At 66.5% G+C, this 57,671-nt stretch carries 53 protein-coding genes (1 of these 53 running past the window's edge); 39 read left to right on the top strand and 14 right to left on the bottom strand.

The window, feature by feature from the left end:
- Positions 1–977 carry the 3' portion of an NDMA-dependent alcohol dehydrogenase gene (locus tag P3H15_RS20455; RefSeq protein WP_276138937.1) on the top strand. It extends 145 nt beyond the left edge of the window, so 977 of the gene's 1,122 nt are visible here — the last part of the coding sequence; the start codon falls outside the window, past its left edge; it ends in the stop codon at positions 975–977.
- 114 nt (positions 978–1,091) lie between these two features.
- On the opposite strand, the gene P3H15_RS20450 is transcribed toward P3H15_RS20455, so the two are convergent.
- Positions 1,092–2,105: a zinc-binding dehydrogenase gene (locus tag P3H15_RS20450; protein WP_276138936.1), complete on the bottom strand. Its 1,014-nt coding sequence runs from the start codon at positions 2,103–2,105 to the stop codon at positions 1,092–1,094.
- A 5-nt stretch (positions 2,106–2,110) separates the two neighbouring features.
- Positions 2,111–3,607 (bottom strand): aldehyde dehydrogenase, encoded by a 1,497-nt coding sequence (locus P3H15_RS20445; protein WP_276138935.1) that lies wholly within the window; start codon positions 3,605–3,607, stop codon positions 2,111–2,113.
- A 279-nt stretch (positions 3,608–3,886) separates the two neighbouring features.
- On the opposite strand from P3H15_RS20445, the gene P3H15_RS20440 reads away from it, so the two are divergent.
- Complete coding sequence (locus P3H15_RS20440; protein ID WP_276138934.1) at positions 3,887–4,756, top strand: acyl-CoA thioesterase domain-containing protein; 870 nt, start codon at positions 3,887–3,889, stop codon at positions 4,754–4,756.
- A gap of 13 nt (positions 4,757–4,769) precedes the next feature.
- On the opposite strand, the gene P3H15_RS20435 is transcribed toward P3H15_RS20440, so the two are convergent.
- Positions 4,770–5,507, bottom strand: coding sequence for an IclR family transcriptional regulator (locus P3H15_RS20435; protein ID WP_276138998.1), 738 nt, complete (start codon positions 5,505–5,507; stop codon positions 4,770–4,772).
- Positions 5,508–5,591: 84 nt separating this feature from the next.
- Entirely contained in the window at positions 5,592–6,950 is a 1,359-nt protein-coding gene (locus P3H15_RS20430; RefSeq protein ID WP_276138933.1) for an MFS transporter, read from the bottom strand.
- 213 nt (positions 6,951–7,163) lie between these two features.
- Here P3H15_RS20430 and P3H15_RS20425 point away from each other — a divergent pair, with 213 nt between their 5' ends.
- Positions 7,164–8,105, top strand: a complete 942-nt coding sequence (locus P3H15_RS20425; RefSeq protein WP_276138932.1) for a LysR family transcriptional regulator — start codon at positions 7,164–7,166, stop codon at positions 8,103–8,105.
- Positions 8,106–8,444: 339 nt separating this feature from the next.
- Here P3H15_RS20425 and P3H15_RS20420 read toward each other — a convergent pair whose 3' ends face one another.
- The 3 genes from P3H15_RS20420 to P3H15_RS20410 form a co-directional block, all read right to left on the bottom strand.
- Positions 8,445–8,705 carry a hypothetical protein gene (locus tag P3H15_RS20420; protein ID WP_276138931.1) on the bottom strand — a complete coding sequence of 87 codons (261 nt, stop codon included), beginning with the start codon at positions 8,703–8,705 and terminating at the stop codon, positions 8,445–8,447.
- 195 nt (positions 8,706–8,900) lie between these two features.
- Complete coding sequence (locus tag P3H15_RS20415; RefSeq protein ID WP_276138930.1) at positions 8,901–9,932, bottom strand: acyl-CoA dehydrogenase family protein; 1,032 nt, start codon at positions 9,930–9,932, stop codon at positions 8,901–8,903.
- Positions 9,932–11,083, bottom strand: coding sequence for an acyl-CoA dehydrogenase family protein (locus P3H15_RS20410; protein ID WP_276138929.1), 1,152 nt, complete (start codon positions 11,081–11,083; stop codon positions 9,932–9,934). Before P3H15_RS20410 ends, P3H15_RS20415 begins: the two co-directional genes overlap by 1 nt.
- Positions 11,084–11,397: 314 nt before the next feature.
- On the opposite strand from P3H15_RS20410, the gene P3H15_RS20405 reads away from it, so the two are divergent.
- The 22 genes from P3H15_RS20405 (at position 11,398) to P3H15_RS20300 (ending at position 34,844) form a co-directional block, all read left to right on the top strand.
- Complete coding sequence (locus P3H15_RS20405; RefSeq protein WP_276138928.1) at positions 11,398–11,850, top strand: MaoC/PaaZ C-terminal domain-containing protein; 453 nt, start codon at positions 11,398–11,400, stop codon at positions 11,848–11,850.
- Complete coding sequence (locus P3H15_RS20400; RefSeq protein ID WP_276138927.1) at positions 11,847–12,296, top strand: hypothetical protein; 450 nt, start codon at positions 11,847–11,849, stop codon at positions 12,294–12,296. The genes P3H15_RS20405 and P3H15_RS20400 overlap by 4 nt, the downstream gene beginning before the upstream one ends.
- Complete coding sequence (locus tag P3H15_RS20395) at positions 12,293–12,994, top strand: SDR family oxidoreductase (RefSeq protein WP_276138926.1); 702 nt, start codon at positions 12,293–12,295, stop codon at positions 12,992–12,994. The genes P3H15_RS20400 and P3H15_RS20395 overlap by 4 nt, the downstream gene beginning before the upstream one ends.
- Positions 12,995–13,192: 198 nt before the next feature.
- Positions 13,193–14,365, top strand: a complete 1,173-nt coding sequence (locus tag P3H15_RS20390) for an LLM class flavin-dependent oxidoreductase (RefSeq protein WP_276138925.1) — start codon at positions 13,193–13,195, stop codon at positions 14,363–14,365.
- A gap of 29 nt (positions 14,366–14,394) precedes the next feature.
- The gene (locus P3H15_RS20385; RefSeq protein ID WP_276138924.1) at positions 14,395–14,790 is read left to right on the top strand and encodes a RidA family protein; all 396 of its coding nucleotides are present in this window, start codon (positions 14,395–14,397) and stop codon (positions 14,788–14,790) included.
- A 5-nt stretch (positions 14,791–14,795) separates the two neighbouring features.
- Entirely contained in the window at positions 14,796–15,644 is an 849-nt protein-coding gene (locus P3H15_RS20380) for an amidohydrolase family protein (protein ID WP_276138923.1), read from the top strand.
- 26 nt (positions 15,645–15,670) lie between these two features.
- The gene (locus tag P3H15_RS20375) at positions 15,671–17,014 is read left to right on the top strand and encodes an MFS transporter (RefSeq protein ID WP_276138922.1); all 1,344 of its coding nucleotides are present in this window, start codon (positions 15,671–15,673) and stop codon (positions 17,012–17,014) included.
- Between the two features lie 40 nt (positions 17,015–17,054).
- Complete coding sequence (locus P3H15_RS20370) at positions 17,055–17,450, top strand: RidA family protein (RefSeq protein ID WP_276138921.1); 396 nt, start codon at positions 17,055–17,057, stop codon at positions 17,448–17,450.
- Between the two features lie 37 nt (positions 17,451–17,487).
- On the top strand, positions 17,488–18,270 hold the full coding sequence (locus P3H15_RS20365; protein WP_276138920.1) for an enoyl-CoA hydratase-related protein: 783 nt from the start codon (positions 17,488–17,490) through the stop codon (positions 18,268–18,270).
- A gap of 12 nt (positions 18,271–18,282) precedes the next feature.
- Positions 18,283–18,777: a flavin reductase family protein gene (locus P3H15_RS20360; protein WP_276138919.1), complete on the top strand. Its 495-nt coding sequence runs from the start codon at positions 18,283–18,285 to the stop codon at positions 18,775–18,777.
- A gap of 35 nt (positions 18,778–18,812) precedes the next feature.
- Entirely contained in the window at positions 18,813–19,340 is a 528-nt protein-coding gene (locus P3H15_RS20355; protein WP_276138918.1) for an NADPH-dependent FMN reductase, read from the top strand.
- A gap of 55 nt (positions 19,341–19,395) precedes the next feature.
- A complete protein-coding gene (locus P3H15_RS20350; protein ID WP_276138917.1) occupies positions 19,396–19,740 on the top strand; it encodes a carboxymuconolactone decarboxylase family protein in 345 nt (114 codons plus the stop codon).
- 114 nt (positions 19,741–19,854) lie between these two features.
- Entirely contained in the window at positions 19,855–20,499 is a 645-nt protein-coding gene (locus P3H15_RS20345; protein WP_276138916.1) for a TetR/AcrR family transcriptional regulator, read from the top strand.
- Positions 20,500–20,905: 406 nt separating this feature from the next.
- Positions 20,906–22,426 (top strand): GMC family oxidoreductase, encoded by a 1,521-nt coding sequence (locus P3H15_RS20340; RefSeq protein WP_276138915.1) that lies wholly within the window; start codon positions 20,906–20,908, stop codon positions 22,424–22,426.
- A gap of 128 nt (positions 22,427–22,554) precedes the next feature.
- Entirely contained in the window at positions 22,555–23,676 is a 1,122-nt protein-coding gene (locus tag P3H15_RS20335; protein WP_276138914.1) for an LLM class flavin-dependent oxidoreductase, read from the top strand.
- A 92-nt stretch (positions 23,677–23,768) separates the two neighbouring features.
- Complete coding sequence (locus P3H15_RS20330; RefSeq protein WP_276138908.1) at positions 23,769–25,235, top strand: aldehyde dehydrogenase family protein; 1,467 nt, start codon at positions 23,769–23,771, stop codon at positions 25,233–25,235.
- A gap of 31 nt (positions 25,236–25,266) precedes the next feature.
- Positions 25,267–26,451: a thiolase family protein gene (locus P3H15_RS20325; RefSeq protein ID WP_276138913.1), complete on the top strand. Its 1,185-nt coding sequence runs from the start codon at positions 25,267–25,269 to the stop codon at positions 26,449–26,451.
- Positions 26,452–26,514: 63 nt separating this feature from the next.
- Positions 26,515–27,780, top strand: a complete 1,266-nt coding sequence (locus P3H15_RS20320; protein WP_276138912.1) for a bifunctional 3,4-dihydroxy-2-butanone-4-phosphate synthase/GTP cyclohydrolase II — start codon at positions 26,515–26,517, stop codon at positions 27,778–27,780.
- 204 nt (positions 27,781–27,984) lie between these two features.
- Entirely contained in the window at positions 27,985–30,339 is a 2,355-nt protein-coding gene (locus P3H15_RS20315; protein WP_276138911.1) for a LuxR C-terminal-related transcriptional regulator, read from the top strand.
- A 320-nt stretch (positions 30,340–30,659) separates the two neighbouring features.
- The gene (locus P3H15_RS20310) at positions 30,660–31,739 is read left to right on the top strand and encodes an LLM class flavin-dependent oxidoreductase (RefSeq protein WP_276138910.1); all 1,080 of its coding nucleotides are present in this window, start codon (positions 30,660–30,662) and stop codon (positions 31,737–31,739) included.
- A 100-nt stretch (positions 31,740–31,839) separates the two neighbouring features.
- Complete coding sequence (locus P3H15_RS20305) at positions 31,840–33,330, top strand: aldehyde dehydrogenase (RefSeq protein WP_276138909.1); 1,491 nt, start codon at positions 31,840–31,842, stop codon at positions 33,328–33,330.
- A 47-nt stretch (positions 33,331–33,377) separates the two neighbouring features.
- Positions 33,378–34,844: an aldehyde dehydrogenase family protein gene (locus P3H15_RS20300; RefSeq protein ID WP_276138908.1), complete on the top strand. Its 1,467-nt coding sequence runs from the start codon at positions 33,378–33,380 to the stop codon at positions 34,842–34,844.
- 39 nt (positions 34,845–34,883) lie between these two features.
- Here P3H15_RS20300 and P3H15_RS20295 read toward each other — a convergent pair whose 3' ends face one another.
- Entirely contained in the window at positions 34,884–35,126 is a 243-nt protein-coding gene (locus tag P3H15_RS20295) for an anti-sigma factor (RefSeq protein WP_276138907.1), read from the bottom strand.
- 117 nt (positions 35,127–35,243) lie between these two features.
- On the opposite strand from P3H15_RS20295, the gene P3H15_RS20290 reads away from it, so the two are divergent.
- The gene (locus P3H15_RS20290; RefSeq protein ID WP_276138906.1) at positions 35,244–35,906 is read left to right on the top strand and encodes a class I SAM-dependent methyltransferase; all 663 of its coding nucleotides are present in this window, start codon (positions 35,244–35,246) and stop codon (positions 35,904–35,906) included.
- A gap of 26 nt (positions 35,907–35,932) precedes the next feature.
- Here P3H15_RS20290 and P3H15_RS20285 read toward each other — a convergent pair whose 3' ends face one another.
- The 6 genes from P3H15_RS20285 to P3H15_RS20260 form a co-directional block, all read right to left on the bottom strand.
- A complete protein-coding gene (locus P3H15_RS20285) occupies positions 35,933–37,294 on the bottom strand; it encodes an FGGY family carbohydrate kinase (protein ID WP_276138905.1) in 1,362 nt (453 codons plus the stop codon).
- Positions 37,295–37,331: 37 nt separating this feature from the next.
- Positions 37,332–38,114, bottom strand: coding sequence for a class I fructose-bisphosphate aldolase (locus P3H15_RS20280; RefSeq protein WP_276138904.1), 783 nt, complete (start codon positions 38,112–38,114; stop codon positions 37,332–37,334).
- A gap of 70 nt (positions 38,115–38,184) precedes the next feature.
- On the bottom strand, positions 38,185–38,880 hold the full coding sequence (dhaL, locus tag P3H15_RS20275; protein ID WP_276138903.1) for a dihydroxyacetone kinase subunit DhaL: 696 nt from the start codon (positions 38,878–38,880) through the stop codon (positions 38,185–38,187).
- A gap of 12 nt (positions 38,881–38,892) precedes the next feature.
- The gene (locus tag P3H15_RS20270; protein ID WP_276138902.1) at positions 38,893–39,888 is read right to left on the bottom strand and encodes a dihydroxyacetone kinase subunit DhaK; all 996 of its coding nucleotides are present in this window, start codon (positions 39,886–39,888) and stop codon (positions 38,893–38,895) included.
- Positions 39,885–41,279, bottom strand: a complete 1,395-nt coding sequence (locus P3H15_RS20265; RefSeq protein WP_276138901.1) for an MFS transporter — start codon at positions 41,277–41,279, stop codon at positions 39,885–39,887. The genes P3H15_RS20270 and P3H15_RS20265 overlap by 4 nt, the downstream gene beginning before the upstream one ends.
- Before the next feature lie 6 nt (positions 41,280–41,285).
- Positions 41,286–42,281, bottom strand: a complete 996-nt coding sequence (locus tag P3H15_RS20260; protein ID WP_276138900.1) for an alcohol dehydrogenase catalytic domain-containing protein — start codon at positions 42,279–42,281, stop codon at positions 41,286–41,288.
- Between the two features lie 338 nt (positions 42,282–42,619).
- On the opposite strand from P3H15_RS20260, the gene P3H15_RS20255 reads away from it, so the two are divergent.
- The 13 genes from P3H15_RS20255 to P3H15_RS20195 all read left to right on the top strand — a co-directional run bounded on the left by P3H15_RS20255 (position 42,620) and on the right by P3H15_RS20195 (position 57,497).
- Positions 42,620–43,378, top strand: coding sequence for a TauD/TfdA family dioxygenase (locus tag P3H15_RS20255; RefSeq protein WP_346348790.1), 759 nt, complete (start codon positions 42,620–42,622; stop codon positions 43,376–43,378).
- Entirely contained in the window at positions 43,375–44,385 is a 1,011-nt protein-coding gene (locus P3H15_RS20250) for a diiron oxygenase (protein WP_276138898.1), read from the top strand. The genes P3H15_RS20255 and P3H15_RS20250 overlap by 4 nt, the downstream gene beginning before the upstream one ends.
- A complete protein-coding gene (locus tag P3H15_RS20245; RefSeq protein ID WP_276138897.1) occupies positions 44,382–45,704 on the top strand; it encodes a KamA family radical SAM protein in 1,323 nt (440 codons plus the stop codon). Before P3H15_RS20250 ends, P3H15_RS20245 begins: the two co-directional genes overlap by 4 nt.
- Positions 45,701–47,191 (top strand): GNAT family N-acetyltransferase, encoded by a 1,491-nt coding sequence (locus P3H15_RS20240; RefSeq protein ID WP_276138896.1) that lies wholly within the window; start codon positions 45,701–45,703, stop codon positions 47,189–47,191. The genes P3H15_RS20245 and P3H15_RS20240 overlap by 4 nt, the downstream gene beginning before the upstream one ends.
- A complete protein-coding gene (locus P3H15_RS20235) occupies positions 47,188–48,267 on the top strand; it encodes an Ldh family oxidoreductase (RefSeq protein WP_276138895.1) in 1,080 nt (359 codons plus the stop codon). The genes P3H15_RS20240 and P3H15_RS20235 overlap by 4 nt, the downstream gene beginning before the upstream one ends.
- Positions 48,264–49,490 carry an acetyl-CoA carboxylase biotin carboxylase subunit family protein gene (locus P3H15_RS20230; RefSeq protein ID WP_276138894.1) on the top strand — a complete coding sequence of 409 codons (1,227 nt, stop codon included), beginning with the start codon at positions 48,264–48,266 and terminating at the stop codon, positions 49,488–49,490. Before P3H15_RS20235 ends, P3H15_RS20230 begins: the two co-directional genes overlap by 4 nt.
- Complete coding sequence (locus P3H15_RS20225) at positions 49,487–50,752, top strand: GNAT family N-acetyltransferase (protein ID WP_276138893.1); 1,266 nt, start codon at positions 49,487–49,489, stop codon at positions 50,750–50,752. The genes P3H15_RS20230 and P3H15_RS20225 overlap by 4 nt, the downstream gene beginning before the upstream one ends.
- Positions 50,743–51,663 carry a branched-chain amino acid transaminase gene (locus P3H15_RS20220; RefSeq protein ID WP_276138892.1) on the top strand — a complete coding sequence of 307 codons (921 nt, stop codon included), beginning with the start codon at positions 50,743–50,745 and terminating at the stop codon, positions 51,661–51,663. The genes P3H15_RS20225 and P3H15_RS20220 overlap by 10 nt, the downstream gene beginning before the upstream one ends.
- Positions 51,660–52,409, top strand: a complete 750-nt coding sequence (locus tag P3H15_RS20215) for a hypothetical protein (RefSeq protein WP_276138891.1) — start codon at positions 51,660–51,662, stop codon at positions 52,407–52,409. The genes P3H15_RS20220 and P3H15_RS20215 overlap by 4 nt, the downstream gene beginning before the upstream one ends.
- A complete protein-coding gene (locus P3H15_RS20210; protein ID WP_276138890.1) occupies positions 52,406–53,725 on the top strand; it encodes an MFS transporter in 1,320 nt (439 codons plus the stop codon). Before P3H15_RS20215 ends, P3H15_RS20210 begins: the two co-directional genes overlap by 4 nt.
- Positions 53,722–54,978 carry an ATP-grasp domain-containing protein gene (locus tag P3H15_RS20205; RefSeq protein WP_276138889.1) on the top strand — a complete coding sequence of 419 codons (1,257 nt, stop codon included), beginning with the start codon at positions 53,722–53,724 and terminating at the stop codon, positions 54,976–54,978. The genes P3H15_RS20210 and P3H15_RS20205 overlap by 4 nt, the downstream gene beginning before the upstream one ends.
- Before the next feature lie 54 nt (positions 54,979–55,032).
- Entirely contained in the window at positions 55,033–56,175 is a 1,143-nt protein-coding gene (locus P3H15_RS20200) for a sugar diacid recognition domain-containing protein (protein ID WP_276138888.1), read from the top strand.
- 119 nt (positions 56,176–56,294) lie between these two features.
- Entirely contained in the window at positions 56,295–57,497 is a 1,203-nt protein-coding gene (locus P3H15_RS20195; RefSeq protein ID WP_276138887.1) for a glycerate kinase, read from the top strand.
- The last annotated feature ends 174 nt before the right edge of the window (positions 57,498–57,671 follow it).

Here is a 57,671-nt window from a genome sequence, read left to right as displayed (position 1 = left end):
GTGACCAGCAACCGGGGATCCTCCCGATTGCGGGTGGCCACGAAGGCTCGGGGGTCGTCGAGGCAGTGGGACCGGGCACTACAGGCTTCGTCGAGGGCGACCACGTGGTCTTTTCCTTCCTCCCGGTGTGCGGTCGCTGCCGATGGTGCGCCACCGGTCATCAGAACCTGTGCGATCTCGGCCGCTTCCTCGCCACCGGTGCCCGCTTCGACGATCCGAGCTCGTTCAGACTGTCCCTCGACGGTGCCCCGGTCGGACAGCTCGCCGGTCTGGGAACATTCTGCGAATACGTGACCGTCTCGACGGCATCGGCGATCAAGATCGACCCCTCGATCCCACTGGACGTCGCGTGCCTGACCGGGTGCAGCGTGGGGACCGGCTGGGGTGCGGTGGTCAACTCCGCACAGATCAGGCCGGGGCACGTCGTCATCGTGATGGGCATCGGCGGGATCGGGATCAATGCCGTCCAGGGTGCCGCACACGCCGGCGCGGGCGCCGTCATCGCCGTCGACCCGGTCGAGTTCAAACGCGAATCGGCGTTGAAGCTCGGGGCCACCCATGCCGTCGCCGACATCGAGGAGGCCACCGAGGTGGCCCGGTCGATGACCAACGGTCAGGGCGCCGACGCCACGATTGTCACCGTCGGCGTCACCAGCGGACGTCATGTGGGGCAGGGTCTGCAGTCCGTCCGCAAGGCGGGTACGTGTGTGGCGGTCGGGCTCGGTGATGTCGCGGTGAAAGACGGTGACATCAACCTGCACGAGCTCGTCCTGTACCAGAAGCGGCTGCAGGGCTCCCTGTTCGGGGCCAGCTGCCCCACCGCGGACATCCCGGCACAGCTGCAGATGTACCAGAACGGGCAGCTTCGGCTCGACGAGCTCGTGACCACTCGCTACTCCCTCGACGACATCAACGTCGGCTTCGAAGACATGAAGGCCGGCCGCAACCTGCGTGGAGTCGTGGTCTTCGATTCCTGAACCGACGGGTAGGGGCGGATGCGCGACGCGCGTCCGCCCCTACCCGTTCGGGATGGATCAGTGAATGGTCAGCGCCACTGCCGAGGGCGCTTCGGCGGCCGGGCGATCTGAATGCTAGAACTCGAAAACACCCTTGCCGTCGCTCTGCTGCGCGAACCATTCGTACGCCTCCACACCCTGATCCAGGGACCAGGTGTGGGTGTAGATGTCGTCGATGGGGAGATTCCGTGCGGCGATGAACTCGGCGCACCGCAATTGCTCGATCGTGGACATCGTCCACGACGTCATCAAGGTCCATTGCTTCTTGTAGTGAGCCTGCACGTCGAACTCGATATGCCCGGGCAGGCCGAGGAAGCATGCGCGCCCCCAGGGTGCGAGTACTGCGAGAGCATCGTCGTTGGCTTTGCCGGAAGTCTCCAGAATCAGCGGTGCGCCGCGTCCACCCGTCAGGTCGGCGATCGCATGGACCACATTTGAGGACCGTGAGTTGACAGTCGAGGCCGCACCGAAACTCTTGGCGCGCTGTAGCCGGTTGTCATCGATGTCCACGGCAATCACCGTCGCACCCAGCGCCGACGCGAGCATCGTGCCCGACAGACCGACGGGGCCTTGGCCGAATACCACTATCGTGTCCCCGGCGACATTGCCGAGCCGTTGCAGGCCACCCCACGCCGTGCCGGTTCCACACCCGATCGCTGCCCCGGCCTTGTAGCTCAAGGCGTCCGGAAGCGGCAGGAGAGTGCGGGCAGGCACTTTGAGGAATGGGGCGTGCCCACCGTTCGCGGAGATTCCCATGACCTTCGATGGTTCGCGCTCGCACATCTGCGGCCAGCCGGAGCGGCAGGCGGGACACGCGTCGCAGCCCCAATAGTGGTGGATCATCACTCGATCGCCGACGCGCGCCATCATCGGCGTCACACCGTCACCGACGGCGTGGACGTCCCCGCACGGTTCGTGGCCCTGGATGATGTCGGTTCCGACAGCTATCGCGCCCCGACGGAACAGGAGGTCGCTTCCGCACATTCCCGAGGCTCGGACCCGGACGACGACCTCGCCGGGCCCGGGTACAGGGTCGTCGAACTCTCTGATGACAGTGGTGTCGTCGCCCGGAAAGGCAATTGCACGCATCGTGATCAATCCTCCGTGTTCTCGAAATAGTTGGGGAACTGCGCGGTGAGGCCGATGACCGTCGTACGGGTCTCCATGTACGGGGTGAGGGCGTCGATGCCGTTCTCCCGGCCCCAACCGCTGGCCTTGAAGCCGCCGTAGGGAAGTGACCACCGCACGAACGAGTAGGTGTTGACCCATACCGATCCGGCTTCGATCTGGTTCGAGACCCGATGCGCGCGACCGATATTGCCCGTCCACAGTCCCGCGGTCAGCCCGTACGAGGTGTCATTGGCGATGGCGACGGCCTCTTCTTCGTCGTCGAACGGGATCAGTGCCACCACCGGGCCGAAAATCTCTTCACGCGCCACCCGCATGTCGTTGGAGACGTTGGCGAAAACGGTCGGCTGAACGAAGTAACCGGGTGCCAGTTCGTCGGTGAGGATCCGTTCGCCTCCGGCGACCAGTTCGGCGCCATCCTCCTGGCCGATCTTCACGTACGACAGGGTTTTGTTCAGTTGCTCTTCGTGCGCCTGGGGTCCCATGCGTGCGGTCTCGTCGGCCGGCATGCCGACACGTACCTGGGCGGCCCGGGTGCGGAAGGTGTCCACGGCACGGTCGTATATCGATCGCTCCACCAGCACCCTCGACCCGAGCGCGCAGCTCTGCCCGCACAACCGCCACGCCGAGGCGGTGGCCGCATTGAGCGCCTGATCGACGTCGGCGTCGCCGAAGATGATGTGCGGCGCCTTGCCGCCCAGCTCGAAGGTGAATCGCTTGAGGTTATCGGTGCCGTCGACCACCATCCGCCGGCCGGTGTCGGTCGAGCCGGTGAACGAGACCTTGCCGACGTCGGGGTGAGCGACCAGTCGCGCACCGGCCGTGCGCCCGTAACCGGGGACGACGTTGAGGACACCCGGTGGGAACCCCGCCTTCTCCGCGAGTTGCGCCAGGACGAGTGCGGACACCGGAGTCTGTTCGGCAGGCTTGAGGACGACCGTGCAACCTGCAGCGAGGGCAGGCCCGATCTTCATGCACGTGGTTAGCAACGGCGCATTCCAGGGCACGATTGCACCCACCACACCGATCGGCACCATGGTGGTGAAGGCGTGCACCGTGTCGTCCATCGGTATCGTGCGGCCTTGGGTCTTGTCGGCGAGCGAGGCGAACCAGTAGTACCACTGCACTTGTGCAGCCAGACTCCCGCGGAGGTCGGACTTCAGGGCGCCCGAGTCGTGGGACTCGAGTTCCACCAATTCGGGAATCGCTTCCTCGAAAAGCTGGGCGAACCGTCGCAGTAACGCTGCGCGCTCATGACCGGGGGTGCGGCGCCACGGGCCCGCGAACGCCTCGGCCGCTGCCGAGACGGCGCGGTCGATGTCACCCGCACCCCCCATTGCAACCGCCGCCCACGGCTTTCCCGATGCGGGGTCGATACTCTCGGCCATGACACCGTCGATGGGGTCGACCCATTCACCACCGATATAGAGCTTGTCGAAAACGCGCAATTCCGTTTGTGGCATACGCAACATGTACGCCGTGAAATGACGTGGCGTCAACTGTGAACTGCGGTTTCTCTGGAAGAAATCGCCAGTTCGTAAAATGGAAATAAGGCGCTTCGCTCCCGAGAAGTAGATGATTCGAAAATACGAAATTGACGCGGTTTCGTACCGAGGATAATCTGTGAAAGAGTTCCATGTGCGGAACCGGCCACGGTAGATCCCCTTCCTCGTGACACTGTCACGGTCCGTAATATGCGATGAGATCGTTCCGATTCGAAACGAAGAAGAGGAGAATCGAGGATGACGTCCGCCTTCTTTCGCTTGGCGCCCGGTCGCGGTGTGCAGTCCGAGGAATACGTGCCCCAATCACCCGCCGGAAGTGGCTGGGGCAGTGGGCACATGCGCGGCATGGCCGTCAGTGGGGCTCTTGCTCGTGCCACCGAGAAGACTGTGGAGGAACTCGGGCGGCAGGACCTTCAGCCGGTTCGGTGGACCCTCGACCTCTTCCGTCCCGCGGGGATGACACCGTCCGTCACATCGACCACCGTAGTTCGCGAAGGGCGCCGCCTGTGCCTCGTCGACGCGGTGCTGAGCCAGGACGGGGAAGCGGTCGCGCGGGCCAGCGCACTGTATCTGAGCCCCACCACGACACCGGACGGCATCGTGTGGGCTTCGGGCAACAGCCCGCAGCCGCCCCCTGACGACTGCAAGCGGGCGGCGGGGACTGCCGAACGGTTGTACTGCAGCGACGGTGCGGGCTGGACCCTGCCCGCGGACGCACCGCAGAACGGTGATCGTAAGCAGATCTGGCAATTCGCGATCCCGGTGGTCGAGGGCGAGCCACTGACGGCCTTCCAGATGGCCGCGAGCGTTGCGGACGCCGCCAACGTCATCAGCAATTTGGGCAGTGCGGGATTGGAGTTCATCAACGCTGACGTGACTCTCGCACTGGCACGTCTGCCGGAGGGTCTCGAACTCGGACTGGCGGCACTCGATCGGGCCGAGCAACACGGCATTTCCGTCGGCACGGGCCTCGTATTCGACCGGCTGGGAGTGGTCGGTTCGGTCACCGTCTCCGCGGTCGGAAACGCCCGGCGCGCCGTCGATCTCCGGGGGTTCGGTCAAGGGGACGGTGCTGCCCCGCAAACGAATTCGAGTGCCGCGACTTGAGGTCCCGGCGCAATTACTGCGCCGTCAGGCGCTCGGCCACGTGCCGGGCTTCGGTGATCGCGGCGTCGGCGATCTCTTCGAGTCGGGTATCGATGCGGGCTCGTGGCCCGGCGACCGTGAGGACGGCAACGTGTTTGTCGCGGTGGAACACCGGGACCGCAACGCCGCCGAGGTCGGGTGTCACTTCTTTGCTCGCGTATCCGATTCCGTCGCGTGCGATGCGGTCGAGTTCCTCGCGTGCCTGCAGGCGCTTGTCGGTCTCCTCGATGTGGGTGTCGAGGTAGGTGTCGCGGAACCGCTGATCTGCATAGGCCAGGAAGCACTTGCCGGCGGTGGACGGGAAGAGCGGGCGCCGGACGTGGAGTGCGGGCGAGAAGCGGATCGGTTGCGTCGACTCGATGATGTCGATGTTCACGACGGATTCACCGATCTGAATGCACAGCGTGACCGTCTCGTCGAAGCGGCGGTGCAACGATTCCAAACTTGCCCGGGCCACGCGGTCGACCGGAGGTTGGTGCGCTGCCAGCAGTGTGCCCACTGCGGGACCGAGGGTGTAGGCGCCGTTCTCGGTCAGGTAGCCGGTGGCGACCAGGCCCTTCACGATGTAATGCACGGACGATCGGGGGGCGTCGAGCGCTGCGGCGAGCTGGGCGAGTGACAGCCCGTCCGTGCTCCGGGAGACGAGCTCGAGGATCGTCATGACACGTGAGACCGTGCGATGCTCTTTCGCCTCACCAGCAACCGGCGGCACGTGGCTCTCCCTCTTCTCGATCACCGATCGAATCAGCCTACAGGTGACTGGGGCACCGCCACGTCGGGCAGTGCCCCAGCCGGATCACCGAACGGCGGGAGCGCTTTCGGCGGAAGGTTTGTGGTTGCTGATGCCGATGGTGCGGTACTGGTCACCGAGTGCCGCACCCGCGATGAGTATCGCGCCGACCACGAAGATCAGGGAGACACCCCAGGTGGAGTGGGTCGGGGACAGTGACACCATGGTCAGTGCCGCGAGTGGAGCGAGGCCGCCGGCGAGTGCGCCGCTGACTTCCCGTCCGGCGCCGAGGCCCGAGGCGCGGACTTCGGGTGGGAACTGCCGGGCGAGGAAGGACCCGGAAGCCGCGAGCAGCGTGGGCTGGACGATTCCGACGGTGAGGATGAGTGCGAGCCAGATGTAGACCGGTCGGTCGGTGTTCAGGAGCCAGAAGAAGGGGAATGCCAGTCCTGCCACACAGCCCGCGCCGATCAGCATGACGCGGCGGGTCCCGGCGCTGTCGCAGAGCCGCCCCGCGAGGGGGATGGTCACGAGCGCGACGGCACTGGCCAGGCTGATTCCGAACGCGCCGACGTTGGCGGCGACGTCGCGGAACTCGGCGAGGTAGGACAGCGAGAACGTCTTGAAGATGTAGCTGATGCCGTTGACTCCGATGGTGGATACGGCGACGACGGTCAATCCACGCCAGTGGTTCTTCAACAGGTCACGGAACGGCTGCCTCTTCTCGCGGGTCTGCGCTTCGGCCGCGACCCGTTCGAAGTCGGGGGTCTCGGGCAGGTTCCGCCGCATCCAGTAGCCCAGGCCGACGAGGACGAAGCTGGCCAGGAATGGGATCCGCCATCCCCAGCTGTAGAGGTCGGCCTTGTCGAGGCTCGTCACGGCGGCCACGGCCAGGGATGACGCCAGCAGGCCGACGCTCACGCCCATGGCCGGCCACGCGCCCTGCCGTCCGCGGGACTTCGCGTCGGCGTGCTCGTAGGACATCGCGATGGCGCTGCCGAACTCTGCGCCCGCACCGAGGCCCTGGACGATACGGAACAGGACCAGCAGCACGGGTGCGGCAATTCCGATCGTCTCGTACGACGGGATCAGACCGATGCAGCCGCTGGCCAGGCCCATCAGCAGGAGATTGAACGACAGAACGGCCTTGCGACCGATCTTGTCGCCGAGGATGCCGAACACGATTCCGCCGAGCGGGCGGGCCAGGAACCCGACCGCGAACGTGGAGAAGGCGGCGAGGGTGCTGACCGTGGAGTTCTCCGAGGGAAAGAAGAGCGGGCCGAACACCAGGGCGGCCATCGATGCATAGAGGTAGAAGTCGAACAGTTCGAGGGCTGTGCCGACCACTACCGCGGGGCCGACGTTCTTCGGCTTCCGGCGTGGCGGATTGGGGGCGTTGTGGAGCGAGTCCTGTGGCTGTGTCACGGGTCGAGCCTCTTCTCTCACTTCGGACGACGGATGCGCCTTTCATATATATGAACGCGCCATTCGTAACTACGATGATATGATCGGGAACACTAGGGAGTGAGCTGGGCCACGTCAACCCTGTTTCGAAACTTGTCTCTCACGATCTCGGTCGCGAGAGACAGGGCATGATTGGCATGGTCGAGTCCGTATTTCGCTGATCGTGAGGGCGGTATGGCTATGTTCAACAGGCTTCATCTGATTCGACAGGTCGATCTGTTCACGTTGCGACTGTTTCTGTCCGCGATCGAAGAACGGCAGATCGGTCTGGCCGCGATCCGGGAGAACATCGCCGCGTCCACGGCAACCAAGCGAATCCAGGCTCTGGAGGACATCGCCGGAATCAAGCTTCTCGATCGTGGGCCCAGGGGCGTAGTCCCCAGCCCCGCCGGTGCGGTCCTCGAACGACACGTCCGCACGATCTTCGGAAACCTCGAGGAGATGCGCTCCGAGATAGCGTCTTTGACCGAGGGAGTGCAGGGTGACCTGACGATCGTGTCGGCCCGATCGATCATCGTGCCGTTCCTGGCGCGGGAACTGGGCGAGTACAGCCGTGAATACCCGCTCGTCGACCTGGCCGTACGCGAGACCGAGAACGCCGAGATCGTTCAGCAGGTCGCGCGCGGCGAAGCGGACCTCGGGGTCTTCGCGGCCGCACACGAACTCGATCTCGACGGCGTGGATGTCACGCCCTACCGTCGTGATCGGCTGGTCGCGGTGGTGCCCCTCGGCCACCCGCTCACCGAGCAGCCGGTCGTCACCTTCCAGGATCTGTTGCCCGAAAAGCTGGTTGCGGCCCGCGCGATGGTGCCGGCGTTTCGCGCCGCGGCGAATCGGCTGGGAGAGCAATTCGATTCCAGGCACTCCGTGCGGAGCGGTGAGGTCGCGATGAGTCTCGTCCAGGCGGGGATGGGCGTCACCGTGCAGCCGGAATGCCTACTCAGTCACGAGATGATGAGCCGCGTCGCGGTGATGGAATTCGCCGAACCGTGGGCGGCGCGCAGGATCCACCTCGCCACCGCACACGGGCGAGGCCCGAGCCCAGCGGCTCGCGCACTCGTCACCCAGCTGCTCGACCGCCCGAATGAGGAGTCCGCAGACGCGAATTCGTCCTGAGTGAACTGGTGGGCGAGTCCCGGGGTTCGCTCTCCCGCATCGGGCGCGAACGGGCATCCATCCGGCTCGACGTCGGGGTCAGCGCCAGTGGCCGGCCGGTCGTCGGGTCGACCGGGAGGTAAGCGGCTCCTCTCGCCCGCGAGCCGGCCCCCACCGATGTGGCACGCGGCCTCGACTGTCGGTGCAGACATAAAGTTTCACCTTCGCATCGAAACTAGAGCGTCCATCCAGCCGATTGAAAAGACGCGAAGTTTCGATTCGTGAAACGCGAGCTCGATATGTGTAACGCGGCAGGAGCTGCAATCACGTTGTATCGCAATGCGGGAAACATGCAATTGCTCAGACGGGGGAGCGGCCCCGCATCGTGGATACTCCCCACGGCGACCCGTGGCGTGGATAGATAGCCGACAACGCATGGACGAGGTGGGGGTCGCAGCGTGCATCCCGGACTGCTGCCCACAGTCTGTCGGCGAACTGGTGCTCGGTGATTCCGAAAGTCTGGAAGATCAGTTCGGGAGGAACTCCACCGTAGGGAATCCATTGCCGAGCGAGGGTGATGAGTTCAACCGCCTCGCGGGGTAGATCCTGGCCGAAACTCATCGTGCCCCCGTCATGTCGTTGTCACCTGAGCTGCGGGCGGGTCGGTTCGCCGCGGGCGGGGATGCCGGGCTGGACAGTGCGGTCCAGTACTCGAACTCGCGCGCGGGCACACGAGCGAGCGCGAGAACACGAAGGGCTGATGTAACTGCCTGCACAAGAACATATTTCATTCCGTCTCCTAGATTTGCCGACAGATCATGCGGTGACGAGGGACCATAGGTTCCGGCGGCCTGCGGTGATCGCTGCGGTGGTGAGCATGTCGTCCCAGTGGTGGAGGGAGCCGAATTCGGAGCGCCACGCGAGGGCAGGTTTGGTGAACTCGTGCAGACGATGCTCGCGGGTGGTGCCGATTGCTCCGTGTACCTGGTGGGCATTTCGGACCACGGTGGAGGCGGCGTGGCCGGAGCAGGAGCGAGCGACGGCGACAAGGATATTCAGGTTCGTCGCGGACCAATCGGAGCGGACGGCTTCGCTCAGTGCGGCTTCGGTGGCCGCCCGGGCGAGTGCTGCTTCGGCGGCGATGTCGGCGACGAGGTTCTGAACGGACTGGAACTTCGCGAGCGGTCGCCCGAACTGGGTCCGCTCGGTGCTGTGAGTGATCGACAGGTCGAGGATGCGGTCGAGGGCGGCGCACGTCTGCACCGCTCGGATCAGTGCGCCGCGCAGAAGTAGCTGATCGACGGCAGCATCTGGTATCGGAGCACCGGAGAGGGCCGTGTCGAGGGTGACGGTGTCCCTGGGTTCGCCGGCGATGTTGGCCCCCGGCGTGACGGTGAGCATTCTCGTCTCGATGTCGGCGACGAGGTAGGCACCGGAATCGGCATCGCGCCGCACCGTGACGATCTTGTCGGACTGAGCAGCCCACGGCACCCGGTGGGCGGTATCGGCGAGATCGAGTATGCAGACCGTGCGGCGGGAATCGTCTGCAGGCAGCCCAGCAACGCCGAGCAGCCAACCGGCGAGCAGGTCGTGTTCGGCCAGGGGGATTCGGATGCCGTTCGCCGCGGCAGCGCGGAGCAGTTCCGCGGCTTCGAGCCATCCGGCGCCGCTACCGCCGGACTCTTCGGGCCCGGTGAGGCGGGTCAGACCGAGATCGGTGAGGCGCGACCACAACGTGCTGTCCCAGGTGGTGGTCCCGGTTTCGGGTTCGTTCTGTTCGCGGTGGGCCGCGAATACCGCGGACATCATGTCGACGAGATCCGGGTCGACAATGGTCGGTGTGGTCATCAGCGCATTCCCAATCCCCGCGCGATCACGCCGCGCAGAACTTCGTTCGTGCCGCCACGAAGAGTGAATCCGGGGCGTTGGGCGGCGGCGTCGTCGATCATTTCCCGGTACCGGCTGTCGGTCGGACCGGAGTCATCTGTGATGACGTCGGCGAAATCGGCGATGTCGCCTTCGGTGGTGGTTCCGAGAACCTTGACGACGGCGGCAGCGACGTCGGCGGGTTCGCGCCGAGCGAGCGCGCCGGCGACCGCAGTGGACATCTGGTGCAGGCCAATCGTCCGGGCAACGTAACTCCCCAGGTCCGCGTGCCGGGGCACTGCACCGTTGCGCATCTGTTCGGCGGTGTCGGCCAGGAGAGGGAAGGTGGACAGGAAGCGTTCAGGACCGCTGCGTTCGAAACTCAGTTCCGAGGTGACCTGTTGCCAGCCGTTGCCGACGGTGCCGAAGAGCATGTCGTCGGCGACGAAGACGTCGTCGAGGATGACTTCGTTGAAGTCGTGCCGGCCCTGCATCGACACGATGGGTCGGATATCGACGCGGGGGGACCGCAGGTCGACGATGAACTGGCTCAGCCCGCCGTGCCGATTCGCGGGATCGAGTGGCGCGGTCCGTGCGAGGCAGATGAACGCATGGGCGCGGTGGGCGCCGGACGTCCAGACCTTGGTACCGCTGAGAACCCAGCCGTCGTCGACGCGGGTGGCCTTGGTGCGCACACTGGCGAGGTCGGATCCGGAGTCGGGCTCACTCATGCCGATCGCGAAGTAGCACTCGCCGCGGGCGATCTCCGGTAGGAATCGCTGCTTGTGAAACTCACTGCCGTACACGAGGAGTGACGGTGCGATCTGGCGGTCGGCGATCCAGTGCGCGGCCACCGGTGCGCCTGCGGCGAGAAGTTCCTCGGTGACGACGAAACGCTCGAGGTGGCTGCGACCGCGGCCGCCGTACTCGACCGGGATCGTCATTCCGAGCCAACCCCGGTCTGCGAGTGCGCGCGAGAATTCTTCGTCCCAGCCGGTGAGCCAGCTGTCGATCCGAGGAGTGATGCGTCCGGCGGTCGACTGGGCGTCGATGAACTGCCGGACTTCGGCGCGCAAGTCGTCCATATCGTGTGGGTCCGACGCCAAGGGCGGGACCAATCGCGGATCTCTCACAGAAGCATCCCTTCGGTTGTGGCTGAGTCGGTTTCGGGTGCTGTCGTCGGCGTTGCCGTCTGGGAGGTCTGCTCGAGTGCTACAGACCAATTGGAATGTTAGCCGAATGCGGCTCAATTGCGTGTGTTGAGTACGAACTATGGCAAATGGCCTCGATATCCGCAATGCTGGTTGTTAATTCGGTCGTTGACTCGTGGCATCGGCTGATCGCATATTGACGTACCGACCGGGCGGTACTAACGTTCGGTGAAACGGTAGCAGCTCGGCACACGGGCCGAAGCCGGAATTCCGTAAGAAATCTCGAAAGGTGTCCCATGGCTGGACTGTGGTTCGACGACGCTGAAATCGGAATGACGTTCGAGACGCCTCGTCGCACTGTGACGGAGGCGGACGTAATCAACTTCGCCGGAGTGTCCGGTGATTTTCATACGCTGCACACTGATGCACAAACCATGCGCGAGAGCCAGTTCGGCGAACGAATCGCTCACGGGGCGCTCGTTCTGTCGATGGTGACCGGCCTTCGGGGCCGGCTGGGGATCTTCGACGACACCCTGGTGGCGTTCGCCGAGATTCGTCGCTGGCGATTCGTACGCCCGGTGCTCATCGGCGACACGATCCGGGTGGTCAACGAGATCGTGGAGCTGAATCCCACGTCGAAGCCCGACCGAGGCGTGATGGTCCAGCAGGTGCAGGTCCTCAACCAGCACGATGTGATCGTGCAAGAAGGAGAGATGGTGGCACTGATGAAGCGGGCGGCGACGGTATGAGGATCCATGCAGACGACCCGCAACTCCGTGAGGTGCTGACCGGTGCCGGCCCTGCGGGAACCGACCCCGGAGACGGCCTCGTGTTCGTCGCGCGGACCGGGCTCCTCGAATGGGCGGAGACGGAGGACGAACTGGCCCACGCGTTCGACGCGACCCGGAAAACAGTTGCTGCCGGTGGCGCAGTGGTCTACGTCGTGCGATCGGCCGCCCTCCTGGGGCGTACCGAGCCGCTCGACGCGGCCGTCGCAGCCGGTTTGCTCAGTGGTGCAAGGGCACTCGCGCTCGAGCGCCGGAAGCACGAGGGCTACGTGACGGTCGTCGGCGTGGCCGACCATGTGGAGCCGAAGTCGGTTGCCGATGCGGTGGATCTCCTCGTGGCCACGCGCGGCGCCAACGGTCAGCCCTTCGTACTCGGCGAGGAACATTTGGGAGCAGCTCTGCCATGAAGATTGCAGTGGTCACAGGCGCGGCTCGCGGTATCGGCTACGAGATTGCCCGGCGTCTGACCCGGGACGGCTATCGGCTGGTCCTCGTAGACGTGGATCCGAGAGTCGCGGACAGCGCAGCCTCGATCGATGCCATATCGGTACGGGCGGACATCGCCGATCCCGAGGGTCGTGCGGAGATTCGCTCCGCGCTGAGGTCCGAGGACGGGGAACCGGCCCTGCTGGTGAACAATGCCGGTATCACGCGTGACTCCCTGATCGGGGACATGACCGAATCGAGCTTCCGCCTCGTCAATCGAATCAACCTGGGCGCGACGTTCGAGTTGACGTCCGATCTGGCAGAGCTGATCGTCGATGGTGGCGCGGTGGTCAATATCAGTTCACGCGCGTACCTGGGCAACGTCGGTCAGTTCAACTATGCCGTCTCCAAGGGCGGCGTGGTCGGTCTGACCCGGTCACTGGCGTTGATCCATGCCCCGCGCCTTCGGGTCAACGCCGTGGCACCCGGGTTCATCGCCACCGACATGACCGATGCAATACCGGAGAGGGTGCGTGACCGCATCATCTCGCGCATTCCGCTGCAGCGGCCGGGCAGCCCGGCAGATATCGCCGAGGCTGTCGCCTGGCTGGGATCCGAGCAGGCGGCATACGTCACCGGACAGGTGCTGCCGTGCTGCGGAGGGCGCAGCCATGGCTGAAGGCAGTCGTGGCGAGTACGTAGTGCACAGGTAGTGAATAGGTAGTTTCCCGCTGGCATCGGGGCTGGTCCGCGGGGATTCTCGAGTGATGGTCGCCACCGAATGGTGCGGCGTGAGGTCAGCCCTCGAAACCGGAAATAGGGACCACGGTCGTTCTCCTCGGGACGCGGTGTTCGGCCGCACAGAACTGGAGTGAAAATGAAACTGGATTTGCTGTACGCGCTGACCAATCGTTCGGGCGAGTTGTCCTGGCACGAGGTATTGGAGGCGACCCGGCGGCATGCCGTCATGGCGGACGAGTTGGGATTCGACCGCATTTGGCTGGGGGAACACCATTTCGATGTTGACGGAACGGACGCGAGTCCGAATCCGATCATGTTGGCGACGGATCTGGCCGCCCGGACGAGCCGGATTCGGTTCGGGATGGCGGCGGTGTCGCTGACCCTGTGGCACCCGCTGCGGGTGGCGGAGGATCTCGCCATCCTGGACCATTTCAGCGACGGTCGCCTCGATGTCGCGTTCGGACGGGGAATCCTGCCGATCGAGGTGATGAACCTCAATCCGGAGGCGAACCGCTGGAACGGCAGCGAGAACAGCTACGGGATCTTCGACGAGAACCTGGAGATCGTGAAGGGCATCTGGACCGACCGCCAGTTCAGCTGGAAGGGGCCGCGCTACACGTTCCCGGAGCCGGGGACGAAATTCATCCACTCGCCCGGCGCCCCCGAACCTGAAGGCTGGGTCGACGAGAACGGCTTGCTACAGGCGTTCGGGATCACTCCGCAGCCGTACCAGGATCCGATGCCGCCGCTGTTCGCGGTCACCGAGACCGTCGAGGGCTTCCGGCGCGCCGCTCGGAAGGGCATGAAGCCGATCACCTGGTATCCGACCGGACAGGTGCTCCGCAACCTGTGCGAGCTCTACCGCGATGAACGGGCCGAGGTCACGGGTGTCACCCCGCCGCTCGGCGAGGACGTCGCCGTGCTGCGGATGGCGTACGTCGCGGACACGGACGAGGAGGCGCGTCGTATCGCCGAGCCCGCTGTCGTCGAATTCTTCGAGTTCATCTGCCGGGTCCGCGGTATCGGGGTATTCCTCGACGCCGACGAAGACCCGAACGATCCCAAGTACAAGGAGATCGCCCCCTGGGATCTGATGTTCGATCGCGACCATCTCTTCATCGGTTCGCCGGACACGGTGCTCGAGAAGATGACTCGGATGTCGAAGTCGCACGGCATCCAGAACTGGCTGCTGCAGATGGGTGTGCCGGGCATCGCACACGAGGACGTCGACAGATCACTGAAGCTTTTCGCCGCCGAGTGCATGCCTGCGCTCCGCAGCCTCGATTCCACGGCTGTCGCCTCGAACTGATCCACCCGGATCCCACGGAAGGAACACTCATGACGGAATACCTCAACCCAGGCAACCTTTCCTACCCCCGGTTCGGAATGAATCCGGGTGTGGCGACGAAGGACTACGTGTTCTGCGGCGGCATGGCGCTCGACTTGGAAACGCTGGCTCGCAAGCCTGAGGCCGACACCATCGCGAACGAGACGAAGATCGCGTTCGAGGAGATCGAGGGAATCCTCGAGGCGGCAGGGTGCACGCTCCGCGACATCGTGAAGACGACCTGCTATCTGGCCGACGATGCGTACCGCAAGGAATTCTGGACCGCCTACACCGAGGTCTTCGGGGACGGCCCGTACCCGGCGCGCACGACGTTCGTCGTCGGCATCGCCGGCGACTGTCGCGTGGAGATCGACGTCGTCGCACAGCGGCCGAAGGAACAGGGGTAGGCGCGATGCCCGACCGCCCGTTCACCGACTGGCACACGCATATCTACCTGCCCGAACATCTCGGCCCGGTGTGGACCGACCGGGGAACCGAGCTCGTCGGCCGGCCGGGATTCGGCCGTGCGGACCTTGCCGAACACACACGGGTGATGGCGGAGTCCGGCGTGGACCGGTTCCTGGTGCTCGGACTGCAGGTGGCCAGGATCGGTATGAAGGTGCCGAACGACTTCGTCGGTGAGTACCTCGATGACAACCGCGAGCGGGCGATCGGGGTCGGTAGCGTCGACCCCACGCAGCCCGGCGCCGCAGACGAACTCCGCCGAGCCGTGCGTGAATACGGTCTCCACGGGGTGAAACTCTCCCCGCCGTATCAGGGGTTCCATCCGCACTGCGACGAGGCCTACGAGGTCTATCGTGCTGCAGCTGATCTCGGCATCTTCCTCATGTTCCACCAGGCGAGCGTGTTCGCGCCCGACGGGTGCAACGAGTATGCGTACCCGATGCTCCTCGACAAGGTCGCGCGCGAATTCCGTGATACGAACATTCTCGTCGCTCACTTCGGGAAGCCGTGGATGAACGAGACGGTGGAACTGATGATGAAGAACCGCAACGTTTTCGCCGATGTGTCGACCCTGCCGGTGAAGACCTGGCAGCTCTACAACGGGCTCCGGCTCGCCATCGAAGGCCATGTCACCGACCGTCTGGTGTTCGGCTCGGACTTCCCGTCGTTCTGCCCGAAAGAATCCGCCGATCAGTTCCTGGCAATTTCGGACCTCGGCATGCCCCTTCCGATCCCACGGGACGTGGTCGAGGACATTCTCTACAACCGTCCGCTCGACATCATCCTCCCGAAATAGCACCCGCCTCGATTCCGGAGACCTCCATGAGCACTCTCGACGGCACTTCCTCCCCACAGGCCACCACGGAAAGCGCCCACGACGATCGTGTGCGCCAGCGGCGGCGGGTCTACGTCGCCAGCGCGATCGGCAGCACGATCGAGTATTACGACTTCCTCATCTACGCGACCGCGGCAAGCCTGGTGTTCGCCCCGGTCTTCTTTGCAGGATCGTCTCCTGCCGTGGCGCTCATCGCCTCGTTCGGCACTCTCGCCGTCGGGTACCTCGCCCGCCCGCTCGGCGGAATCATCTTCGGCTACTTCGGCGACCGGATCGGCAGGAAATCCTCGCTCATCTGGACATTGAGCATTATGGGTATGGCAACCGTCTCGATCGGACTGCTGCCGACGCCCGAGAAGATCGGCGTACTCGCCCCCATCCTGCTCGTCCTGCTCCGGCTCGTTCAGGGTATCGCCGTGGGCGGCGAGTGGGGCGGTGCCGTCCTGATGGCGGTAGAGCATGCGAACGCGAAGTCGCGCGGATTCTACGGCAGCGCAACGCAGATGGGCGCCTCGGCAGGGCTTCTGCTGTCCTTCGTGGCATTCGCGGCGCTCGGTGGGCTTTCCGAGGACCAGTTCCTGTCCTGGGGGTGGCGACTTCCCTTCCTCGTGACGGTCGTCCTCGTCGGGATCGGGATGTACATCCGGCTCGGCGTGCAGGAGAGTCCCGTCCTGCTGGCCGAGAAGAAGCGGACCGAGGACGAACCGCGCCGAGCGCCGCTGTTCGCGCTGCTGAGGGACCGGCCGGGCCGCGTTCTGCTCGGAATCTGCGTCTACGCTGGACCGTTCATGGCATACGCGGTGGCGACGTCGCTGCTGGTGACATACGCGCACAAGGACTTCGGGATCCCGCGCCAGACGCTGCTCAACGCGATGATGATCGGCACGGCAGGCATGCTCCTCACCGTTCCGCTGTTCGCATGGCTGTCCGACCGATACGGCCGGCGACCGGTCTACCTCACCGCAGCCCTGCTCACGGCGGTGCATGCATTCGCAATGTTCCCGTTGGTGACTTCGGGAAGCTTCCCGCTGATCCTGCTCTCGTACGTCATCAGCATGACCGTGCTCAACGCGGCCGCGAACGGCCCGGTCCCCGCTCTGCTCGCGGAGCTGTTCCCGACGGCGTCCCGCTACACGGGGGTATCCCTGTGTTACCAGTTCGCAGGCATGATCGGCGGCGGAGTCGGACCGCTCCTCGCCGCGACCTTCATCGCACCGGGAGGTCCGGGCAGCATCGCGGTCTCCATGATGATCTCCGCACTGTGCATCGTGGCCGCTCTGTCCGTCAGGGCACTCGGTGAGACCCGCACCGTCGATCTACGCAATGCGTGATCGCTACAACCATATTGCTCGAACGAAAGACGAGGTCGAAATGATCGACTACTTGAATCCCTCAGATCTGGGCGATTTCAGCCCGCTGGGACTGTCGTCGGGTACCGCAACCGATGTATTCGTCTATGCGGCCGGCCTGGCGATCGACCCCGTGACCATGGCGCGCCGCGAGGACGCGGAGTCGATTGCCGACGAGACCAGGATCTGCCTAGACAACGTCTCCACGATCCTGGCCGAGGCAGGCCTCACCCTGCGGGATGTTGTCAAGACCACCTGCTACCTGCAGGACGAGGCGGATCGCTTCGAGTTCCTCGATGCGTACAAAGGTGTCTTCGGTGAGGGACCGTATCCGGCGCGGTCGACGTTCGTTCTCGGTATCGCCTCGAACCTGCGTGTGCAGATCGAAGCCGTGGCGGTACGCCCCGATGCCTGCTGAGCAGGTAGCGAACGCGGACTCGCAGAAGGATTGGACAATGACAGAATTCGACAAGATACGCATCGAACGCCACGACGACGGAGTCCGCGTTCTCGTTCTCGACGATCCCGAGAAGCGGAACGCCATCGGACCCGCCATGCGCCTCGAGCTACTCGAAGCAGCAGACCAGCTGTCGGCGGACACCGAAACACGGTGTCTGGTGGTGACCGGATCCGGGTCCTCGTTCTGTGCCGGGGCGGATCTGATGGCGATCTTCGGCGTGGACGGCGCGACCCCGTCGAGCATGCGGGACCGTCAGCTGTCGTACTACGAGAGCTTCCTGTGGTTGCGCGAGCTTCCGTATCCCACGGTGTCGGCCGTCAACGGTCACGCGATCGGTGCCGGGCTGAATCTCGCGTTGGCGTGCGACATCACCATCGCCGGGCCGAACTCGCGATTCGGCGCCACCTTCGCGAAGTTGGGACTTCATCCGGGAGGCGGATGCACCTCGTTCCTGACGCAGAAGTTGGGGCGGGGACGCGCACTGCGCACGGTGCTGCTCGGCCGCACCCTCGACGGCACGCAAGCACACGTCGAGGGACTCGCAGACGTCTACTCCGACGACCCCCTCGCGGAAGCTGTGACGTTCGCGCACTCGGTGGCGACGCTGCAGCCGTCACTCGCGCGGGACATGAAACAAGCAGTGTATCTCGCCGCCGAGAATTCCTTCGACGTGACGGTGGGATTCGAAGCGTGGGCTCAAGCGGCCAGCGCGTACAACCCCGGTGTCCAGGAAACGATCCGCGCGGCCGGGCGCTCGACACAGTCGCGGTCCCAGTAGGAGGAACGAACGATGATCGACTCGGAAACGTTCAAAGGAATCATGGCGTGCGCACCCGGTCCGGCGACAGTCGTCACGGCCACGGGTGACGACGGACGGCACCAGGGTCTGACGATGTCCGCCGTATGCTCCGTCTCGCTGGATCCTCCGCTCGTGCTCGCATGTCTCGACCACGGATCGAATACCCTGCAGGCGGTGCGATCGTCGGGCTCGTTCACCGTCAACTACATCGCTCACGGTCACGAGAGCGTCGCGCTGGACTTCGCCGTCAAGTCGGACTCCAAGTTCGACGGCCACACGTGGGCGATTCCCGAAGCTGGTATGGGCGGACCCGTCCTAGCGGAGAATGCGGCCGCATTCGCGGTCTGCAGGGTCGAGCAGATGACGGAGGCCGGTGACCACACGATCGTGGTCGGCGCGGTGATCGCCGGAGAAGTGCGCGAGGATTCCCATGCACTGGCGTATGCGCGCCGGGCGTTCTTCACCGCCGTCGGGTCGCAGGTATAGACCGATACTCGTTGACGAACGACCGAGGAGAGTTCATGGGTAACAGTGAAATCACAGTGGGCGTACTGGTCGGGAACCCACGGCGAGAATCGCGCACGGCAACGGTCGCAGTGGAGGTAGGCCGCCGAGTTGCCGATGTGCTCGGAGGCAGAGTCGGCCCCGTCGTCGATCTCGCGATGCACGGCGGTGACGTTCTCGATCCGGACTCCGCGCCGGTGCAGCGGGACATGGAGCTCGTCAGCCGCGTCGACACCCTCGTTGTGGCGTCGCCGACTTACAAGGCGACGTACACGGGATTGCTCAAGGCGTTCTTCGACCGTTTCGGGGCGGTCTCGCTCGATGGCGTCGCGGCGGTGCCGGTGATGGTGGGCGGTGCCGCACACCATGCGATGGCAGGAGAGGTCCATCTCCGGCCGCTGCTCGTGGAGCTGGGTGCCGTCGTGCCGACTCGAAGTCTCTACGTGGTGGACTCCGAACTCGACCACCTCACGGACACGGTGAGCGACTGGCTGTCGAGGGAGAGGGCCTCCCTGACGCAGGCTCTGCGCACCGTGCCTGCGTGAACGGACACGGCGCGTCCAGCGACACCGCGGCCCCAACCGACCCGAAGGAACAATCATGTCCGATATGCCTGGTCCTGCGCGGCGGGTACTCGGTTCGTTCGCCCCGAAACTGGCCGAGCTCACCGACGACACCTTGTTCGGCGACGTCTGGAAACGCCGTGAACTGACACCTCGGGACCGAAGTCTCGTCACCGTCGCCGCCTTGGTCGCTCTGTACCGTACCGACCAGCTTCCTTTTCATCTGCGCACGGCCCTGGACAACGGTCTCACGGTCGAGGAACTGGTGGAAGTTGCCACTCACCTTGCCTTCTACTCCGGCTGGCCGACCGCGATGACGGCACTTCAGATCCTCCGGGACCTCCCGGACGCCGAGGGGGCGGACAGCTGGCCGGGACGCTGATCATGCCGACTGGTACGGATGTATACTCGGGAAGGATGTGAGGAATATCGCGCCGCCCGTTCCGGGCAGGCGTGCGAGGTGGATGTCGAGCTGACCAGCCTGGGAGGAAGTTTCGTGGCGAGGCCGAAGGTTTCGAGTGGCAAGGCGAGCGGCCGCAGAGTCCGCGACCCCGAGGGAGCTCGGCGTGCCCTGCTCGAGAACGCGGTCGCGCTCTTCGAGCGGAACGGGTACGCGGCAACGTCCGTCCAGAGCATCGTCGACGCAGCCGAGCTGACCAAGGGTGCCTTCTATCACCATTTCGAGAGCAAGGAAGACCTGCTCTACCGCGTGCACGACGAGTTCATCAACTATCAGCTCGGACGTGCGCGCAGTGTCATGGCGGACACGGAACAAAGTCCGGATCAGATCCTGCGGCGACTGATCACCGAGGCGTTGCTCGAACCGATGTCGATCTACAAGGCGGAAATCACGGTATTCATGCAGGAACGGAAGTTCCTGCCCGGCGATGTCTTCGCCGAGATTCAGCAGAAGCGGGACGAGTTCGAGCGCTTCTTCGTCGACGTGATCGAGCGCGGCATGGAGGAGGGCGTGTTCCGCAGGAAGGGCCCGGCCCGCCTCGTCGCATTCGGGATCATCGGCATGGGGGCGTGGACACACGTCTGGCTCGACCTGAAGGGCTCGGTCACGCCCCGTGAAATCGGAACCATCTACGCCGACATCCTCATCGACGGACTGATCGAGCGACCAGCGGACACCTGAGCTGCGCTCATCCCCTGGGCCTCCACGAATTATCCATTCGTGGAGGCCCGTGTTCGTCGTCCAGAAACCCTTGACCCCCTGGCGAGTGGTGCGGTAGCGTCGCTTTCGCAGCCCTACATACCGCCCGGTTAGTATGTAGGCTGCCGGCTTCTTTGATCCAACGAGCGTCCCTCCGACGTCGAGGATCATCACGCGCGGGACGCGCTCCGGCCTGAATCGACGACCCGGTCGCACGATCTCGGGAGGGCCGAGAACGACGCGCCGCACATCCGAGCGACGAGAAGCACTTCATCCGTACGACATCGAGGACGGGATCATGTCAGCTGAACTACTCGGCGAAGTACCCGATGCAACCATTGTGACGGCCGGAGCGGCGCAGCCGTCCGGGGTCGGGCGGTAGAGCGTCATGGACACCTACGATTACATCGTCGTCGGAGGCGGAACCGCCGGGTGTGTTGTCGCTGCGCGGCTCACCGAGAATCCCGAGGTCCGGGTCTTGCTGCTGGAGGCGGGCGGTTCCGACCGCCGCCCGGACATCGAGAACCCGGGAGCCTGGCCGAGTTTGGCAGGCGGCGATGCGGATTGGAATTATTCGACGGTTCCGCAGGAAGTTCTCGGGCGGAGGGTCCCCGCGACCCGCGGCAAGGTCCTCGGCGGTTCGGGCTCGATCAACGTCATGGCGCACCTGCGTGGGCATCGACTCGACTACGACACCTGGGCAGCGGAGGGCGCGGAGGGTTGGGACCACGACTCGGTGTTGCCCTACTTCATGCGCTCCGAGGATGTCCCGGGCGGCGATCCACGATTTCGGGGCCGGGGCGGGCCACTGGCGCCGCGGCCGATCGGCTCGCCCCATTCGCTGTCACTTGCCCACGTCGAGGCGGCGCGTCAGGCGCAGCACCCGGTCGCGGCGGACCTCAACACCGGAGAGCTACTCGGGGCGGCGTGCCATGAATTGCTGATCGGCGGGAATCGACGACAGAGCACCGCGACTGCCTACCTCAGGCCGGCGCTCGGCCGAATGAACCTGACCGTTCGCACCGGGGCGAACTGCCGGCGCCTCGTCATCGTCGACGGTCGATGTCGCGGCGTGGAATACACCGAGGAAGGTGGTTCGGTCCGGGAGGCGGCGGCCGGCGAGGTGGTTTTGTGCGCCGGTGCCGTCGATTCCGTTCGGCTGCTGTTGCATTCCGGTGTCGGTCCCGCCCGGGACCTCGAATCGATCGGCGTGGACGTGGTGGTCGATTCGCCGGAGGTCGGTCTCAACTTGCAGGACCACATCCTGTTGGCGGGAGTCCGAATGCGCGCGGATCGACCGCTGCCGGCGCCGAGTGGCAACTACGCCGAGTCGACGTTGTTCGCGAAGACAGACCCGTCACAGTCCCGGCCGGAGTTGCAGATCGTGCAGATCCAGGTCGACTATCACACGCCGTGGCAACGGCCTGCCGAGAACAGCTTCACCTTCGGTATCGGGCACATGCGTCCGCGAAGCCGGGGGAGTGTTCGCCTGGCTTCTTCCGACCCCGAGGCACCCCTGCTGATCGACCCGAGATACCTCAGCGACCCGTACGATATCGGGCAACTGATCGCCGGAATCGAGATGGTGAACACTCTCGCCGAGACGAGTGCATTCGATGAGTGGGGCGGCACTTCGGATGCTCGCACGCTCCTTCGTCTCGACCGCTCGGACCTGGAGAAGGCGATACACGACGGCGTGAGCAGCTTTTTTCATCTTTCGGGGACCTGCCGCATGGGTGCCGACGCGACCGCGGTCGTCGATCCGCAACTTCGGGTGCGCGGCGTCGAGGGATTGCGTGTCGCAGACGCGTCGATCATGCCGAGCATCGTCTCGTGCAATACGAATGCCGCCACTGTGATGATCGGAGAGAAGGCCGCTGATCTGCTGTGCGGCAGATCAGCGGCGTGATTCAGGGCGCGGTCGGGTAATTCGACTGAATCGCGCGTGAATACCTCTAGCGCTTCGGGGTCACGGCCACTACACTACGTACCAACCGGTCGGTAGGACCGAATCTCGCACTCGACAAAGGAGGAGAAATGCACACCGGCATCACTCTCGTATTTCAGAACATCGACGGAAACGTCTCGGACGCAGAGACGTACCGCAACGAGTTGGATCTCGCGCTGCGGGCGGAGGCTGCCGGATTCGATTCGGTGTGGACGCCCGAACATCACTTCACCGCTTATGGCATGACTCCCGATGTCCCGCAGTTTCTCTCGTGGCTCGCAGCCAAGACGTCGACCGTCAAGCTGGGAACGATGGTGTCCGTTCTCCCCTGGCAGGATCCCATTCGGACTGCCGAGAACTTCATCCTGCTCGATCATCTGTCGGGCGGCCGCTCACTCCTGGGCATCGGCCGAGGCCTCGGGCGGGTGGAGTTCGACGGCTTCCGGGTGGAGATGGGCAAGTCGCGCAGGCTCTTCGCGGAGTATGCCGAAGCGATCCTGAATGGTCTCGAGTCCGGCGTCATCGAGGCCGACGGCGAACTGTACAAGCAGCCGGCCATGGACCTGCGCCCCGCGCCGTACGCGTCGTTCCGCGGTCGCACCTTCGCATCGGCGGTGTCTCCGCAATCGATCGACCTCATGGCGAGCCTGCAGGTCGGACTCATGGTCATCGCACAGAAGCCCTGGGACAAAGCCGAAGCCGAGATGCGTGACTATCGCGCCCGCTACCTCGAGATCAACGGCGAGGAGCCGGCCAAGCCGATCATCTGTGTCTTCGTCGGAGTGGGAGAGACGGAAGCCGAAGGCAGGCAAATGCGCGATGTCTACCTCCGGCGTTACGCGGAGTCGACCGTCGAGCACTACGAATTCGACAACGTCGGCTTCGCGAAGATCGAAGGCTACGAGTATTACGCAGGGCTGAGCCGCAACATCGAGAAGCACGGCGTCGACGGCTTCTGTGACTTCCTCGCCGATCTCCAGGTCTGGGGAACGCCGGACCAGGTCGTCGACCGGATCCTCGAGTATGTCGAACGGCTGGATGCGGGCGGGGTCCTGCTGGCACCGTCCTTCGGCGGAATGCCGCCCGAAGTGTCGTCCCGGAACTTCGAATTGATTGCTTCCGAAGTTCTTCCGCGTCTCAAGGCGCACAACGTCGGCGGCGAGCTCGGTGTCACCTACGGCGTCGACCGCGCACTGACGCCGACGTCGTAGCAACTCATCGGCTTCTCGGGGCCGAACTGTCCATGCGTGTTCGTCGAGCCGGCGGCACTTACCAACGATTTTCGAGTAGTGAGGGTGTGATTGTGACTGTGGTTGATGTGGATGTGGCGGCTGCGTGTTTGATTGGTGGTCGGTGGGTGTCGGGGTCGGGTACGGATGTGATCGGGGTGTTCAATCCGGCTTCGGGGGAGCGGATTGCGGATTTGGTGCCGGCGACGGTTGAGGATGCGGAGGCGGCGGTGGTGGCGGCTGCGGTGGCTGCGGTGGAGTGGGGTGCGCGGCCGTTGTCGGAGCGGGTGCGGTTTTTGTATCGGATGAAGGCGATTCTCGAGGAGAATGTGGAGTCGTTGGCGCGCACGATCACGGTCGATCAGGGTAAGACGTTGGATGAGGCGCGGGGGGAGGTGGGGCGGGCTGTGGATTTTGTGGAGACGGCGATTGCGGCTCCGATGCTGTATCGCAGCGATGCGGTGAATGTCACCACTGGTGTGGATGCGCGGCGGGTGCGGGAGCCGTTGGGGGTGTGTGTGGCGGTGACGCCGTCGAACTTCCCGGTGATGAACACGGTGCAGTTCTCGGCGTGGGCGTTGGTGACGGGTAATGCGTTGATCATCAAGGCGTCCGAGCAGGATCCGTTGGCGTCCATTGCGGTGATTCGGTTGTTGCAGCAGGCGGGTCTGCCGGATGGGGTGCTGAGTTTGGTGCATGGCCGGGCGGATGTGGTGCAGTACCTGGTTGCGCATCGGTCGGTGGCGGCGGTGTCGTGCATTACGTCGTCGCCGACGGCGCGGGCTATTTATGCGGCGGCTGCGGCGGCGGGGAAGCGGGTGCAGGCCAATGGTGGTGCGAAGAATCCGATCGTGGTGGCCCCGGATGCGGATGTGGATCGGGCGGCGGCCGGGATCGTGTCGTCGTCGTTCGGGATGGCGGGTCAGCGTTGCCTGGCGGGGAGTCGGGTGGTGGTGGTCGGTGATGTCTACGGCGATCTGATGGATCGTGTGGTGGCGTTGGCTGATCAGTTGGTGGTCGGTGACGGTGCGGTCGAGGGTGTGACGATGGGCCCGGTGGTCAGCGCCGAGAGTAAGGAGCGGATCCTGGCGGCGTTGGGGGAGGCGGAGGATCTGGGTGCGACGTTCGTCCTCGATGGTCGGGGTGTGAAGCCGGTGGGTGGTGTGGGGGTGGAGAACGGGTATTTCGTCGGTCCGACGATTGTTGCGGATCTGGATCCGCGGCATGGGGTGGAGCGGGCGGAGTTGTTCGGGCCGGTGATCAATGTGCATCGGGTGGATACGCTGGCGGAGGCGATTGCGTTGTCGAATGATACGGAGTTCGGTAATGCGGCTGCGGTGTTCACGTCTTCGGGTGTGGTGGCGGCGGAGTTCGAGCGGGGTGTGCGGGCCGGGAATGTGGGGGTCAATGCGTTTCCGGCGCCGCCGGCGAATGTGACTATGGGTGGGTACGGTGCGTCGTTTTATGGGGATTCGCATGTGTGTGGTGCGGCGCCGTTGGATTTCTTCACTGATCAGAAGTTGGTCGTGACCCGATGGTGAACACCGCGCGGCGAATGAGTAGGCGAGCGACGTGACCTCCGCGGTCGTCATCGACGCGGTCCGGTCGCCGATGGGCAGGGCCCGCCCGGCTGGCGCACTGGCCGGTGTTCATCCGGTCGAGCTGCTGGCGCAGGTGGTGTCCGCGCTGGTGGAGCGCACGGCCGTGGATCCCGGCGAAGTCGACGATCTTCTGGTCGGCTGTGTCACGCAGTCGTCCGAGCAGTCCGGCAACGTCGGGCGGATGGCGTGGCTGGCAGCAGGACTGCCGGAGCATGTGCCGTCCGTGACCATCGAGCGCAAATGCGGTTCCGGTCAGCAGGCGTTGCAGTTCGCCGCCCAGGGTGTGATGGCAGGGTCGTACGACATCGTGATCGCCGCCGGCGTCGAGTCGATGAGCCGCGTGCCGATGGGATCGAATCGGCAGGGAGCCGATATCTACGGTCCGTCGGTGAACGAGCGGTACGCTCCGGGACTGCTACCTCAGGGCGTCGCCGCCGAACTCATCGCCCACCGGTGGAATCTCGACAGGAAACAACTCGACGAGTTCGCTGCGCGCTCGCACCAGCTCGCGGCGAGGGCGGAGTCGTCCGGAGCCTTTGCGCGTGAGATCGTGCCTATCCGAGTTCCGACCACAGAGCAGATGGTGTATCGGGACGAGACCATCCGTCCCGGTACCACCCTCGACTCGATCGGCATGCTCACGCCGTCCTTTTGCACCGAGGAGTACGCCGATCGGTTTCCGGAAGTGCGGTGGCACGTCACACCGGCGAACTCGTCGCAATTGACCGACGGCGCGAGCGCGGTGCTGATCGCCAGCGAACGGGCGGCACGACGAATGGGGTGGCGTCCCCGGGCCCGGCTCCGGTCCTTCTACGCCTGCGGTGACGATCCGTTGCTGATGCTGACCGCTCCGATCGCGGCGACACGGGAGATCCTGGCTCGCACCGGTTTGACCATCGACCAGATCGACCACTTCGAGGTCAACGAGGCATTCGCCTCAGTGCCGCTGGCGTGGCGGTCGGATCTGGACGCCGACATCGATCGCCTCAATCCGCGAGGGGGTGCGATCGCGCTCGGTCATCCGCTCGGGGCGACGGGGTGCCGGTTGCTGACGACGATGTTGCACGCGATGGAGGACGCAGACCAGCGACGGGGGTTGCAGACGGTATGTGAGGCGGGCGGCATGGCAAACGTCCTCGTACTGGAAAGAGATTGACGGGTGCGGGACGCCCCTACCGGGGCGTCCCGCACCTCCCATCGAGAAGGCAGGAGCACTCCCATGAGCGACAGGGTCCGTTTGGACAGTGTGGAGCGGGCGATCGCCGACATCGCGGCCGGTAAGGCGGTCGTGGTCGTCGACGACGAGGACCGGGAGAACGAGGGTGACATCATCTTCGCCGCGGAGAAGGCCACCCCGGAGCTGATGGCATTCACCATTCGGTATTCCAGTGGGGTCATCTGTGTGCCGTTGGCGCCTGAGATGCTCGACCGGCTGGATATTCCGTTGATGACTCCGCACAACCAGGACCGGATGCGCACCGCGTACACGGTGTCGGTGGACGCCGCCGATGGTGTGAGCACGGGGATCTCTGCGGCCGATCGGGCACGGACGGCTCGGGTCCTTGCCACTGCGGGCTCGGTGCCGTCGGATCTGACGCGGCCCGGTCACGTATTTCCCCTTCGCTACCGCGAGGGTGGGGTGTTGGTGCGTCGCGGCCATACAGAGGCTGCGGTGGATCTGGCCAGGATGGCGGGGTTGGCCCCGGCGGGTGTGCTGGTGGAAGTCGTCAACGACGACGGCACCATGAAGCGGGCTCCTGAACTGCGAGAATTCGCCGACACGCACGGTCTGGCGATGATCTCCATCGACAGCCTGGTGGCGTACCGACGTCGGCACGAGTTGCTCGTGGAGCGGGTGGCGGCCACACGGTTGCCGACGCGCCACGGCGACTTCACTGCCTTCGGCTATCGCGTGGAAATCGACGGCACCGAGCACATCGCATTGGTACACGGTGACGTCTCGGCTGCGGGCCCGGTGCTCACGCGAGTGCATTCGGAGTGCCTGACCGGTGATGTCTTCGGATCGTGTCGCTGCGATTGTGGGCCGCAACTGACCGAGGCGATGGAGCGGATCCGGTGCGAGGGCAGCGGCGTGGTGATCTATCTGCGCGGGCACGAAGGGCGCGGCATCGGGTTGGCGGCGAAGCTGCAGGCCTACAGTCTCCAGGACTTCGGCCGGGACACCGTCGATGCAAATCTGGATCTCGGTCTGCCCGTCGACGCCCGTCACTACGGGACGGCTGCGCAGATCGTGCGGGATCTGGGTATCGGGTCTGTGCGATTGCTGACGAACAATCCGCAGAAGGTGACGTGTCTGCAGGACGCGGGCATCGAGGTGGTCGCCCGTGTACCGCTGACAACGCGGCCGAACGGTCACAATCTGGGCTACCTGCGGACCAAGCGGGACCGGATGGGGCACGATCTCCCCGATCTGTGCCCGCCGGCGACACCTGTGCGTGAGCGCAGCATCACCGCCTTCGGCTGAGCGACCGCCGGCCAGCCTGTATACCGCGCCTGAACTCTGCGTTTGCTGCCGTGCTCGCAGTCACGACACGCTCGAGTACCTGGGAGAGAGAACGGGAGTTGAACTCACCGTCACCAGGCTGTAGAACGTACATCGGATAGCGGGCTCGATTCGTCAAGAGGTGGCGCATGACTGTATGGCCGACTTCTTACGGTGGATGCGGCCATGCCCGGCAGTGAGTCATCCGCAGAGTTCGGGGTGCCAGCCAAGTCGAGGCGGGGAAAAGCCGGCAATCTTCCGCTGGACCTGACCAGTTTCGTCGGCCGTCGGCACGAGACGGCCGACACTCGCCAACTGCTGTCCGGATCGCGGCTGGTGACCCTGATCGGTGCCGGGGGAGTGGGAAAGACCCGACTCGCCCTGCGGGTCGCCGACATCTCACGCAGGACGTACGACGACGGGGTGTGGCTCGTCGAACTCGGTGAACTACACGACGGAGACCTCCTGGCCCAGACAGTGTCGGGAGCGCTGGGTCTGCAGGACCACTCCGTCCGGCCGCCGATGGCCGTGCTCACCGAACAGCTTGCGGACAGCCGGATACTCTTGGTCCTGGACAATTGCGAACATCTGGTCGACGCCGTTGCTGCTTTCGCGCACGCTGTACTGCGAATCTGTCCCGGTGTTCACATCCTCGCCACGAGCCGAGAGTCTCTCGACATTCGTGGGGAGGTGGTGGTCCGAGTGCCCCCGCTGTCACTGCCGGAGCTCACCCGGTCGACGTCGACGCTCCGTGAGATTTCCCGATACGACGCGGTGATCCTGTTCGAACAGCGTGCGGGAACCGCGGTGCCGGGTTTCGCGCTCACCGACAGCAATATCGGTGCGGTGGCCGAGATCTGCCGACGGCTGGAAGGCCTGCCGCTGCCGATCGAACTAGCCGCGGCACGGCTGCGGGCGATGTCGGTCGAGCAGATCGTGGAGCGCCTTGGCGACAGATTGCGACTTCTCACGCTGGGAGGACGAGGAACACCGTCGCGGCAGCAGACCTTGAGGGTGTGTATCGACTGGAGCTACGACCTGTGCTCGTCGCAGGAACAGTGGTTGTGGGCACGGCTGGCGGTGTTCGCCGGTGGTTTCGAGCTCGACGCCGCCGAGGGCGTCCTCGCCACCGACCCACCTGAAGAGCTGATCGACCTGCTCACATCACTGGTCGACAAGTCCGTCCTGATCCGCGAAGAGGTCGGGCCGGTGGTGCGGTATCGCCTGCTGGACACGATTCGTGAATACGGACGCGAGAAATTGCATGAATCGGGCGGGTCCGCGGACCTTCGAAAACGGCACAGAGATTGGTACGAGCAGCTCGTGCTGCGGGCCAAGGCGGAATGGATCGGTCCGCGGCAGGTGGAATGGATTGCTCGGCTGGACCGCGAGCAGCCGAACCTGCGCGACGCAATGGAGTACTGCCTCAGCGAGGACGCCGGGGCGGAAGCGGGGATGCGAATAGTCACCGCCCTGTACCAATTCTGGTTTGTTCGCCGACTGTTCAGCGAAGGCCGTCATTGGCTCGATCGTGCACTCGCAAGTCAGGAGAGCCAGCACCCGTTCGATCGGATCGAAGCGTTGTGCACCAGCAGCACGATGGCCGCCCTGCAGGGCGACGTCGATGCCGGCACCGTGTCGGCGGACCAGGCACGCCTTCTGGCCGCACGGGTCGGGGACCCAGACCTCGAAGCGTTGGTCGTCTTCGCGGAAGGGTGCCTCGCCGTGTCCAGGGGGGAGCTTCAGCAGGGCATTACCAGTCTCGAAAAGGCGATCGGTGTCTTCCGTGCAGGCAGGAATCTTATCCAGTTGGTCCCGGCGCTGGTCTGGCTGGCGCTCGCCTTCGAGATGAACGGGGACATCCAGCGGGGTACGGCAAGCTACGAGGAACTCATTGCTCTCACCGAGTCTCGGGGAGAGAAGATCTGGCGAGCAATGGCGTTGTGTGACTACGGTTTCACGCTGTGGCAGCACGGCGAGCGGAGCCGGGGGACGGCGCTGCTCGAGGATGGTCTGCGGTTGTCGCGAATGGTGGGAAGTCAACTGAGCTACGCGTGGGCTCTAGAGCAATTCGCGTGGACCGACGTCGAACAGAGACCGGAGAGGTCCGCGGTGCTGCTGGGTGCAGCAGACGTACTGTTCAAGGCGATCGGCGGTCGCGCACCTGCTCTGACGAATCTGGCGACGTTACACGAGAAATCTCGGCAGCACGCTCGGACATCGCTCGGCGACAGAGCATTCGAGGCCGCAATGCAGCGCGGTGCAGCACTGAGTGTGGACGAGGCCGTTGCCTACGCCTTGGGGGAACAGCCGCGAACCGAGGTGCCCGCGACGAGTAACGCGACCCTCGGTCTGACCCGGCGTGAGCAACAAGTGGCCGAACTGGTCGCCGAAGGGTTGAGCAACCGGGCAATCGCCGAACGGCTCGTGATTTCGCAGCGCACCGTCGAAGGTCATGTCGAGCACTCCCTCGTCAAACTCGGATTCACCTCGCGTACGCAACTTGCCGCGTGGGTCCACGAACAGAAACCCGGTCGCTGAGATCTCAGCTGATGCCGAGCCGCGGACCTGGTATTTCCGCAATCATCGATCCGCGTCGTCGCCACTACGTGGTACCTGGGACAGACGGACGGGTAGCGAATAGGTAGTTTCCCGCTGGCCCGGGGGCCGGCCCACGGGGATTCTCGTGTGATGGCAGTCACGGACATGCGCAGGAGCGATGTCAGCCCTCGAAACCGGTCGCACGAACCATGGTCGTTCTCGCCGTTCCCACACGTCCGATCGTGCCGCACTGCACACGCCTCGACGCAACCAACCCCGACCCGTGTCAGACCGGGCCGCGAACAGAGAGGAACACCCAGATGGAGTTCGGAATCTTCATTCCCAGCGCTCGCAATGGTTACATCATTTCCGAGACTGCCCCGCAGTACTCACCGACGTACTCGCACATGAAGGAGATCGTTCAGACCGGGGAGGAGCACGGTTTTTCGTTCGCACTGTCGCTGTCGGCTCTCCGCGGTCACGGTGGCACGACCCGCTTCTGGGACGACGCACTGGAATCGATGACCCAGATGGCAGCTCTGGCACGCGATACGACGGCGATGAAGCTCATCGGCTCCGTGAACATCCTCGCCATTCATCCCGCGATAGCGGCTCGTATGGCCATGACGGTCGACCAGATCAGCGAGGGACGTTTCTCACTCAACATCGTTCCCGGGGGCTGGCACCCCCGTGAGCTCGAGACCATGAACGTGTGGCCCGGTTACGAGTACAACGACTACCGCTGGCAGTACGCGGGCGAGTACTGCCAAGTGGTGCGGGAGCTCTGGGAGAAGGGCGTGTCCAACTTCAAGGGCAAGCACTTCCAGTACGAGGACCTCCGGATGGGCCCGAAACCCGACCATCACATGAACATCGTGTGCGCGGGCGCCTCGGATGACGCCATCCAGTTCACCACCAAATATGCCGACTACTCATTCCGCCTGGCATGGGGCGGCAAAGACGCTCTCGAGGGTGTCGTCGAGCGATTCAACGCGCAGATGGACGAGGCAGGCCGGACCATCCGGCCCTACGTCGCCCTCGGTGTCGTCATGGCCGACACCGACGAGGAAGCAGAGGCCAAGCTGCAGAACTTCATCGACAACGCGGACCTGGCCGCGATCAACTACATGCTCGGCGGAGCGTCGACCGACTCCGCGCAGGGAGGTACCTCGGAGATCCTCGCGAGCATGGATACCAAAGGCGCCGTGCAGATGTCCACGGACTTCATCACCGGTTCGCCGGAGAGTATCGCCCGTCAGCTCGACGAGTGGGCCGAAATCGACGTCGCCGGATACATGCTCGTCTTCCCGGACTACGTCGAGGACATCAAGCGCATGGGTAGAGAAGTGTTCCCACTGATGAAGAACTTCACTCCGCCGATCGCGCTGCAGGCGGTGTGAGCGAAGTCGGGTCCGGCCGTGTGGAAACGGCCGGACCCGGCCACCTGATCGTGAAGATTCCACAATACGTCTGTCCGTGACCGAGATTGAGGATGTGACCATGTCCGCAACACTGTTCAGCGAAGACCTGAAGACAAATATCAAGAAGGCCGAAAGGATGCTGATCGGCGGCGAATGGGTCGATTCGGCCACGGCCGAGACGATCGCCGTCGAAGATCCCGCAACCGGCGCGGTCGTCGCGAGCGTCCCGGCCGGTGACGCCCGGGACGTCGACCGCGCAGTCGACGCGGCACGGACGGCGTTCCGCGGTCGGTGGAGCCGGCTCACACCACAGGAACGTGGCCTGTTGCTGTGGCGCCTCGCGGATCTGATCGAGGAGCGTGCGCAGGAACTCGCCGAGTTGGAATCACTCGACGCGGGAATGCCCATCGGCGAAGCACGTTACGTCGACGTGGCCTTCTCCATCGACATTCTCCGGTACTACGCGGGCTGGCCGACCAAGATCACGGGTGACACCATTCCGGTGTCGTTCCCGACGAATTTCGGTGGGCCCTACCATGCCTATACACTGCGTGAGCCGCTCGGCGTGGTGGGGTGCATCGTCCCGTGGAATCTGCCGTTGATGATGGCGGTCAAGAAGATCGCGCCTGCGCTGGCGGCAGGTAACACCGTGGTGGTCAAGCCGGCCGAGCAAACTCCGCTGTCGATCGCGCTTCTCGGTGAACTGGTTCTCGAAGCCGGCTTCCCGGATGGAGTGTTCAATTACGTCACCGGGTACGGCGAGACGGTGGGCGCAGCTCTGGTCGAGCACCCGGATGTGAACAAGATCAGCTTCACCGGCTCGGGATCCACAGGTAAGGCGATCATCAAGGCATCCACGGGCAACCTCAAGCGAGTGTCGCTCGAGCTGGGCGGAAAATCGCCCAACATCATCTTCGCCGACGCAGACCTCGGCAAGGCCATCCCGTCCGCGGCATTGGCGATCTTCGCCTGCCAGGGGGAGAGTTGTGTTGCCGGATCGCGTCTGTACGCTCACCGCTCGGTGTTCCAAGATGTCGTAGACGGTCTGGTCGAGGCGGCCGAAAGTATCCAATTGGGGCGTGGTCTCGAGGCAACGTCACAGATGGGTGCTCTGATCTCGGCCGAACACCGAGACCGGGTGATCGGGTTCATCGATCTGGCCCGCAGCGAAGGCGCCGAGATCCTCACCGGTGGAACGGTGTGGGGCGAAAACGGGTACTTCGTGGAGCCGACGGTCCTGACCAACGTCCGTCCGGATTCGAGGGTTCTGCGCGAGGAGATTTTCGGTCCGGTCCTGACGATCGTGCCGTTCGACACCGAGGACGAGGTGCTGGAGCTGGCCAACGACACGCACTACGGTCTCGGTGCAGCAGTGTGGACACGCGACCTCGGCCGCGCCCACCGCATGGCCACGGCGATCGAATCCGGCCAGGTGTGGATCAACTGTTATCAGACGGTCGACGCGGCACTGCCTTTCGGCGGATACAAGCAGTCGGGCTGGGGCCGGGAGACGTGCAAGGAAAGTCTCGACGAGTACCTCGAGCTCAAGACCGTGGTGGTCGGGCTGTAACGGCCGGCGGCACTTACCAACGATTTTCGAGTAGTGAGGGTGTGATTGTGACTGTGGTTGATGTGGATGTGGCGGCTGCGTGTTTGATTGGTGGTCGGTGGGTGTCGGGGTCGGGTACGGATGTGATCGGGGTGTTCAATCCGGCTTCGGGGGAGCGGATTGCGGATTTGGTGCCGGCGACGGTTGAGGATGCGGAGGCGGCGGTGGTGGCGGCTGCGGTGGCTGCGGTGGAGTGGGGTGCGCGGCCGTTGTCGGAGCGGGTGCGGTTTTTGTATCGGATGAAGGCGATTCTCGAGGAGAATGTGGAGTCGTTGGCGCGCACGATCACGGTCGATCAGGGTAAGACGTTGGATGAGGCGCGGGGGGAGGTGGGGCGGGCTGTGGATTTTGTGGAGACGGCGATTGCGGCTCCGATGCTGTATCGCAGCGATGCGGTGAATGTCACCACTGGTGTGGATGCGCGGCGGGTGCGGGAGCCGTTGGGGGTGTGTGTGGCGGTGACGCCGTCGAACTTCCCGGTGATGAACACGGTGCAGTTCTCGGCGTGGGCGTTGGTGACGGGTAATGCGTTGATCATCAAGGCGTCCGAGCAGGATCCGTTGGCGTCCATTGCGGTGATTCGGTTGTTGCAGCAGGCGGGTCTGCCGGATGGGGTGCTGAGTTTGGTGCATGGCCGGGCGGATGTGGTGCAGTACCTGGTTGCGCATCGGTCGGTGGCGGCGGTGTCGTGCATTACGTCGTCGCCGACGGCGCGGGCTATTTATGCGGCGGCTGCGGCGGCGGGGAAGCGGGTGCAGGCCAATGGTGGTGCGAAGAATCCGATCGTGGTGGCCCCGGATGCGGATGTGGATCGGGCGGCGGCCGGGATCGTGTCGTCGTCGTTCGGGATGGCGGGTCAGCGTTGCCTGGCGGGGAGTCGGGTGGTGGTGGTCGGTGATGTCTACGGCGATCTGATGGATCGTGTGGTGGCGTTGGCTGATCAGTTGGTGGTCGGTGACGGTGCGGTCGAGGGTGTGACGATGGGCCCGGTGGTCAGCGCCGAGAGTAAGGAGCGGATCCTGGCGGCGTTGGGGGAGGCGGAGGATCTGGGTGCGACGTTCGTCCTCGATGGTCGGGGTGTGAAGCCGGTGGGTGGTGTGGGGGTGGAGAACGGGTATTTCGTCGGTCCGACGATTGTTGCGGATCTGGATCCGCGGCATGGGGTGGAGCGGGCGGAGTTGTTCGGGCCGGTGATCAATGTGCATCGGGTGGATACGCTGGCGGAGGCGATTGCGTTGTCGAATGATACGGAGTTCGGTAATGCGGCTGCGGTGTTCACGTCTTCGGGTGTGGTGGCGGCGGAGTTCGAGCGGGGTGTGCGGGCCGGGAATGTGGGGGTCAATGCGTTTCCGGCGCCGCCGGCGAATGTGACTATGGGTGGGTACGGTGCGTCGTTTTATGGGGATTCGCATGTGTGTGGTGCGGCGCCGTTGGATTTCTTCACTGATCAGAAGTTGGTCGTGACCCGATGGTGAGCACAGAGCATAGGGGACGAGTGCACGAGTGCGACGGTTTCATTGTCGCCGGAAGTCGGCGAGGATGCGGTCCCGCAGTGCCGGGTCGAGTTCCTCGATCGACAGTTCGCCGAGGGTGTGCACCGTCTGCTTCATCTGGTCGACGTAGTGGGCGCAGCCGCCGCATTCGCACACGTGCGTCTCGAACCTGGCCTTGGCCTGCGCGGCGAACGCATCCTCGAGGTAGACGGTGACGAGTTCGACGAGTTCCTGACAGTCCATCGTTCGTTTCGATTCCTTCACGGGAGTGCCTCCTGAGTCCCGCCGACCCAGCGTCTGCGGCTATTGGCACAGTGTCCGGAATTGCCCGGATCGTTACACGGGACGGTGGCGAGAGCCGGTGGGCGTACGGTCGAGGTCATGACCGAGGACAATCAGGTTGCGCCGTGGGACGACATCTACCGAGGCGATGCGAAGGAATTTTCGGGGCCGGTGCCGTGGAACATCGGTGAGCCGCAGCCCGAGATCGCCGCGCTGATCGAGGAAGGCAAATTCCGCAGCGATGTGCTGGATGCGGGGTGCGGACACGCCGAAACGTCCCTGCAGCTGGCGGCGCAGGGGTATACGGTGGTCGGTCTGGACCTGTCGCCGACAGCCATCGCGGCAGCTCAGGCTGCAGCGGCCGATCGTGGCCTGACGACGGCCACGTACCAGGTGGCGGACATCAGCTCGTTCACGGGTTTCGACGGCCGCTTCGCCACGATCGTCGACAGCACCCTCTTCCATTCCCTGCCCGTGGACCGGCGTCGCGACTACCTGCAGGCCGTAGCCCGGGCGGCCGCACCCGGCGCGTCCTACTACATCCTGGTGTTCGCGAAGGGCGCCTTCCCCGAGGGGCAGGGACCGAACCCGGTGACCGACGACGAGCTACGGGAGGCCGTCGCCGAATACTGGATCATCGACGACCTCCGCCCGGCGTTCATTCACGCGCTGCTCGGCCCGGAGGAGGCCGCGAACTGGCAGCGCGACGACAAGGGCCGGGCCATGCTGCCGGCGTGGCTGCTGTCGGCGCACCGCGACTGAGGCGCGGAGTGGGACTTCGTCGACGCCTATACGTGTGCGCCGACGTCGTCGAGATGCGTCGTCATGCCCATCGCGGTGGCGGGATCGGTATCCCATCCGATGGCGACCGCGGCGAGCAGTGCTGCCGCGGTCGCGGTGACCTGGGGTTCGGGGATGACGGTGAGATCGCGGCCGGTGACCGCCTTCTTGGTCTCGACCCATCCGGGCGATCGGGACCAACCGCCCGCGGCGTAGACGGCCGGTTGCCCGGGTAGGCATGCCGCGACTGCGTCCTGCGCGCGGGCACCGATCCGCGCGAGGGCGCCGAGAACCGCGGAGGCACGCGAGAGCGGTGACGTGGGGGCGTCGGGGGTGTAGCGGGGCAGCGCGCCGCCTCGGCTGCCGGGGACGAACACCGGCGCGTGCAGGTAGTCGTCGGTTGGGGTGTCGCCGGAGATCATCTCCTGCAGGCGGGCACCGACGGCGGCGTCCTGGGACGCCCATTCGACGTTGCGGGCCAGTTCCTCCACGGAAAGCACAGTGGTTCCGGCAGAAAGGATTCCGGGTGCGACATCGAGGTCGTCGCTGCGGGGTATTCCTTTCTCGGGAGCCTGGGCGACGACGACCTCGGCGGTGCCCATCGAGTCGAGGACGGCACCGGGGTCCATCGCGTGTACTCCCCAGCCGCCGATCGGATGATCGTGGCCGCCGGCGACGACGACGGCGTCGGGATCGATGACACCCGCGGTGACGAGACGGTCGGAGAGGAATCCGCCGATGACGTCACCGGCCCGGCGCACCGGCGGCAGCAACGCGGCCGTGCCGATGCCGGCGGCCACCCGGTCCTCGATCCACCGCCGGCCGTGACCGTCCCACGCGGCGGTGCGGGCGGCGAGGGTGTCGCTGAAGAACGGGGTGCCGGTCCACACACTCGACGGGTAGTCGGTGAGCGCAACCCACGACCGGGCCTGCGCGGCGCCGGGTTGGTCTGTTGCCCAACGCCATCCGACGAGAGTACGTGCGGCGTCGTCGGCGGTGCAGAGCGCCGCGTCCGGCCGGAGCCGCGGGGCCAGGTCGGCGAACACGTCGGCGCGCCGGGTGTCGAACCAGGCCAGTGCCGGGGTGAGCGGGGTCAGGGCGTCGTCGACGAGCACACCGTCCTCGCCGACCCCGGCCACGCTCACCGCGTGCACCCGGTAGGTGTCCGAGCAGATGTCGAGGATCATCTCCTCGATCGCGAACAGCAGATGTTGTGCGTCGACGGACAGGTCGACCGCACCGCGGGGAGTGGTGCGCCGCCGCCTGGCGACGACCGCCCCCTGAGGTGTGAGCGCCACGACCTTCGTGTTCGTGCTCCCGATATCGACGCCGCACACCACCGGTGAGCGCCCACTGCGGTCTCGTGTCATCTGTCCTGTCCTCGTCGTCTGCCGTCGGAGTACCCGCTCAGGCGGGGAAACTCACCTTCCGGGTCAGGGTGCCGATCTCCTTCAGCACGCGCTCGCCTTCGCTGCGTTCGCGTTGCCAGATGTTGCGGCCGACGATGATTCCGCGGGCGCCGGCGCGCAGGGTCTGCCCGATGGCGTCGACGGTCTCGTCGACATCGCCGGCCAGCGGTCCGCCGGCGATGACGAGGGGGACGCGGAGTTCGTCGACGAGGCGGGCGGTGCGTTCCTCGCCGGGGAAGGCGATCTTGATGATGTGGGCGCCGAGGTCGTAGGCGATGCGGGCGACCTTCTCTTCTTGGACGACGACGTCGTCGGTGCGGGGTGCGCCCATGATGACCGGTTCGAGGACGAGGGGGATGTCCCAGGCGTCGCAGGCGGTGACGACCTTGCCGACGCGGGCGCACATGGCGGCGCGTTCGCTGCGGGAGATGTTCCAGGGGAAGAGCATTTTGACGGCGTCGACGCCCATCCGGACGGCTTCTTCGACGGTGGTGATCAGTTCGTGGGAGCCGCCGCCGTCGAGGGTGGTGACGTCGTAGTAGGTGTCGATGGTGAGTACGCGGCTCAGGTGTGGGTGTTCGGCGAAGAATTTCTCGGTCTGTTTGACCTGTCCGGGGGTCATCATGAATCCGGTGACGTCGGTGTCGGCCCAGGCGGCGAACGGTGCGGAGGGGGTTTCGAGGCCCTGGATGCGGTCGAAGATCAGTCCGTGATCGACCGGCATGATGATCGCCGCCCGGTCGTTGGGCAGTGTGCGGCGCATCCGGTATTCCATGCTCATTTTTCGGTTCACTTTCTTTTGTGGGTTGGTTCGAGGGGTTGGTTCGAACGGTGTGCAGGTACGTGAGCGGTCAGTGCGTCCAGGCGGTGTCGACGGGTCCGTCGTGACCGCTCGCCGCGGCCGCGGCGCACTGGATCATGAGGGCGACGGCGACGGCGCCGGGATCGAGCACGCCGCGGGCGACTTCGCCGACGTAGGACGCGCGGCCGCGGCGGGCCACGATGTCGCGGGTGGTCAGGGCGCCAGCCTGCGCGGCCTCGGCGGCAAGGTTCAGCGCGCGGACCGGGTCCACGTCGGCGGCAGCCTGCTCGCTCAGCGCCTGTGCGGCGGGAACCAGGGCGTCGACCATCGTCTTGTGCCCGACCTGCGCCTTCCCGTATCGCTGCACGGTCGCCACCGCGGCGGCCAGTCCGTCGGCGAGTTCGGTCAGGGTCGGGGTGTCCCCGGTCGCGCAGCGGGCGATGTCGCGGAAGAACATTCCGAACAGGGGCCCGCTGGTGCCGCCGGTGCCGAGGAACCCGCGCGAGACGGCGGTCAGCCAGGCGGTGAACGTCTGCGGCGACGTCGCGGTGATCTCGTCCCGGACCCGGGTGAACGCGGAGGTGAGGTTGGTGCCGAAGTCGCCGTCCCCGGCCTGGCGGTCGAGTTCACCGAGGGCGGTGGCCGCGCCGCCACCGGCCGAGGTGCCCAGCACCGTGGTCAGCATCGCGGCCACCCAGCGGGGCGCGAAGGTGGTCGGCAGTGCCGTTGCGGTCGTCGAGTTCATGTGTTGGGCTCCTTACCAATTCAGCGCGGGGGTCCGCACCGGGGCATCCCACAGCTTCAGTAGATCGGCGTCGACGGGGGTCAGGGTGACCGAGAAACCGTGCATGTCGAGCGAGGTCACGTAGGTGCCGACGAGCGTGCGGGCCACGGTGATGCCGCGGGCGCCCAGAAGCCGGTGCACGCCGCGGGCGGCGATCGACAGTTCCAGCGGGTAGGCGCCGCCGAGCCCGTTGACGATGGCCAGGACGGCGGAGCCGCGGCCCAGCCCCAGATCCCGGACCAGCGGGGTGACCAGCATTTCGCTCAGTTCGTCGGCGGAGGCGTACCGGACGCGGGAGGTGCCGCGTTCGCCGTGGATGCCCACCCCGAGCTCGACCTCGTCGTCGGCCAGGTCGAACGCCGGGCGGTCCTCGCCGGGGTGGGTGCCCGCCTGCAGGGCCAGGCTCATCGTCCGGGACGTGCGGGCGACGCGGCGGGCGGCGTCGGCCACCTCGGTGAGCGATCCGCCGAGTTCGGCGCGGGCCCCGGCGATCTTCTCCACCGCGACCACCGCCGCGGTACCCCGGCGGCCCGGTCCGTCGGCGTCGCCGTCGGTGGCGAGGTCGTCGTCGACGAGCACCATCTCGGTGTCGACGGCGTGGTCGCCGGCCAGTTCGCCGGCGATGGTGAAGTTCAGGACGTCGCCGGTGTAGTTCTTCACGATCTGCACCACCCCGCGGCCGCTGTCGGCGGCCAGGGTGCCCTCGTGGACCTGCAGGGCGGTGGGGCTGGCGAACACCGCTCCGGGGACGGCGACGTCGAGCATGCCGCGCCCGACGAACCCGGCGTGCAGCGGTTCGTGCCCGGACCCACCGCCGGAGACGAGTCCGACCTTGTCCCGGGCGGGGGTGGCGCGGCGGATCAGCTGTCGGTCGGTGTCGTAGGACACCAGGTCGGGGAAGGACAGTTCCATGCCCTCCAGCGCCTCCGTCACGGCGGTGCCGGGATCGTTGATGATCTGCCGTTTCATTGCGGCGGCTCCTTCGAAATCGAGTACTGCGGTGCGCCGCTGCGCGGCACGGGTGGGATGTCGTGGTGGTCGATGACGTGGTGGGTTTCGACGTCCAGGTCGCTCAGGCTCAGGCCCTTCTCGACGATCTCCTGCGACTCGGGCGGCAGGGTCAGCCAGTGCACGCACAGTGCGGCGACCACGTACAACCCGGCGAAGATGATGGTGACACCGCCCGCGCCGATCAGGCCGAGGAAGACCGCGACGATCAGCGGGCCGACGAACGTGGCGGCACCGGCGCCGAGGTTGAGCACGGCGATGGCGTTGCCCTTCTTGTCCGGGGCCATCAGCGACATCAGCACCGAGATGGGGGTGAAGCCGGCGAGGGTGATGCCGAACAGCGCGGCGCACAGTGCGGCTACCCAGTAGGCGCCGAAGGTCTGCGGCAGGAAGTACAGCAGCAGGCTGCTGACTGCGCAGCCGAGGCAGCCGAAGATGCGGAGGGTGCGGTGCCAGCCGATCTTGTCGCTGACGATGCCGAAGATCAGGTTGGCGAAGATGTTGGAGGCGCCGACGATGAACACCAGGCGCAGCCAGCCGCTGGTGCCGAAGCCGAGGTCGTCGGAGAAGATCGTGGGCAGGAACACCAGGAACCCGAATTGCGGTGCGGTGTTGATGATCCGGATGACGCAGCCGAGCCCGACCCGCGGGTTCTGGAAGGCGATCGCGATGCTTGCGACCAGGCTCTGCCCGGTGGTGGTCGACTCGGCCGCCAGCCGGTCGCCGCCGGAGACGCCGCGCAGCCCGATGAGGGCGAGCAGGCCGCCGGCGATCACGATGCCCAAAGACAGCCACAGGGTGGTGTATTCGCCGATGATCGGTTCGGTGCCGCTGGCAAGCAGTGAACCGAGGGTGGGCAGGCCGCCAGTGAAGGCGAAGTAGAACCAGCCGACGGCCGAGCCGAGGCGGCGGGCCGGGCTTGCGGCGAGCACCCACACCAGGAAGCCGTACGCGAACAGCGGGTATCCCAAACCGCGGATGCCGTAGCAGATCAGCATCAGCACGTAGTTCTCGGTGCCCAGGGCGACGGCGAGGAACAGCACCTCGAAGACGCCCCAGATCGCGAGACCGAGCCACATCACCCGGCGTGGCCCCCACGTTTCCGACAGCGCCCCCGACAGCCACGACCCCAGCGTCACCATCAGGCCGTAGACGCTGATGACGATCGCGGCACGCGAGTCGCTGCCGGCACCGTGGTCGGCGAGATACGGTGCGATGTAACCGGATTCGACACCGTCGCCGATCATGAAGAACAGCAGGCCGACGAAGCCGAGGAACAAGGTCGGGGGAAGGCCGATCCGTTCGATGAACGAGGCGAATCTGCCTTCGGAGATCTGATGTTGCATCGACATGTCCGATCAGGAGTGGGGCAGGATGTGGACTTTGAGTGCCGAGTCGCTGTGCGCGGCGGCAATGGCGTCGCCGTACTCGGCGAGCGGGAATGTGTGGGTGACAAGACGTTCGACGGTCTCGGTGATGGACGGCATCATCGTGACGGCGTCGGCGAAGGAATTCGCGACCGACTGTGAGCCGACGAACGTCAGCTCGCGGTCGAACAGGTCGTAGGGGCGCAGCGGAATCGTCTTCTCGGAGCTGACGACACCCATCTGCAGCAGGGTTCCGCGCTTGTCGAGCAGGTCGATCGCGGCAGACACGGCAGCGGGGTGGCCGCTGGCCTCGAGCGCGACGTCGGCGCTGCGGGGCGGAAGGCTCTCCTCCGGTGCGAACGCGGCATCGGCGCCGACGTCGAGCGCGGCCTTCCGACGGGCCGGGCTGGGCTCGACGACGTGGATCGTGCGAGCACCCGCGGCCCGGGCGACGACGACCGCCAGCAGTCCGATCGACCCGGCGCCGAACACCGTGATCCGGCGGTCGGTCAGCGACGGGGACCGGCCGAGGCCGTGCAGCACACAGGACAGGGGTTCGATCAGCGCACCGGCGGCCATGCTCATCCCGTCCGGCAGGGGATAGACCACTGTGGCGGGCACGCTCACCAGGTCGGCGCACGCCCCGTCCGAGGTGACGCCGATCGGCACGAGGTAGTCGCAGAGGTTCGGGGCGCCGGCCAGGCAGTCGGCGCACGTGCCGCAGGCCACGTTCGGATCGACCGCAACGTGCTGCCCGACCGTCAGGTTGTCCACACCGGGCCCGACCTCGACGATGCGGCCCGCGAACTCGTGACCGGGCACCACCGGGAACCGGCCGGTCGGGTAGTCGCCGATCACCAGGTGCAGGTCCGTTCCGCAGACGCCGACCGCGGCCGGCTCGATGACGACCTCGCCGACCCGGGGCACCGGGGCGGACGTGTCCACCAACTGGTGATTCCCTCGCCCGTCGAGCACAACTGCGCGCATGTCGCTTCCTCCTCGCTCCTGCGCCGTTCGTTCTGTGCCCGTCTGTCGGACTCATCAGCGCTGTGACGGACATTACAACCACCTGTCCATATTGTCTAGCCCATACGTACTGTACGGACAATATTGCTTCCGACGAATCCGCTCCGACAGGTCGCACCAGCGTGGCCCGGCTGTTACATCCCCGGCAGGTCTGTTCGGGTGACGGTTTGGCGCCCCTAGGGTGACTGGCGTGGGTGGTGGCACGACCACATTCTTGAAACCGATCGCGACGCTCCCGGTCCCGATCGACCGGCATCACGGGCACGTATCCCAGTCGGATCTTCGGAATGGAGGAATGGATGTCGCCGAATTGTCATGTCGCTTCTGCGCAACCGAGTGTGGAAACGGTGGAGGGCCGTATCGACCGGTACCGGCTGGAGGAGGACGGCTACGTCGTCGTACGGGACGTGCCAGGTCGTCTCGCGGCGTTGGAAGTGGTTGGTTCCCTTGGTGATCTGGTCCCGCAATACAACGGGCTGCTCACGCACGAGGTAACGTACCGCCCGGGCAACGATCATCGGGCGTACTCGCAGAGCGCGAACACGATTCTGGCGCACACCGAGGCCCCGGGCTGGGATCCCAGCCCCGCCTACCTGGCGCTGTACTGCCACCGGCAGGCGCGCTGCGGCGGCGGCCACACCGATCTGCTCGACGTCCGGCGACTCGTCGACGCCCTGGAACCCGCCGAGGTCGCTCTGCTGACAGACGCCGAACTGACGTTCCCCGGCCCGGGCGGCGGTGTACGCACCACGATGCTCGGCTCGGACGACACCGGCCGCGCCGCGCTCCGGTTCAGTTACAACCTGTTGACCGCCGCCGATTACGACCCGCACCGGGACTCCGACGTCGACGATTCGCGGCTGCCGCTCGGCCGGGCCGGTCGCCGATTGGCGCATCGCGTCAGCGACCTGTTCCACGAGCTGCGCACCCGCGTGCTGATCCCCGAGCATGCGCTGCTCATCTGGGACAACCAGCGCATGCTGCACGCGCGCTCGGAGTACGCCGACCGCGCCCGTCACCTCACCCGTTTCTGGGCCGGCGACCGGACTCGCGCATGATCATCGACGACCTGCAGTGCTCCGACGCCGAGGGGCTGGTCCATCTCCCCGGACTGCCGTCGTTCGATCCCGCCGACGTAGCCGAGAACGCCGTCATCAGCCGCCTCGCCGGCAACTGGCACCGACGGTCGACGGTGAAGCGCGACGAGCCCGACCTCGACGAGCTGTTCGACGCAGGCCGGGCCGACTACCCCGAGAAAATCGTGCCGTTCCGCGACCATCCGACGTGGCGGGCGATGCCCGACGCGCTGCGGTCGCGGCTGCTGAGCTGGGCCTGGATCGCGTACAACCGGCACACGGTGCTCGCCGAGCAACGCGTCGCCAACCCTGCGTTCGCGCTCGTCATGGACGGGGAGTTCCCCGGTCTCGGCGGCCAGGACATGGATATCGCCCTCGCCCAGGCAATGGTCGACGAGCAATACCACACCCTCATGCACATCAACGCGAGCGCGCTGACCAGACGAAAACGGGGGAACCCGTTCCCCGACAGCGCCTTACCCGAATCGCACACGTCGCTCACGCACCGCCGGCTGCGCGCCCGTGCCGCCGAACGCTGGCAGCGCAGCCTGACGACGCTGGCATTCGCCACGGTGTCCGAGATCTCGATCAACGCGTATCTCGATCTGCTGTCCGACGATCACGACATCCAGGTGGTCAACTCCACCACCGCAAAGCTGCACAACCGGGACGAGTACTGTCACGCATCCATTTCCGACGAGATGGCGAAGCTGGTGTACGACGTGCTGGACCCCGACAAGCGCCGCTTCTTCCTGGACATGCTCGTCGCCGGGCTGGACGCGTTCGTCGCCACGGACTACTCGACGTGGGAGGCGATCTTCCGGATCGAGAAGGTCACCGGTTGGGAGAAGATGCTCGCCGACGTGCGGGCCGAGAAATCCGGTTCGCGGCTCGTGCGCGACTACAGCGGTCTGTATTCGCTGATGTCGGACATGAATGTTCTGGGCGACGTCGACTTCGACTGGGGTGTGGCGGTGACGGACAAATGACCGTCCTCGATCTCGGCACCCGCGCGGCCCTCGCACCGCGATCGATCAGCGGCGCCCGGCTCCACAAGCTCGTCGCCGAGCGAACCGGCGACCCGATCCTGGGGCACGAGGCCCACGTGGTGTCCCAGGTACTGCCGTTCAAGGTGAGCAGCTACGTGGTCGACGAGTTGATCGACTGGGACCGCGCGCCGGACGACCCGATCTACCGGCTGACCTTCCCGCACCGCGACATGCTCGAGACCGCGCACTTCGACCTGATCGAGCAGGCCGTGGTGCTGGGCGATCGGAGCGCCGTCCGGCAGGCGGTCGACACGGTCCGGGCCGCACTGAACCCGCACCCCGGGGACCAGCTGAGCATGAACGTTCCCCGGCACGACGACATCGACGGTTCGGGCATGCAGCACAAATACGCCGAGACACTGCTGGTGTTCCCCCGCCAGGGGCAGACCTGCCACAGCTACTGCGGATACTGCTTTCGCTGGGCCCAGTTCGTGGACACCCCGGATCTGAAGATGGCCATGTCCGGCCCGGAGGCGATGACCCGGTACCTCGACCTGCACCCCGGGATCACCGACGTGCTCGTGACCGGGGGTGACCCACTGGTCATGCGGACCGAATTGCTGGCCTCCTATCTGGAGCCGCTGCTCGAACCGGGGCGGGAACACGTCGAGACGATCCGGATCGGCACGAAGGCCGTCTCGTTCTGGCCGTACCGGCTGTTGTCCGGACCGGAAGCCGACGACCTGCTGCGGTTGCTCGAGCGGCTGACCGCCGCCGGCAAGCACGTCGCGATGATGCTGCACCTGTCGCACGTCGCGGAACTGCAGACCGATGCCGCACAGGCGGCGCTGTCCCGGCTGGCGTCGACCGGCGCGGTGCTGCGCGCACAAGCTCCCGTGGTGCGTCACGTCAACGACGACCCGCGCACGTGGGCCGACCTCTGGCAGGCGCAGGTCCGCAACCGGGTCGTGCCGTACTACATGTTCGTCGAGCGGGACACCGGTGCGCGACCGTACTTCGGTCTGCCACTGGCGCGAGCGGTCGACATCTACCGCGAAGCGCTGCAACGGGTCTCCGGACTCGGGCGGACCGCGCGGGGCCCGGTGATGTCGGCGTCGCCGGGGAAGGTCGTGGTCGACGGCGTCGTGGACCTCGACGGGGGACGCGCGTTCGCACTGCGGTTCCTGCAGGCACGCAGGCCGGACCTGGTCGGCAAGCCCTTCTTCGCGAAGTACGACGAGCACGCACAGTGGTGGGACGACCTCCGCCCCCACGGCCCGCGCGACCGCGAATTCTTCGGCATCGGAGGCAACGCGTGAAGGTCACCGCGCACGAGATCAGTTTGACACAACGGCATCTGTGGCGTTCCGCCAGAGAGGCGATTCCGGTGCAGCGGGGACTGGTGGTCGAGGTGGAGCAGGACGGTCTCGCCGGGTTCGGCGAGGCCTCCGCGTTCATGACCGACCACTACAACTCGGGTCTGGACCGGATGCACGCAGATCTGCGGCGAATTGCGCCACTACTGATCGGCCTGGGTCCCGACGACCCGGTAGCGGTGTGGCGGGCGCTGTCCGCCGCGCTGCCCGATTCGCCGTTCGTCCTCGCCGCCCTCGACACCGCGGTGCACGATCTGCGGGCACGGCTGCTCGGTGTGCCGCTGTGGCAGGCTCTCGGCCTGGAACGTCCGCGGGAGTTGCGCTCCAGCTTCAGCATCGGGCTCGACGAGACCGGCGTGATGGTCCGCAAACTCCGCGAGCGGCCGGGATGGTCGGCGTACAAGATCAAGCTCGCGGATCCGGCAGACCTCACCGTCGTCAAGGAACTGCGCTGCCACACGACCGCACCGTTCTACGTGGACGGCAACTGCGGCTGGGAGCTGTCCCGACTGCTGCCCGTGCTGCCCGGCTTGCAGGAGCTCGGTGTGCAGTTGATCGAGCAGCCGTTTCCGCGCGCGGCGTGGCGGGACGCCCGGATCCTGAAGGAGCGCAGCCCGATCCCGGTAATCGCGGACGAGAGCATCGCGTCGCCGCAGGACCTGGACGCCTGCACCGACGCGTTCGACGGCATCAACGTCAAGCCGATGAAGGCCGGGGGCATCACCCCGTCGCTCGCTCTGCTGCGCCGGGCCCGTGAACGCGGCCTGATCACCATGCTCGGCTGCATGCCCGAGTCGGCGGCCGGGGTGTCGGCGACGGCCCATCTCGGCGGATTGGCCGACCACCTGGACGTCGACGCCGTCGACCTTCTCGCGGTGAACACCGGCCACGGACTGGCACTCGACGGCGCAGGCCGCGTCACCCTCCCGGATCGTCCCGGTTCCGGCTACCTCCCCGATCCGGCCGCCCACGGCTGGCGGGTGCGGCCGGTGCCGGCCGCCGACGTGCGACCGATCCGCCACGCGGTACTCCGGCCGGGACAACCGGCCGAGACCTGCGCCTACCCCGAGGACGCGCACGTCGGCAGCCGGCACTTCGCGACGCTCGTCGCGGGGCGCGCGGTCGGCGTGGCCTCGCTGTACCACGAGGATCCACCCGAAAGGCACGCCGTGCCCGGTCTTCTCCCCGGCCGGGGTTGGCGCCTCCGCGGGATGGCCACCCTCGAGGAGGTCCGCGGCACCGGTGCGGGGACCACACTGCTGCGCACCGTTCTCACCGACGCCGCGCTGGCCGGCGCCGACCAGGTCTGGTGCAACGCCCGCACGACCGCCGCCGGCTTCTACGTCAAGCAGGGCTTCCGGATTCTGGGTCCGGAGTTCGACATCCCGGGCATCGGCCCACACGTCTTCATGCATTGGAGTGCTTCATGATTCGCCGGACACAATCGGACATCGGCTCGCTGCTCGACGAGCAGGAGGCCCGCTGGCTCGCCTCGATCGCACTCGTCGAGGCGGGAGTGCCGGAGGACGACGCCGATCTGGTGGCCGGCGCGCTCGTCGACACTTCCCTGCGCGGCATCGACACTCACGGGTTGCGGTTGCTGCCGCAGTACCTGGACGAACTCGCCACCGGTGTCGCGAATGCCGCGGCGTGCCCGACCGTGGTCCGGGACCGCGGGGCCGGACTGCTGCTGGATGCGGACGGCGCACTCGGCGTGCTCGCCGGACTCGCCGCGGCCCGCGTGGCAGCCGACCGGGCCAAGTCTTTCGGCGTCGCGGCGGTGGGCGTGCGCAATTCCAACCACTTCGGCGCAGCCTCGGTGTACACCCGGCACCTGGCCGGGCAGGGGATGATCGGTATCGCAGTCACGTCCGCCGCCTCCCGGGTCGCTCCGTTCGGCGGAATCGAGCCGCTGTTCGGCACCAACCCGATCAGCGTGGCCGCGGGAACGGGGGACGACGCGCTCGCCCTCGACATGGCCACCAGCCAGGTGTGTTTCGGCGAGGTCAAGCACCGCCGTGCCGAGGGACGACCACTGAACAGCGGCTGGGCCACCGATAGCGACGGGCGGCCCACCGCCGAACCCGACGAGGCGTACGCGCTGTCGCCCCTCGGCGGATACAAGGGGCAGGGCCTGGCGATGGCGGTCACCCTGCTGGGGGCCGTGCTGACCGGGTCGCCGCCCGACTGGCAGCTCGAGCAAGTCGGTGAGGGAACCCCCGGTCGCAGCCGAGGGGTCGGCCATTTCGTCCTCGCCCTCGACCCCGGAGCATTCAGCGGCCATGAGCAATTCGCGGCCGGGCTGGCAGACCTGCTGGGCACGGTCCGCGGGGCAACGCCCGCCACCGGGACGCCGGTGGCGGCACCGGGCGATCCGCAACGCGCCCACGAGCGCGAACGGCGGGTGCGGGGGATACCGCTGGACGCCCGGACCGCGGAGGTCTTCGCCGCGCTGGAAACAACTTTCGACGGAATTTCCGTCACCAGGAAGGAATCGTCTCGATGATTTTCGTACTGATCAGCCCGCGCGCGGCCGGGCTGCCCTTCGCCCAGTGGCTGCCGGAGAAGCGCGACCGGCTGGTGGCGGTCTGCGCCGCGGGAACGGATCCGGGTGAGGGGTTCGCCGAAATCGTCACGGTCGCCGACTACTCCGACGACGACGCCGTGCTGGGTGCCGCTCGGGAACTCGCCGCGCGGCACCGGCCGACCGCGGTCTTCGCCCTGGCCGAGGTCGACGTGGAGCGGGCCGCCCGGCTGCGGGGCGAATTCGGTCTGCCCGGTCTGGATACCGCCACGGCGGGCGCCTACCGGGACAAGATCCTGATGAAGGAATTGGCGCAGGCTGCGGGGATCGCCGTCCCGGCCTTCGCGCCGGTGCGCCACCCCGCAGACATCGTCGAGTTCATGGGGCGCAACGCGGGCCGCGTCGTCGTCAAACCGCGCAGCGGATCCGGCTCGACCGGCGTGTACGTACTCGATTCGCCGGCGCAGGCAACCGGGCTCGCCGACATCGTCTCGGCCACACCGTACGAGGTCGAGGAGTTCGTCGACGGCGCCGTGCACCATGTGGACGCATTCCGTGTGGCCGGAGACCCGGTGGCCGCCATCGCCTCCCGCTACACCGGCCAAGGGTGCCTCGAACACTGGACCGACGCCCCGTTCGGCTCCCGGTCGGTCGACACCGCCGACCCGGTCTGCGCGCGCCTCGTGGACGAGACCTGGCGGCTCGTCGACGCACTCGGCTCGCCGCCCACCGTCTGCGTGCACGCCGAGTTCTTCGTCACCGCCGACGGCGACATCGTGCTCTGCGAAGTGGCCGCACGGATCGGCGGCGGGCCGATACCGACGATGCTCCGCCACGTCCTGGGCATCGACCCCCGGCACCTCTGGGCGCGGGTGGAATGCGGGCTGCCGATTGACCTGGACGCTGTCCGGGACCGGGTGGCGGCCGCCCCGCACGCGGCGTTCTACGGGGTGCCGCCACGCCAGGGCCGGGTGCTGCGACTGCCGGACGCACCGCCGGGCGTGCACGACTTCACGCTCAACACTCACATCGGGGACGACTGGACCCCCGCCCGGTACCACGAGCGCAAGTCGGCGGACTTCCTCGCCTACTGGGTGGTGACCGACCCCGATTTCACCGCGCTGGGACACCGGCTGATCGACACCGCGGACCAGGTGAGTGCCGGATTCTCCTGGGACCGTGTCGAAAGCGAGGACGCGGCATGACCGCCATCGAGGTCGACGGATTCACCGGCCACGTCCTGCCCCGCGGCGCCCGCCCGACCGCCGCCGACTTCGCAGGCATCGCCGACCCGGACGTCATCTGGGAGGACGCGCGATGGTGGCGGTTCACCGAACGCACCGACCTGCACGAGGTGCGTTACCTCGAGGTCCGTGCGGACGGCCGGACCGTCGCGGTCGCGCCGCTGCTGTTCACGGCGCGACCCGGGGGCCTGCTCTTCTACGACCCGCCCCGGCTGGCGGGAACCGCAGGACCGATGGCCGAACCGGAGTTGCTCGATCACCCCGATCGGCTGCGCTGGGCCGAACTGACCGAAGCGTTGCCGGCCGCCCGCGAGGATCAATACCCGTCGGTGGCGCTCGCGACGTTCGGAAACCATCACGGGGTCGCGCACGCCCCCGGCCGTTCGCACGATCAGCGCCGCGCGGTCATGGCGGCCCTGCCCGACCTGCTCCATCAGGCTGGTGACGAACTCGGCTGCCGCAGTGTGGCATTGCTGTACATCGGAGGAGTGGAGGCCGAGGACGTGGATGGATCCGCGTCCCGCGCCGGGTACACGTCGGCCCTGCTGGGCGCCGAGGGTGTGCAGGACCTGAGCGGCCACAGTTGGGAGGAGTACGTCGCGAGCCTGAGCAAGCGGCGTCGCGGCCGGCTCCGCAAGGAGGTCGCGGACTACACCGAGGCCGGCCTGCGCACAGTGGTCCGCTGCGGTCCCATGGCGATCGACGACGAGGTCGTCGCCCTCCAGGTCGCGCACCGCGCCAAGTACGGACTGCCCGGCGGCGAAGATCGGGTGCGACGCGATTTCGACGCCGTCCGTGAAGAATTGGGCGACTCGTGTGTGGTGCTCGGTGCCGAACTCGACGGTCGGCTCGTGGGTTTCGTGCTCTATCTCCGCACCCGCGACGCGTTGTTCGCCAGGACCGCGGGCTTCGCCCCGGGCGTTCGTGGCTGCTACCTGACGCTGAGCTACCACGAGACGGCGCGGTGGGCGGTGGAGCACGGCATCCGTCGCGTCCACTACGGTCTCGCCGCCTACGAGGCCAAGATCGCCCGCGGTTGCCGACTACGGCCCCGCTGGGGCTGGTTCGCCTTCCGCGGAGAAGGCGCCGACAAGTATCGAGAGGCTCTGACGCTGCAGTCGCGCAGCATCGAGCGGCGGCTGGACCTGGTCGGCGCACCGGCAGTCCCCGTCCCGTCCCGGCGGCCCGCCGCCACCGAACCGAAAGCAGAACAATGGAACTGATCCCGACCAGTACCGTCTGGATGGACGGTGAATTCGTTGCCTGGGACCAGGCGCAGATCCACGTGCTGACACCGAGTCTGCACTACGGATGGGGTGTCTACGAGGGCATCCGGGCCTACGCGACCGACCGCGGTCCGGCCGTGTTCCGGCTGCGCGACCACCTGCGCCGGCTGCACGACTCGGCGCGGGTGTATCTGCTGGACCCCGGGTGGTCGGTGGACGAACTCACCGAGATCTCGCTCGAACTGCTGCGCCGCACCGGCCTGGACTCCGGCTATCTGCGACCGATCGTCTACCTCGGCTACGGCTCGATGGGTGTCGCGCCCGCGCTGGACACGGCTCGGGTGGCCGTCGCGGCGTGGCCGTGGGGGTCGTACCTCGGCGAAACCGCGGACCAGGAGGGCTGCCGACTGGTCGTCAGCAGCTGGCAGCGTAACGGGGTCCACTCGGTCCCGCCACTCGCCAAAGCGACCGGTGCCTATGTCAATTCGGCTCTGGCGAAGGTCGGGGCGTTGCGCGCCGGATACGACGACGCACTGATGCTCACCTCCACCGGGCACGTGGCCGAAGCGTCCGCCGCGAACATCTTCGCCGTCCGCGACGGTGAGCTGATCACCCCGCCGGTCGGTGACAACATCCTGCCCGGTCTCACCCGCGACACCGTGATCACGCTCGCCCGTGACCTGGGGATCACGGTCCGGGAGCAGAGTCTGACCCGCAGTGAGCTCTACGTCGCCGACGAGGCGTTTCTCACCGGAACCGCCGCCGAGGTCGTCCCCGTGGCATCGGTCGACGACCGCCCTGTCGCGGCGGGCGGGTGCGGCCCGATCACCAAGCAATTGCGCGACGTCTTTCACGACGTGGTCCGCGGGCGCGAGCCCACCTACCGTCACTGGCTGGAGTACGCATGAGCACACGTTCACTGCCCTCGGCCGCACCCGATCGCGTCGTGGCGGTCTGGGAGGCCGACGGCCTCGGCATCCTGGACGGCGCCGTCACCGGATTCGCGAGCGGGGCAGACCCGCTCGACGGCAGCGCGTGGGCGAATGCTCGGCGCGAGGAGATCGCCGACCGGGTGGTCGACGTGATGGCCGCCCGGGCCTGGCACGCGCTGCCGGAGCCGACGCACGGCCGCGCCCGGAGGGTGGCCCGGCGGTGCATCGCCTACTCGCTCGCCGCGGACACCGCCCGCGCCGACGGGAGCGGCACCGCCCGGGCCGACTGCTGGGTCCTCACCACCCACGCGTTGGAACTGCTGACGATTCGCGAACACTTCGACGCGGCCGCCCAGCGGTCCAGAGAGCTTCTCGGAGTGGCTCCCGAGGGAAGGTTGCTCGCGGCCTGGCAGATGGTGGACGACGCGCTCGGAGCACTGAGCACCACCCGTCACGAATGGGTGGGGGCAGACCCCGCGACCGTCGCGGCCGCCGGGTGGGTGCTGGTCGACCGGATGAGCCGACTCCTGACCGCGGCGGCGCTGGTCGCACAGTCCGCTGCAGCCGAGTCGTCCCCGGCCGGCGACCTACTCGTCAACGCGGCCCGCCGCTACGCCTGGAACCACCTGCGCGGGCCTGCGCCCGAGGCGGCGACACCCACCCACGTGCAGCGGTCGGCGGGACTCGTGGACGCCTTCCTGACGCCGGGGACACTCCCGTGAACGCCCGCCTGCGGCGGCTGGGTGAGGCCCTGCTTCCCGACAGTCCGGCCGGTCGCACGCTGGCCGTCGGCGCCGGCATCGACTCGCTGGGCACCGGGATGTTCTTCGCGTCCTTCGCGCTGTACTTCATCGGCGTGGTCGGCCTCACCGCGAACCAGATCGCCCTAGCCACCACGACAGCGGGTGCGCTCGCGCTGCTCGCGCCGGTGCCGCTGGGCAGGCTGGCGGACCGGGTGGGGCCGGGACGGTTCTACGTTGCCCTGCTGTTGTTGCGCGGCCTCGGCTACGGGTGCTTCGCGCTCGTATCCGACTTCAGCGGCTACCTCGTGCTCACCGTGCTGCTCACCGCGGCCGACCGCGCGAGCAGCCCGATCCAGCAGGCCGTCGTGACGGCGGTGATCGGCGGCCGCGACCGGACCCGGACGATGGCCACCATCCGCGCCATCCGGAACGTGGGTCTCACCGCGGGGTTCCTGCTGGCGGGCGTCGTCTTCGTGACCGGCACGTCCGCCGCGTTCACGGCGCTGTTCCTGGGCAACGGAATCTCCTTCGTGGTCATCGCGTTCGCCGTCCGGCTCGTACTCCGGAGGACGGGAACGGTCGTACAACGCAAGGCTCTCCCCGCCGGTCCCGAGCCGGCCGGAACCGCAGTGCGCTCGCCGTTCCGCGACTGGTGGTTCATGGTCTTCACGGTCGGCAACGGCGTCCTGTCGCTGTACGACACCGTGCTGATCGTTCTGCTCCCGATCTGGGTCATCGAGTACACGTCGGTGCCGATCGCCTGGGTGCCGGTGCTCATGGCGGTCAACACCGTGCTGACGGTGGTCCTGCAGGTCTACGTTGCCCGGTTCGCCGACGGTACGGCCGCGGCGGTGCGACTCCTGACGTGGACCGGGGCGCTGATGGCCTTCTGCTGCGGTGCACTCGCCGTCGGCCAGATGGCCGCCACCACGTTGGCGATCGTCGCCGTTGTCGTTGCGGTGGTGGCACTCTCGATCGCCGAGAACGTCCACTCCGTGGCCGCCTGGGAACTGTCCGCCGAACTGTCCCCGTCGCCCGCCGTCGCCCGCTACCTCGGTGCGTTCAGCCTCGGCATGACGGGCCAGAAGGTCCTCGGCCCCACCCTCCTGGTCGTCGTGCTGCTGCCGGCCGGTCTCCTGGCCTGGCCCGTCCTGGCCGGGACGTTCGGGGCGGCGGCGGTGGTGTCCCGGACCGCGGCGCATCGCAGTCTCGCGGAACGCGCACGGACGAAGGAACTCCCGGCCGGCGAACTTCCTGCTCTGTCTCCCTTCTCGACACTCGAGGTGAAGAAATGACCGAACACGTCCTCGTCGTCGGCAGCGGCCGCGACCTCCCGGGCCGGGTCCGTGACGCCCTGCCCGGCGCACAGACCTCGGTGATCTGCCGACTGGAATTCGTCGCCAAGCTTCGCCGTCTGACCGAGCACACGCGGGTCATCGCCGTGCGGCACGACGCCCCGGACGAGGAGTGGATCACGCTGGCCGCGGCCGCGCACGCACAGCATCCGTTCACCCGGATCGCCACGTTCGGCGAACGGGACCAGGACCGCTGCGCCGCGATCGGGGAGGCCCTCGGCCTGTCGACTCACTCGCGCCGCACCGTGGCGTCGGTCCACGACAAGAACGCCATGCGGGCCGCGCTTCGCGAGTCCGGCGTCGACGGCACCGCCTCCGCCGTCGTCGCCGACGTGGATGCGTTGCGCACCTTCGTGTTCGAACACGGTTTCCCGTGCGTCGTCAAACCGGTGTGTGGCGCGGGCAGTGCCGGGGTGGCCGTGGTTCGGGAGGAGGGCGCACTGGCTGCGGCCTTCGCGCGCGCCGGGGGCGATTTCGACGGCCTGACCACCAGCGGGGTCCTCGTGGAGCAGTTCCACGAGGGCCCGCAATACAGTGTGGAGGCCTTCTCGGAATGCGGCGAACACCAGGTCGTGGCCGTCACCCGCAAGTTCTCCGATCCGGCGACCTTCGTCGAACTCGGGCACGTGGCCCCCGCCGACCTCTCCACGGCGCAGGAAGAATCGATCCATACGTATGTCACGAGGGTGCTCGACGCCGTCGGGGTGGAGTTCGGCGCCACCCACACCGAGGTCGTGCTCACTCCGGCCGGGCCCCGGGTGATCGAAACCCATGTGCGGATGGGTGGCGACGAGATTCCGTCCCTGGCATTCGACGCCACCGGCGTGGACCTGGCCGAGTGCGTCGTGCGGCAGACCGTCGGGGAGAAGGTCCTACCAGGGATCAGGGCCGTTCTCGCCGAGGAGCGGCCGGCCCGCTGTTCCGCGATCTGGTTCGCCGCAGTGCCCGTCGCGGGTGTCGTCACCGGCGTCAGCGGATTCGACGACGCCGGGAAAGTCGAGGGCGTCACCGACGTCCGACTCCTGGTCCGGCCGGGCGACGCGGTCACCGGCCTGGAATCGTCCGATTCCCGGGTCGCGTACGCGCGCGCGGTCGGGGACACCGCCGATCGGGCGCTCGATTCCGCCCGGGAAGCCGTCGCGCGACTCGGGTTTCAGGTGCGCGTGGCCGCCGCGAGCGCGGTCACGGTGTGATCGGCACCTGCGAGTGTTCCGGCGCTGCCGGCCCCGCGCGTTTAGTCTTGCTACATGACGTGGGCGGCGCAGGACGGCGACGAGGACGAGTTCGCGTACGTGTTCACCGGCGAACTCGCTCAGCGTGTGGTGGACGAGGTGAGCCCTCGCCTCGACTACAACATCAATCTGATGGACCGCAATGGCCGAATCATCGGGTCGGTCGACGGGGCGCGTATCGGAACGGTGCACGCCGGTGCACTCGAGGCCATCCGGGACGGCCGGCGAGTCCTCGTGGACGCCGACGAGCAGTCGGCGGATGTCAGGGCCGGGATCAACATTCCGCTGACGCTCGATGGGCGGATCGTGGGAGCCGTCGGGGTCACCGGTGACCCCGCGGAGGTCGAGTCGGTGTGCAACGTCCTCGCGCTCACCGTGGAACTGTTGCTGCGAAACGAACAGCACCGGGACAGTTCGCGGTGGCGGGAAGCGGCCGTGCGTGAACTGCTCCTCGGCCTGGTGAACGGAACCGTCACCGAGAACGGCCTGCTGGAAGCGTTACGTCACATCGGTTCACCGATGACCCCGCCGTGGAACATCACCGCGGTCGTCCCGTCTTCCGGCAGCGGATCGTCGTCCCTTCCCTCATCCACGTCGGTGGCCCTGCTTCGACGGATCCAGGGGGTCTCCGGTGTGGTTGCGGCCGAATTGCAGGGCGCGGTGTGGGTTCTGAGCGGTTCGGTGACGGACCGCACCCTCGCCACGATCCGGCAGCGGCTGCGCACCGGCGACGTCCGCCTCGTCACGGGCAGGCATGCTGCTTCGTCTCACGAATTGTCCGTGGACGCTGCCCGGCTGGGCCTGCTCCTGCCCCGGGTGCAACTGCTGCCCGCGGGGGAGGAGACAGAACTCTCCGCTCTGGTGCCCGAAACAGCTGTCGCACAGCAGTCCCGGGATATTTCCCACGACACCGTGGAGCGCGTCCTCACGCCGCTGTCCGCGACCCTGCGCGAGACCGCGCGCGCCTTCCTCGACCACGATCTGTCGATCGCCGCGACGGCGACTGCTCTCGAGGTGCACCGCAACACTTTGGTTCAGCGCCTCGATCGGATCCAGCACGTGACCGGATTGAACCTGCGCGCTTTCGACCACGCCGTGGCCATGCGGCTGGCACTCCTCGCGGCCGCGGCGCTGGAGGATCCATACCGCGGAGCGTGAAGCGCCGTCGAGCGCGCCAGAGCGGCTGACAATATGCACATATAAAGCCGTCAAAATTGGGTGAGAATCTGTGCGGAATGCACATATGAAGTCGGACGTGAGAGACCTACGCTCTATTCATGCGAAAGCGCACACCTACCGTTGTCCTCGCCCCCGACTCGTTCAAGGGGAGCCTCTCCGCCGTTGACGTCGCAGCTGCGATGGCCGCCGGTGTCCGGGTGGCGCTCGGCGCCGACGTCCGGATCGTGCAATGCCCCCTCGCGGACGGCGGCGAGGGCACGTTGCAGACCTTCCTCTCGGCGGGCAATGCCGAGCCGCGGGTGATCCAGGCGCACGATGCCCTCGGACGCGAACGGACCGCCCGCTACGGACTGTCGAACGACGGCAGGGTCGCGATCATCGAGGCCGCGGAAGCGAACGGTCTGCCGCACGTGGCGGACGTTCCACCGGCACCGTTGCGGGCGGATACCTTCGGCGTCGGCGAAATCGCCGTGAGCGCAATGGAAGACGGTGTCGACGAGATCCTTCTGTGCATCGGCGGCAGCGCAACCACCGACGGCGGCACCGGGATGCTCCGCGCACTCGGTGTGCGATTCCTCGACGAAGACGGTCGCGACGTGGCACCCGGCGGTGCGGGGCTCGGTGACATCGTTGCCGTCGACGAGTCGCAGCTGCACCCCCGGGCGCGGTCGGTGCGGTGGCGCGTCGCGACCGACGTCGACAATCCCCTGTGCGGGGAGAACGGGGCGGCGGCGGTCTTCGGGCCGCAGAAGGGTGCGACGGCCGACCAGGTCCGCGAATTGGATTCCGGACTGGGACAGTTGGCGATCGCTCTCCGCACTGCGTACGGGGCCGACGTTCTGACCCTGCGCGGAGCGGGAGCGGCCGGCGGCATGCCGGCCTGCCTGAGCGCGATCCTCGCCGCGGAACTGGTGCCCGGGAGCGACCTCGTCTCGGAAACGGTGGGACTGCGGTCCCTGTGCGCCGACGCAGACCTGGTGATCACGGGGGAGGGGGCGTTCGACGCGCAGTCGCTGCAGGGGAAGGTAGTGCAGGGCGTCGTGCGTCAGACGCCGCCGGAGTGCCCCGTGGTCGTCATCGCCGGTACGGTTCGCCTGTCCGCGGCCGAGATTCGCGCTGCCCGGATCTCGGCGGCGTTCTCCATCGCCCGTGGACCGGCGGAACTCCACGAATTGCTCGACAACACCGCCGAACTCCTTCAGGAGGCAACCGCTCAGGTCGTCGGACTGATCGACAGTCAGTGGAGCCGTCCCGCGTCGACGCCGACGGATCAACGGGCGACCGCGGATTGCCCGTCGTGACGAATCTGTCGAGTCACACAACCACTCTCAACCCAGCCGCGAGGAGTCACATGCCCACCATCGATCTCGAACGGTCCGCGTCACACACCGCACAGCCCGGTCTGCTCAGCACGTCCCGGCGCACGAAGATCGTATGCACACTTGGACCTGCTACCGCCACCGGTGACCGTATTC

The organism is Rhodococcus sp. T2V, assembly GCF_029269925.1.
GTDB lineage: Bacteria > Actinomycetota > Actinomycetes > Mycobacteriales > Mycobacteriaceae > Rhodococcus_F > Rhodococcus_F koreensis.
Note: the sequence above shows the minus strand (reverse complement) of the source record. Positions and strands in the feature narration are given on the sequence as shown.

Excerpts from the sequence above, each read along its gene's own strand:
- P3H15_RS20230 (WP_276138894.1), top strand. The coding sequence starts at position 48,264 with ATGATTTTCGTACTGATCAGCCCGCGCGCGGCCGGGCTGCCCTTCGCC.
- P3H15_RS20255 (WP_346348790.1), top strand. The coding sequence starts at position 42,620 with ATGTCGCCGAATTGTCATGTCGCTTCTGCGCAACCGAGTGTGGAAACG.
- P3H15_RS20270 (WP_276138902.1), bottom strand. The coding sequence starts at position 39,888 with ATGAAACGGCAGATCATCAACGATCCCGGCACCGCCGTGACGGAGGCG.
- P3H15_RS20215 (WP_276138891.1), top strand. The coding sequence starts at position 51,660 with ATGAGCACACGTTCACTGCCCTCGGCCGCACCCGATCGCGTCGTGGCG.
- P3H15_RS20320 (WP_276138912.1), top strand. The coding sequence starts at position 26,515 with ATGAGCGACAGGGTCCGTTTGGACAGTGTGGAGCGGGCGATCGCCGAC.
- P3H15_RS20380 (WP_276138923.1), top strand. The coding sequence starts at position 14,796 with ATGCCCGACCGCCCGTTCACCGACTGGCACACGCATATCTACCTGCCC.
- P3H15_RS20195 (WP_276138887.1), top strand. The coding sequence starts at position 56,295 with ATGCGAAAGCGCACACCTACCGTTGTCCTCGCCCCCGACTCGTTCAAG.
- P3H15_RS20415 (WP_276138930.1), bottom strand. The coding sequence starts at position 9,932 with ATGACCACACCGACCATTGTCGACCCGGATCTCGTCGACATGATGTCC.
- P3H15_RS20340 (WP_276138915.1), top strand. The coding sequence starts at position 20,906 with ATGGACACCTACGATTACATCGTCGTCGGAGGCGGAACCGCCGGGTGT.
- P3H15_RS20420 (WP_276138931.1), bottom strand. The coding sequence starts at position 8,705 with ATGAGTTTCGGCCAGGATCTACCCCGCGAGGCGGTTGAACTCATCACC.
- P3H15_RS20390 (WP_276138925.1), top strand. The coding sequence starts at position 13,193 with ATGAAACTGGATTTGCTGTACGCGCTGACCAATCGTTCGGGCGAGTTG.
- P3H15_RS20365 (WP_276138920.1), top strand. The coding sequence starts at position 17,488 with ATGACAGAATTCGACAAGATACGCATCGAACGCCACGACGACGGAGTC.
- P3H15_RS20310 (WP_276138910.1), top strand. The coding sequence starts at position 30,660 with ATGGAGTTCGGAATCTTCATTCCCAGCGCTCGCAATGGTTACATCATT.
- P3H15_RS20315 (WP_276138911.1), top strand. The coding sequence starts at position 27,985 with ATGCCCGGCAGTGAGTCATCCGCAGAGTTCGGGGTGCCAGCCAAGTCG.
- P3H15_RS20355 (WP_276138918.1), top strand. The coding sequence starts at position 18,813 with ATGGGTAACAGTGAAATCACAGTGGGCGTACTGGTCGGGAACCCACGG.
- P3H15_RS20370 (WP_276138921.1), top strand. The coding sequence starts at position 17,055 with ATGATCGACTACTTGAATCCCTCAGATCTGGGCGATTTCAGCCCGCTG.
- P3H15_RS20360 (WP_276138919.1), top strand. The coding sequence starts at position 18,283 with ATGATCGACTCGGAAACGTTCAAAGGAATCATGGCGTGCGCACCCGGT.
- P3H15_RS20200 (WP_276138888.1), top strand. The coding sequence starts at position 55,033 with ATGACGTGGGCGGCGCAGGACGGCGACGAGGACGAGTTCGCGTACGTG.
- P3H15_RS20385 (WP_276138924.1), top strand. The coding sequence starts at position 14,395 with ATGACGGAATACCTCAACCCAGGCAACCTTTCCTACCCCCGGTTCGGA.
- P3H15_RS20395 (WP_276138926.1), top strand. The coding sequence starts at position 12,293 with ATGAAGATTGCAGTGGTCACAGGCGCGGCTCGCGGTATCGGCTACGAG.
- P3H15_RS20305 (WP_276138909.1), top strand. The coding sequence starts at position 31,840 with ATGTCCGCAACACTGTTCAGCGAAGACCTGAAGACAAATATCAAGAAG.
- P3H15_RS20265 (WP_276138901.1), bottom strand. The coding sequence starts at position 41,279 with ATGTCGATGCAACATCAGATCTCCGAAGGCAGATTCGCCTCGTTCATC.
- dhaL (WP_276138903.1), bottom strand. The coding sequence starts at position 38,880 with ATGAACTCGACGACCGCAACGGCACTGCCGACCACCTTCGCGCCCCGC.
- P3H15_RS20220 (WP_276138892.1), top strand. The coding sequence starts at position 50,743 with ATGGAACTGATCCCGACCAGTACCGTCTGGATGGACGGTGAATTCGTT.
- P3H15_RS20260 (WP_276138900.1), bottom strand. The coding sequence starts at position 42,281 with ATGCGCGCAGTTGTGCTCGACGGGCGAGGGAATCACCAGTTGGTGGAC.
- P3H15_RS20250 (WP_276138898.1), top strand. The coding sequence starts at position 43,375 with ATGATCATCGACGACCTGCAGTGCTCCGACGCCGAGGGGCTGGTCCAT.
- P3H15_RS20335 (WP_276138914.1), top strand. The coding sequence starts at position 22,555 with ATGCACACCGGCATCACTCTCGTATTTCAGAACATCGACGGAAACGTC.
- P3H15_RS20405 (WP_276138928.1), top strand. The coding sequence starts at position 11,398 with ATGGCTGGACTGTGGTTCGACGACGCTGAAATCGGAATGACGTTCGAG.
- P3H15_RS20375 (WP_276138922.1), top strand. The coding sequence starts at position 15,671 with ATGAGCACTCTCGACGGCACTTCCTCCCCACAGGCCACCACGGAAAGC.
- P3H15_RS20225 (WP_276138893.1), top strand. The coding sequence starts at position 49,487 with ATGACCGCCATCGAGGTCGACGGATTCACCGGCCACGTCCTGCCCCGC.
- P3H15_RS20445 (WP_276138935.1), bottom strand. The coding sequence starts at position 3,607 with ATGCCACAAACGGAATTGCGCGTTTTCGACAAGCTCTATATCGGTGGT.
- P3H15_RS20450 (WP_276138936.1), bottom strand. The coding sequence starts at position 2,105 with ATGCGTGCAATTGCCTTTCCGGGCGACGACACCACTGTCATCAGAGAG.
- P3H15_RS20425 (WP_276138932.1), top strand. The coding sequence starts at position 7,164 with ATGGCTATGTTCAACAGGCTTCATCTGATTCGACAGGTCGATCTGTTC.
- P3H15_RS20280 (WP_276138904.1), bottom strand. The coding sequence starts at position 38,114 with ATGAGCATGGAATACCGGATGCGCCGCACACTGCCCAACGACCGGGCG.
- P3H15_RS20205 (WP_276138889.1), top strand. The coding sequence starts at position 53,722 with ATGACCGAACACGTCCTCGTCGTCGGCAGCGGCCGCGACCTCCCGGGC.
- P3H15_RS20400 (WP_276138927.1), top strand. The coding sequence starts at position 11,847 with ATGAGGATCCATGCAGACGACCCGCAACTCCGTGAGGTGCTGACCGGT.
- P3H15_RS20245 (WP_276138897.1), top strand. The coding sequence starts at position 44,382 with ATGACCGTCCTCGATCTCGGCACCCGCGCGGCCCTCGCACCGCGATCG.
- P3H15_RS20350 (WP_276138917.1), top strand. The coding sequence starts at position 19,396 with ATGTCCGATATGCCTGGTCCTGCGCGGCGGGTACTCGGTTCGTTCGCC.
- P3H15_RS20290 (WP_276138906.1), top strand. The coding sequence starts at position 35,244 with ATGACCGAGGACAATCAGGTTGCGCCGTGGGACGACATCTACCGAGGC.
- P3H15_RS20235 (WP_276138895.1), top strand. The coding sequence starts at position 47,188 with ATGATTCGCCGGACACAATCGGACATCGGCTCGCTGCTCGACGAGCAG.
- P3H15_RS20285 (WP_276138905.1), bottom strand. The coding sequence starts at position 37,294 with ATGACACGAGACCGCAGTGGGCGCTCACCGGTGGTGTGCGGCGTCGAT.
- P3H15_RS20440 (WP_276138934.1), top strand. The coding sequence starts at position 3,887 with ATGACGTCCGCCTTCTTTCGCTTGGCGCCCGGTCGCGGTGTGCAGTCC.